This window comes from Pseudomonas aylmerensis, assembly GCF_001702265.1.
GTDB lineage: Bacteria > Pseudomonadota > Gammaproteobacteria > Pseudomonadales > Pseudomonadaceae > Aquipseudomonas > Aquipseudomonas aylmerensis.
The window spans coordinates 113,521-170,714 of sequence record NZ_MAUE01000010.1 but is presented as its reverse complement, the minus strand read 5'-3'; the positions used below and the strand labels follow the sequence as shown (position 1 = coordinate 170,714).

Here is a 57,194-nt window from a genome sequence, read left to right as displayed (position 1 = left end):
CGGACGGGATGTGTTGACGGGCAATGACGCGAACAATCGGCTCAAGGGCGGTGCGGGGGCCGACACATTGCGCGGCGGTGGGGGCGCGGATACGTTTATCTACGACAAGGCCAGTGACTCCACACCGCAGCAGCCGGACGTGATCGAGGACTTCACCACCGGGGTCGACAGGCTCGATGTCTCGGGCGCCTTGAGAGAGGCGGGGGTCGGAGCCCTGATGTTTACTGACCGGTTCAGTGGGCGGGCCGGGGAGGCTGTGCTCAAGCATGACACTGCCACGGGTCGTTCAAGCCTGGAGATCGACCTGAAGGGCACGGGCAATGCCGGCTTCATGGTCAAGAGCATGGGCCAGATCAAGCCGGAGGATGTGCTGTGGCAGGGGCAAACGGTGCCGAAGGTCGTGCCAGCACCGGTACCGGCGCCGACGCCAGCACCCGTGCCCGCACCCGCACCACCGCTACCGGCACCGCTTGATCCGACGGCAGGCATGATTTCAGTGTTAAGCGAAATGCTCGCTACGACGCTTTCGACCTTGCTGCAGTTAGTGCTGAACGTTGTCAGGCGTTGATCAGCGCTTCGACATACTCCACAAACGCGCGTGCCTTGGCGCTCGCCATCCGGCCGGTGGGGAATATTGCCCACAAATCCCGGGGCGGCAAATGCCAGTCCGCCAGCACGCGCTTGACCTCGCCGCTGGCCAGCTCCGGCGCGAACATCCAGCTGGAAGACAGCGTCAGGCCCAGATGGCTCAGTACGGCGGCGCGCACGCCTTCCGCCGCCGTCACGCGCACGCGGCCATGGGCAACGAGCGGGTAATGCGTGTCGCCTTGGGTAAAGTTCCAGTGCGAGCCTTCGCCTCGGGTGTAGATGATCGCCTGGTGCTGCAGCAAGTCCGCCGGGGTGGCGGGCTCGCCGAAGCGTTCGAAGTAGGCCGGCGTGCCGAGGATCACGCAGGGTGATTCACCGATCTTGCGCGCCGTGAGGCTGGAGTCATCCAGGTTGCCCATGCGCAGGGCGACGTCGATGCCTTCTTCCACCAGATTGAGCGTGCGGTCATCGAGCACCACGTCGACATTCACCCCCGGGTACTGCTCCAGGAACGCGCCCAGGTGCGGAATGATATGCATGCGGGCGAAGGTCACCGCTGCGCTGATACGCAGGTTGCCCGACAGCCCGGCGCCGGCTCCCCGGGCGGCGTCGTCGGCCTCGTTGGCTTCGTCGATGGCGCGCCGGGCTTTCTCGAAAAACGCCAGGCCTGCCTCGGTGGGCGTAAGGCCACGGGTCGAACGCAACACCAGGCGCACCGCCAGGCGTGCTTCCAATTGCGCGATGCTCTTGGACACGGCGGGCTGGCCGATGCCCAGGCGCTTGGCAGCGGCCGAGAACGAACCGGTTTCGACAACGTGGACGAAAGTTTCCATGGCGGTAAGACGGTCCATCGGGTGTCCTTGGGTTATCGGGTGAGGGCGTCGAGCAGCGCCGAGGGTTCCGGGCGTTGAGTGTAATCCGGGTTGACCTCGGCGTAACGAATCACGCTGTCCTGGCCGATCACATAGCGGGCGGGCATGGGCAGTGTCCAGGCCGGATCGTCGTTGATCAGCGGCAGGTTGTTGCCCAGCGCCTTGTAGAGTTCGATCAAATAATCCGGCAATTGAAAGCGCAGCCCGAACGCATCGGCGACGTCGTTGTGGGTGTCGCTGAGGATCGGGAACCCCAGCGCGGCAATGCGCGTGGATTTGCGGCTGTTGGCGGCCGTTTGCGGCGACAGGGCCAGCAACTGGGCGCCGGCCGCTGTCAGTGTCGGCAGAAACGCCTGCAACGCCTGCAGTTCCATAGTGCAGTACGGGCACCACACACCTCGGTAGAACGTCAGCACCAGCGGCCCCTGGGCCAGCAGCCTGGCCGAGGACACCGCGTTGCCCTCGGCGTCCTTGAGGCTGAACAGCGGCGCTTTGTCTCCCACCTTGAGGGCACGTTGTGCTGCACCGCTGGCGATCAGCTCGGCGGTGGCGCGCTCCATGATCGGATGGATATGCGCGGGCGCGTTGTAGGGCGGCTTGCCCGCTTTGAAGTCAGCGCGGAAGGCATCAAGTGTGGCTTGAAGTGTCATGGCGGTAGTCCCTCGGGAGATGAGCCGGCTTGGCTGGAGGGGATGATGGGCGCGTCAGTGCGGGGGTAGAAGCGGGGTGCCGGGCATAGGATTTATGCGTTGAGGGAATGAACGCGTGCAATACCAACATCCGGTAAAACAGCCGCCAGTCGGGATCCCTGATTCTGTGCTTGAGTAAAGATAACTCTAGGGTTATTTTTATTCCGACCAAGCCAAGGAGGCTGCGGTGCAAAGCAGGCTATTGATCAAGGAGCTGCAAGAGGCGGGTTGGGTGCTGGATCGGGTCACGGGCAGTCATCACATTTTTACTCACCGCTATAACCCGTACACGATCCCGGTGCCGCACCCCAAGAAGGACCTGCCGCTGGGCACCGTCAGAAGCATCAGGAAACGCGCCGGGCTGTTTCAGTTCTAAGGAGAGCATTCATGCAATACCCAATCTGTATCGAATGGGGCGATGACTTTACCGCCACCGGTATTCAGATCCCCGATATTCCAGGCGCGGTCACCGCTGGGGACAGTTTCGAAGAGGCGTACAACGCCGCCGTGGAAGTCGCGCACATCATGCTGCAAGAAATCGCCGCCGAAGGTGGGCCGATTCCGATGCCCACGTCGGTGGCCAATCATCACGCCCATGAAGACTACGCCGGGATGGGCTGGGGCATGCTCGAGTTGGACATCTCGCCCTATCTGGGCAAGACCGAGAAGGTCAACGTGACCTTGCCCGGTTATGTCATCCAGCGCATCGACCGTTATGTGCGCGAGCACAAGGTCAAAAGCCGCTCGTCATTCCTGGCGGACGCGGCCTTGGAGAAGCTGGTGCGCTCCTGAGGGCGATCAGGCCGTGGCGACCGTGACCTGGCGCGAAGCGCTCAGGAAGCGCAACAGCGCCACCAGCGGGAACGCACTGCCCACCAGCATCACGCCCAGCCAGCCACCGTGCTCGTAGACGCTGCTGGCAATCGCCGAGCCGAAGGCGCCGCCGATGAAGATGCTGGTCATGTACAACGCGTTGAGGCGGCTGCGGCTGTTGGCGTCGAGGGCATAGATCGCGCGTTGGCCGAGGACCATGTTCATCTGCACGCAGAAGTCCAGGACCACGCCGGTCACCGCCAGGCCGATCACGCTGTACAGCGGGTGCACGAAGGCTGGCAGGAAGCTCAACACGGCAAACAGCATGGCCAGCAGTGAGGCGCGGTGAGTGTGGCCGGCATCGGCCAGGCGGCCGGCGATGGGCGCAGCGATGGCACCCAGGGCACCGACCAGTGCGAACAACGCGATCTCACTTTGGCTCAGCCCATGATTGCGCGCCAGCTCCAGCGGTGCGGCGGTCCAGAACAGGCTGAAGGTGGCAAACATGCAGCCCTGGTAGAACGCACGTTGGCGCAGCAGGGGTTGTTCACGCAACAAGGTGCCGAGCGAGCCGAGCAGTTGGCCATAGCTGGCGCTGTGGTCAGGCTGGCGTTTGGGGATGGTCAGCATCAGCACCACGCTGATGAACGCCATCAACGCGGCCGCCGCCATGAACATCGCCCGCCAGCCGAAGTGGTCCGCGACCACGCTGGACACCGGCCGCGCCAGCAGAATGCCGAGCAGCAGCCCGCCCATGATGCTGCCCACCACCCGGCCACGGGATTCGGCGGGTGCCAGGTGGGCGGCCAGCGGGATCAGGATTTGCACCGACACCGAACTGAAGCCGATCAGCAACGACACCAGCAGGAACAGGTTCGGCTGCTCGGTGAAGGCTGCGCCCAGCAGGCTCGCAATGGCCACCACGGTGGTGGTGATCATCAGCTTGCGGTTTTCCAGCAGGTCGCCCAGCGGTACCAGGAAAAACAGGCCGAGGGCATAACCGATTTGCGTCAGGGACACGATCAGGCTGGCCATCGCCGGGGTGAGGCCGATGTCCGGTGCGATCAGTTCGATGATCGGCTGCGCGTAGTAGATGTTGGCGACGATGGCGCCGCAGCAGAACGCAAACAGCATCACCATCGCGCGGGTCATGGTGGTTGTAGGGTGTGAGGTAGCGTTCATGGTGTTCTCATAAAAGCGGAGGAAGTAGGCGAGCGAGAGTAGAGACAAGGTGCAACGGCGAGTAGGCCGCTGGTGGTGATAACACTCATGCCGGGAATTAATGACTGAAACGTTAACTTTCGCGTCGAACGGCAATGATACATTCAGACACAACTGCCGAAACAGGAAATCCATTGCGATGAAGATCACGTTGAACAAGATGCTCCTGGCTTCCACCCTTGCCGCCGCCATGGCTGTCGGCCTGGCGAACGCGGCCGATGCCCCACGCGTGGGTGTGCGTGGCGCCATCACGGCGATCGACGGCGACGCGATGCACGTCAAGGTCAACAGTGGTGAAGACGTCACCGTGCACCTGACAAAAGACACTCAGGTCCGTGCCGTAACGCTGGCGAAGATCGACGAGATCAAGCCCGGCAGCTACATCGGCTCGGCTGCCATGCCCAACGCCGACGGCACCCTGACTGCCCTCGAAGTGCATGTGTTCCCGCCGGCGATGGCCGGCACGGGCGACGGGCACCGGGCGTTCGACCTCAAAGAAGGCAGCAGTATGACCAACGGCACGGTCGGCGACCTGGTGGTCAGCAACGGGCGGACGTTGACCGTCAAATACAAAGGGGGCGAGCAGAAGATCGTGGTGCCGGATGATGTGCCGATCGTCAACCTGGAGCCAGGCGACCGCAGCTTGCTCAAGCCGGGGGTGAAGGTGGTGATGTTTGCGGCGAAGGACGCGGACGGGACGGTGACGGCGCAGGCTATCTCGGCCGGCAAAGATGGCGTGACACCGCCGATGTAAGGGCCAGGCGCATCCCCCAATGCAGGCGCTGGCTGGCCTGCGACAGCATCACCTCGGTATGCCTGATACGTTGAGGTGTCTGCATCGCAGGCCAGCCAGCTCCCACACGGGGCTGCGTTTGTTCAGTTATTGACCGCTGTAGATCTGGTCGAAAACACCGCCATCATTGAAGTGGGTTTTCTGCACGGTGCGCCAGTCGCCGAAGGTCTTCTCTACCGAGAGGAATTCGACTTTCGGGAAGCGGTCGGTGTACTTGGCCAGTACCTTCGCGTCGCGTGGGCGCAGGTAGTTGTTGGCGGCGATTTCCTGGCCTTCCGGCGACCACAGGTACTTCAGGTAGTCTTCGGCGGCCGCGCGGGTGCCTTTCTTCTCGACCACTTTGTCGACCACCGACACCGGCGGCTCGGCTTCGGCAGAGACGCTTGGGTAGATCACTTCGAACTGATCACGGCCGAATTCGCGGGCGATCATTTCTGCTTCGTTTTCAAAGGTCACCAGCACGTCGCCGATCTGGTTGGTCATGAACGTGGTGGTCGCGGCGCGGCCACCGGTGTCCAGCACAGGTGCCTGCTTGAACAGCTTGCCGACAAAGGCCTTGGCCTTGTTCTCGTCGCCGCCGTTTTTCAGCACGTAGCCCCAGGCCGACAGGTAGGTGTAGCGGCCGTTACCGGAAGTCTTCGGGTTGGGCACGATCACTTGCACGCCGTCTTTCAACAGATCCGGCCAGTCTTTCAGGGCTTTGGGGTTGCCTTTGCGCACGATAAACACCGTGGCGGAGGTGAACGGCGCGCTGTTGTTCGGCAGGCGCGTGACCCAGTTGTCCGGCACCAGCTTGCCATTGTCGGCGAGGGCGTTGATGTCGGTGGCCATGTTCATGGTGATCACGTCAGCCGGCAGGCCGTCGATCACCGAGCGCGCTTGTTTGCTGGAGCCGCCGAAGGACATCTGCAGGGTCAGCTTGTCGTTCGGGTGCTCGGCGTCCCAGTGTTTCTGGAAGGCGGCGTTGTAGTCCTTGTAGAAATCGCGCATCACGTCATACGAGACGTTGAGCAGAGTGACCGGGGCTGCCTGGACGGCGCCCGCCAGGGCAAGGCCGGCGGCCAGTAGAGAGGCGCTAACGAGTTTTTTCACTGCTCATTCCTTGTTGTTCGAGAAGGTTATCGATTGAGTGAGGGCATTTTGCCAGCGACTATAGCTGGGCCTGCATAGACGCTTAAAGATTAAAACGCACTTTGCTTATTCCACTTTCTTAAACAGCGCATTGCCACAGCGCGAGCAGAACGCCGCGTTGGGCTCGTGGCTGTTCTTGTTGCACACCGGGCAGTCGGTTTGCAGCTGCTCACCGCGCATGGCACTGGCCAGTTCGGCGGTAAAAATCCCCGTCGGCACGGCGATGATCGAGTAACCGGTGATCATCACCAGTGACGAAATCACCTGGCCCAGCGGGGTCTTGGGCACGATATCGCCAAAGCCCACGGTGGTCAGGGTCACGATCGCCCAATAGATGCCCTTGGGGATGCTGGTAAACCCGTGTTCCGGGCCTTCGATCACGTACATCAAGGTGCCGAATACGGTGACCAGGGTGCACACGCTGACCAGGAACACCACGATCTTCTGCTTGCTGCCGCGCAGCGCGGCCATCAGGTAATTGGCCTGCTTGAGGTAAGGGCTGAGCTTGAGCACGCGGAAGATCCGCAGCATCCGGATGATGCGGATGATCAGCAGGTACTGGGCGTCGCTGTAATACAGCGCGAGGATGCCGGGGACGATGGCGAGCAAATCCACCAGCCCATAGAAGCTGAAGGCATAGCGCAGCGGCTTGGGCGAGCAGTAGAGGCGCAGGCCGTACTCGATGGCGAAAATGATGGTGAAGCCCCACTCGATATAGGCCAGCACGTCGGCGTAGTTGTCGTGGACGGTCTGGATACTGTCGAGGATCACAATCACCAGGCTGGCGAGGATGATCAGCAGCAAGGTGCTGTCGAAGCGCCGGCCGGCCGCTGTGTCGCTTTGAAAAACCATGACGTAGAGCCGCTGACGCCAGTCGTTGTTGCTGTCCATAAAGGCCGCCTGAATCGAATATCGAGCAAGCCTAGGGGGATTCGAAGGGGCTGTCCATGCGGGGTTTACCCAGCATCCGGCGACCGGCACGCACCAGCCAGCACGCGAGGATGAACGGGGCGGTCAACGCCGGCAGGTGCAGCGCAGCAAAGCCTGGGGTGAGGACGATTGCCAGCAGGATGCCGAGCAGCGGTTGCCAGGCGTGGCGGCGCGTCTGGCACAGGGCCAGGGCCGCCAGCGCGGGGTTGTAGCTGTGCAGGCCGAGCAGGGCGCTGGCGGTCTCGTCGAGCAGCAGCGCGATCAGCACTCCGCAGAGGGCGCCGGTCAAGGCCCAGAGGGCGGCACGCCGATTGGCCAGCCACAGGCCAAGCGCGATCAGCGCACCGGCCAGGGGCTGGTCGAGCAGCATGATTTGCGCGAGCCCGGTGAAGGGCGCGGCCAGGACGGCCAGGGTGTCGGCTTCGCCGAGTGCAAACGTGCTCGGCGGCACGCTGCCCAGCAACAGCCAGCCCAGGCCGACAAACGGCGCGGTGTAGGCGGGCAGGTCATCGGGGCGGGTTGCGTGTTTGAGCCATTGTCGCGTGAGCATCGCACTCAAGCCGCCGCACGCCAGGATCAGCGGTGGCAGTAGGGCCGACCAGGCAAAGTGCTGGCTGATCAGCAAACCCAGCAGTACGCCGTTGTAGCTATACAGTCCGGCCTGGCGTTCGGCCTTGGGATAACCCCGGCGCTGGGCCGTGAGCAAACCGGCGACGCCTCCCAGCAACGCCCCACCGAGCAGGGCCGGGGCGCCGATCAGGATGGCCAGCAGGCACAGCAGGCCACACAGGGGATGGCGCTGCAGGAAGATCTGGCTGAAGCCGTTGAGCAAGGCTTCGGCCCAGTCGGGGCAGGATTGGTTGGGCATGGCGGATGAGTCTGAGGGACCGAGTTGCCCCCAATCGCCGGCAAGCCAGCTTCACATTTGAATCGGTTCACCAATCAAAATGTGGGTGCCGGGCTTGCCCGCGATGAGGCCTGAACAGACGCTAGATCAACGTCTCGATACGCAGCGAATTGGTCGACCCCGGTTGCCCGAACGGCACTCCCGCGGTAATCACCAACGTATCCCCACGCTGCGCCATCCCCTGGGCCTGGGCGATCTCCAGCGCGGTCGAACACACTTCATCGACCTGGCGCAGCCGATCATTGACCACCGAATGCACGCCCCACGCCACGCTCAAGCGGCGCGCAGTGGAGAGGTTCGGCGTGAGGTTGAGGATCGGCGCCACCGGCCGTTCCCGCGCCGCGCGCAGGCTGGAGCTGCCGGACTCGCTGTAGTTCACCAGCACCGCCACCGGCAGGATGCTGCTGATCCGCCGGATCGCACAGCTGATGGCGTCCGACACCGTGGCGTCCGCCTTGGGCCGGCTGACGTCCAGTTGCGTCTGGTAGTCCGGGCCGTTTTCGACCTGGCGGATGATCTTGCTCATCATCTGCACGGCTTCCAGGGGGTACTCGCCGGACGCGGTTTCCGCCGACAGCATCACCGCATCGGCGCCTTCGGCCACGGCGTTGGCGACATCGGTGACTTCGGCGCGAGTCGGTGCCGGGGAGAAACGCATGGACTCGAGCATCTGCGTGGCCACCACCACCGGCTTACCCAGCTGGCGGCAGGTGCTGATGATGTCTTTCTGGATCTGCGGCACGCTCTCGGCGGGCACTTCCACACCCAGGTCGCCCCTGGCCACCATGATCGCGTCGCTCAGCTCGGCGATTTCCTGCAGGCGCTGCACGGCCGAGGGTTTCTCGATCTTGGCCATCAGGAACGCTTTGTCGCCGATCAACTCACGGGCTTCGCGGATGTCTTCCGGGCGCTGCACGAACGACAGCGCCACCCAGTCCACACCCAGCTCCAGGCCGAACCTCAGGTCGCTGCGATCCTTGGCGGTGAGCGGGCTGAGTTCCAGCAGCGCCTGTGGGACATTCACACCTTTGCGGTCGGACAATTCGCCGCCATTCAGCACCGTGGTGTCGATGGCATCCGCATGCTTGGTGATGACTCGCAGGCGCAGTTTGCCGTCATCCAGCAGCAGGTCCATGCCCGGCTCCAGCGCCGCGATGATTTCCGGGTGCGGCAGGTTGATACGGCGCTGGTCGCCCGGTGTGGGGTCCAGGTCCAGGCGCAGGGCCTGGCCACGCACCAATTGCACCTTGCCTTCGGCAAAGCGCCCGACCCGCAGCTTCGGTCCTTGCAGGTCCATGAGGATGCCCAGCGGGTAGTTCAGCTGGCGCTCGACCTGGCGAATCCACTGGTAGCGCTGGGCGTGATCGGCGTGCTCGCCGTGGCTGAAGTTGAGGCGGAAGATATTCACGCCGGCCTCCACCAGCTCGCGGATATCATCGATACCGTCGGTGGCCGGGCCCAGGGTGGCGAGGATTTTGACCTTCTTGTCAGGCGTCATGTTTGGCAGTCTCAAGGATCAGGATGGCGCGGAAATCATTGACGTTGGTGCGCGTCGGTTCGGTGACGATCAAGCCCTCGAGCGCGGCGAAATAGCCGTAGCCGTTGTTGTTATCCAGCTCATCGCTGGCCGACAGGCCCAAGGCCTCGGCGCGGGCATAGCTGCAGGGGGTCATGATGGCGCCGGCGTTGTCTTCGGAGCCGTCGATGCCGTCGGTATCACCGGCCAGGGCGTACACGCCCGGCAAGCCCTTGAGGCTGTCGGTCAGGCTCAGCAGGAATTCGGCATTGCGCCCGCCACGGCCATTGCCGCGCACGGTGACGGTGGTTTCGCCACCGGAGAGGATCACGCAGGGCGCCGCCAGTGGCTGGCCATGCTGCACGATTTGTCGGGCGATGCCGGCGTGCACCTTGGCCACGTCCCGCGCTTCGCCTTCAAGGTCGCCGAGGATCAGCGGGCTGAACCCGGCCTGGCGGACTTTCACCGCGACCGCTTCGAGGGATTGCTGCGGGCGCGCGATCAATTGGAAGTGGCTGCGCGCGAGTGCCGGGTCACCCGGCTTGACGGTTTCCGAGGCCGGGTTCTGCAACCAGCTGCGTACCGAGGCGGGGGCGTCGATGCCGTAGCGCTTGAGGATCGCCAGCGCCTGTTGCGACGTGCTCGGGTCGCCAACGGTGGGGCCGGAAGCAATCACCGTGGCCTGGTCGCCCGGCACATCGGAAATCGCATAGGTGTAGACCGTCGCCGGCCAGGCCGCCTTGGCCAGTCGGCCGCCCTTGATCGCCGAGAGGTGCTTGCGCACGCAATTCATCTCGCCAATGGTGGCGCCGGATTTGAGCAGGGCTTTGTTGATGGCTTGCTTGTCGGCCAGGGTGATGCCTTCGGCGGGCAGGGCGAGCAGTGCAGAGCCGCCGCCAGACAGCAGGAAGATCACGCGGTCGTCTTCAGTCAGGTTGCTGATCAAGGCCAGCACGCGTTTGGCCACGGCGAGGCCGGCGGCATCGGGGACCGGGTGGGCGGCCTCGACCACTTCGATTTTCTTGCACGGCGCGCCGTGGCCGTAGCGCGTGACCACCAGGCCGGAGACTTCGCCCTGCCAGGCGTTTTCCACCACCAGGGCCATGGCGGCGGCGGCTTTGCCGGCGCCGATCACGATCACGCGGCCGCTGCGGTCGGTGGGCAGATAAGGTTCGAGGACTTGCCGGGGGTGGGCGGCGTCGATGGCTGTGGCAAACAGCGCGCGAAGCAGGTGTTGCGGATCGACCGACATAAGCGGGCTCCCGGGGGATTCTTGTTATTAGGGGGGCATCAATTCCAGGCTGGAATGCGATCAAATGTGGGAGCGGGCTTGCTCGCGAATGCGTTCTGACATTCAACATCCATGCTGACGGATACACCGCTTTCGCGAGCAAGCCCGCTCCCACATTCGACCGCACTCAAAGGTGGAAGCGGGGTGGGTTACTTATCGCGAATCGAAAAATTCGCCATATGCTCCAGCCCCTTGATCAGCGCCGAATGGTCCCAGTTGCCGCCGCCGATCGCCGTGCAGGTGCTGAACACCTGTTGGGTGCCGGCGGTGTTCGGCAGGTTGATCCCCAGCTCCTTGGCACCGGCCAGGGCCAGGTTCAGGTCCTTCTGATGCAGGTTGATGCGGAAGCCCGGATCGAAGGTGCCCTTGATCATGCGCTCGCCATGCACTTCGAGGATCTTCGAGGAGGCAAAGCCACCCATCAGCGCTTCACGTACTTTGGCCGGGTCGGCGCCGTTCTTCGAGGCGAACAGCAGCGCTTCGGCCACCGCCTGGATATTCAGCGCGACGATGATCTGGTTAGCCACCTTGGCCGTCTGGCCATCGCCATTGCCACCCACCAGGGTGATGTTCTTGCCCATGCTCTGGAACAGGGGCAGGGCGCGTTCGAAGGTCTGCGGCTCGCCACCGACCATGATGCTCAGGGTGCCGGCCTTGGCGCCGACTTCACCGCCGGACACTGGCGCATCCAGGTACTGCGCGCCGGTCTGGTTGATCTTGGCGGCGAACGCCTTGGTGGCGGTGGGGGAGATCGAACTCATGTCGATCACCACCTTGTTGGGTGACAGGCCGGCGGCGACACCGTCGGCGCGGAACAGCACGTCATCGACCTGCGGGGTGTCGGGCACCATGACGATGACGAACTCGGCTTCCTGGGCGACTTGCTGCGGGTTGGCCAACGCGATGGCACCCGCACCGATCAGCTCGGCCGGCGCCTTACCATGATGCTCGGAGAGAAACAGTTGGTGACCTGCTTTCTGCAGGTTGGCGGCCATGGGTTGGCCCATGATGCCGGTGCCGATGAATCCGATTTTAGCCATGACGAAAATCCTCTCTTTATTCGATGTGAGAGCTGCTTTTTGTGGGAGCTGGCTTGCCTGCGATGGCATTACCTCGGTTTAACTGAGAGACCGAGTTGCCTGCATCGCAGGCAAGCCAGCTCCCACACAAGCCCTGCTTTCACATTGGGTTTTGTGTTGTTCAGTCAGATCGCGTTGTGGGTTTTGAGCCAGCCCAAACCCGCTTCGGTGGTGGTCAGCGGCTTGTATTCACAGCCGACCCAACCCGGGTAACCGATGCGGTCCAGATGCTCGAACAGGAAGCGATAGTTGATCTCGCCGGTACCCGGCTCATTGCGCCCGGGGTTGTCCGCCAGCTGGATATGGTTGATCTCGCCCAGGTGCGCGGCCATGGTGCGGGCCAGGTCGCCTTCCATGATTTGCATGTGATAGATGTCGTATTGCAGGAACAGGTTGGCGCTGCCCACTTGCTCGCGAATCGACAGGGCCTGCGCGGTGTTGTTGAGGTAGAAGCCCGGGATGTCGCGGGTGTTGATGGCTTCCATCACCAGCTTGATGCCCACCGCTTGCAGCTTGTCGGCCGCGTACTTGAGGTTGGCGACAAACGTCTTTTCCAGGGTTGCATCATCGACACCGGCAGGCCGGATCCCCGCCAGGCAGTTGATCTGGGTATTGCCCAGCACCTCGGCGTAGGCGATGGCCAGGTTGACCCCGGCGCGGAACTCCTCGACCCGATCCGGGTGGCACGCCAGGCCGCGCTCGCCCTTGGCCCAATCACCGGCCGGCAGGTTGAACAGCACTTGGGTCAGGCCATGGGCGTCAAGTTGTGCCTTGATTTCGGCGGAGCTGAACTCATACGGGAACAGGTACTCGACCCCTTCGAAACCGGCCTCGGCGGCGGCTTTGAAGCGGGCGAGAAAGTCCTGCTCGGTAAACAGCATGGACAGGTTGGCGGCAAAGCGCGGCATAGGGTTCTCCTTAATCGAGCAGGGAAATGGCAGTCGGCGCATCGTTGCCGACCAGGGCCAGATCTTCGAATTCGTTGACGGCGTTGATCTCGGTGCCCATGGAAATATTGGTCACGCGCTCCAGGATGATCTCGACGATCACCGGCACCTTGAATTCCTCGATCATCTCCTGCGCCTTGCGCAGGGCCGGCTGGATCTGGCCCGGCTCGAACACGCGCAGGGCCTTGCAACCCAGGCCTTCGGCGACGGCGACGTGGTCGACGCCATAACCGTTGAGCTCCGGGGCGTTGAGGTTGTCGAAGGACAGCTGGACGCAGTAGTCCATTTCAAAACCGCGCTGGGCCTGGCGGATCAGCCCCAGGTAGGAGTTGTTCACCACCACGTGGATGTACGGCAGCTTGAATTGCGCGCCCACCGCCAGCTCTTCGATCATGAACTGGAAGTCATAGTCACCGGACAACGCCACCACCTTGCGGCTCGGGTCGGCCTTGACCACGCCGAGCGCTGCGGGGATGGTCCAGCCCAACGGGCCGGCCTGGCCGCAGTTGATCCAGTGGCGCGGCTTGTACACGTGGAGGAATTGCGCGCCGGCAATCTGCGACAGGCCGATGGTGCTGACGTAGCAGGTGTCTTTGCCGAACACCTGGTTCATCTCTTCGTACACCCGTTGCGGCTTGACCGGCACCGCGTCGAAGTGGGTCTTGCGCTGCAGGGTGGCCTTGCGCTGCTGGCAATCATGCAGCCAGGCGCTGCGGTCCTTGAGCTTGCCGGCGGCTTTCCACTCGCGCGCCACTTCAATGAACAGGGTCAGCGCGGAACCGGCGTCGGAGACGATGCCCAGGTCCGGGGTGAACACGCGGCCAATCTGCGTCGGCTCGATGTCGACGTGAATGAACTTGCGGCCTTCGGTGTAGACCTCCACCGAACCGGTGTGGCGGTTGGCCCAGCGGTTGCCGATGCCTAGCACCACGTCCGACTTGAGCATCGTCGCGTTGCCATAGCGGTGGGAGGTTTGCAGGCCGACCATGCCGACCATCAGCGGGTGGTCGTCGGGGATGGTGCCCCAGCCCATCAGGGTCGGGATCACCGGGATACCAGTGAGTTCGGCGAACTCCACCAGCAGTTCGCTGGCGTCGGCATTGATCACGCCACCGCCGCTGACCAGCAACGGCCGCTCGGCGGCATCGAGCAGGGCCAGGGCTTTTTCCACCTGGATGCGGGTTGCCAGCGGCTTGGCCAGGGGCAGCGGCTGGTAGGCGTCGATGTCGAATTCGATCTCGGCCATCTGCACGTCGAACGGCAGGTCGATCAACACCGGGCCTGGGCGGCCGGAGCGCATTTCGTAGAAGGCTTTCTGGAACGCGTAGGGCACCTGGCCAGGTTCGAGCACGGTGGTCGCCCACTTGGTCACGGGCTTGACGATGCTGGTGATGTCGACGGCCTGGAAGTCTTCCTTGTGCATCCGTGCACGCGGGGCTTGGCCGGTGATGCACAGGATCGGGATCGAGTCCGCCGAAGCGCTGTAGAGGCCCGTGACCATGTCGGTGCCCGCCGGGCCCGAAGTGCCGATGCACACGCCGATATTGCCGGCCTTGGTGCGGGTGTAACCCTCGGCCATGTGCGAGGCGCCTTCAACGTGGCGAGCAAGGACGTGATCGATGCCACCGACCTTCTGCAAGGCCGAATACAGCGGGTTGATCGCGGCGCCAGGGATACCGAAGGCGGTGTCCACGCCTTCACGGCGCATCACCAGGACGGCGGCTTCGATTGCTCTCATTTTGCTCATGATTTTGGTGCCTCTTGCGTTTTGTAATTGTATACAAGTGGTGTCTGGATAAAGTGTATTCACGGCGAGCGGCGCAGGTCAATCCATTTTGTTCGCGGCCCTTTGCGTTCGTCGGAAGGCATTTTTTCGACGTATGGAGTGTTTGTGCGAAATTATTGTATACAAAATTAATTGTCATTGTGTTCTATTTGTTTGATCGAGCATCTGATCAGACAGACCTCCACCGCTTTCCCAATAACAAAAGAAGGACGGCACCATGAGCGCTTTAACCTTGAAAATCGCCACCCAGCTCGCCAGTCAGGCCCTCAACGCAGGGCGCACGCTGTCGACGGCGCCGCTGACCATCGCGGTCCTCGACAGCGGCGGCCACTTGATCACCCTGCAACGCGAAGACGGCGCCAGCCTGCTGCGCCCGCAGATCGCCATCGGCAAGGCCTGGGGCGCGATTGCGCTGGGCAAGGGCTCGCGCTTGTTGGCACTGGACGCGCAGCAGCGCCCGGCGTTTATCGCGGCATTGAACAGCCTGGGGCAGGGCAGCGTGGTCCCGGCACCGGGCGGGGTATTGATTCGAGATCGAGAGGGGGTGGTACTGGGGGCGATCGGGATCAGTGGCGACACATCGGATATCGACGAGCAATGCGCGATCACCGCAATCGAGGGCGTGGGGTTGCTGGCGGATGCGGGGGTGCCCGCGTGAGTTGAAGTGACGGTGCGGGCCTCTTCGCGAGCAAGCCCGCTCCCACATTTTGAATGCATTCCAAGTGTGGGAGCGGGCTTGCTCGCGAAAGCGGCGACGCGGTCTCGGCACTAAACCCAGATCGCATCCCACAGCGGATAGTCGCTGATTCGTTCTACCAAGTTGGCCCGCAATGGATTAGCCACCACATACCGGGCCATTTTCACCAGGTCGTCTTCCTTTCGTAGCGCACGATCATGAAAGCTGGTTTGCCAAAGCCTGCCTTTGCGACCGCTGGCGCCGTTAACGGTGCGGGTGCTTTTGGATTTCACCTGGCACATCAGGTCTCCCAAGGAGCCTTTTTGCAGTTCGATCAGCCAGTGGAAATGGTCTGGCATCACCACCCAGGCCAGGGAGTTGGCCAGCCCTTGGTACTGGGCGAGCCGGAATTGCCCGACCACCAGGCGGCCGAGGTGGAAGTCGCGAAATATCGGCAGGCGTTCGTGGGTGTTGGTGGTGATCAGGTAGACACGGTTCGGTTCGCTGAACCGCCCGATACGCAGGCGGTGTGAAGTGGCTAAATCAGGCATTCCTTGGCCTCTCTTCAAGTGGTGTCCTGAGAGGCTAGATCCCGCCGATCAATGCTGGGCGCCAGGCTTTTGGCAGGATGTGTCTGGAAGGCCGCTTTCGCGAGCAAGCCCGCTCCCACTGGGGGTGGAGGGATTCGAACATTTTGTGTTCAACACCTTAGAAATGCAGGCGCTGGCTTGCCTGCGATGCAGACACCCCCCTCCATCAGTCCGGCTCACACCCCTTGAGCACCAACCGGATGATCGTCTGCGCCGCCGCTTCATAGTCCGCCTCGTCCAATTTGGCCTTTCCGGTCACCGCCGAGATTTGCCAATCGAAATCCGCATAGGTCTGCGTCGCTGCCCAGATGCTGAACATCAGGTGATTGGGGTCAATGGCGGCGATCAGGCCGCGATCTACCCAGTTCTGGATGCAGTCGATGTTGTGCTTGGCCTGGGCGTTGAGTTGTTCAACCTGGTCGGCACTGAGGTGTGGCGCGCCGTGCATGATTTCGCTGGCGAATACCTTGGAGGCGAAGGGCAGGTCGCGGGAGATGCGGATTTTCGAGCGGATGTAGTTGCTCAGCACCACCGACGGCTCACCCTCGGGATTGAACGGCGTGGACGCTGCCAGGATCGGCTCGATAATGCTTTCGAGCACCTCGCGATAGAGGTTGTCCTTGGACTTGAAGTAGTAATAGACATTGGGCTTGGGCAGCCCGGCCTTGGCGGCGATGTCGCTGGTTTTGGTCGCGGCGAAGCCCTTGTCGGCAAACTCCTCGCTGGCCGCCCGCAGGATCTTTTCTTTGTTGCGCTCGCGAATGGTGCTCATAAACCAGGGTTTTCCTTGCCAGGACAGGCGGTTGCGCATGGTAGCACCGGCCTTGCGCAGCGCTCAAGAATCCTACTCCAGGCCTTGCAGGCCGGGGGCTTGCGTCAGATTGTCTGTCTTGATGCTGAACGCATTCAAGGTTGTACAGGCTTACGCCGGGCGTGCTGCTAGAGTTCAGGTCAGCCACCGACTCATTGCAGCGGTCGGTCTATCCTGATTTCGGCGTTCGAGAGAGAAACCGTGGAGAAAAGCAAACGACGCACGTTCGCCTGGCTGGCGGGCGTCGTCCTGGTGGTACTGGCGATTGTCCTGGGTCTCCATTTCTTCACCGCGCAGCACAAGGGCAAGCCTGCACCCACAGGTGAACCGGTGGCCGTGGTGCCCGTCGCCTTGCAGGATGTGCCGGTGTACATCGACGCCCTCGGCACCGTGACCCCGACACGCAGCGTCACGGTGGTCAGCCAGGTCGACGGCATCCTCAGCAGCGTCGAATTCAAGGAAGGCCAGCACGTCAGCAAGGGCCAGGTCATCGCCCGCATCGACGACCGTGCGCTCAAGGCGCAATTGGCTGTGGCCAAGGGCACGCTGGCGCACGACCAGGCGGTATTGAGCAATGCCCAGCGCGACCTGGCCCGCTATCGCGACCTGGTCAAGGCCGGCTCCACCAGCCAGCAAACCCTCGACACCCAGGCCGCCCTGGTGCAGGAGCAGCAGGGCACCGTCGCCGCCGACCAGGGCAATGTGCAAAACCTCGACGTGCAACTGAGCTACTGCACCATCACCTCGCCGGTCGATGGCGTGGTTGGCCTGCGGCTGGTCGACCCCGGCAACTACGTGACCACTACCAGCACCACCGGCATTGTGGTCATTACCCAGATGAACCCGGCCACGGTGGTGTTTGCCGTGCCCGAAGATGACCTGGGCAGCATCGACCAGGCCATGGCCCGTGGCAGCGTGACCGTGCTGGCCTACGACCGCAATAAAAAGACCCTGCTGGCCACCGGCAGCCTGCTGGCCCTGGATAACCAGGTCGACACCAGCACCGGCACGATCAAGGTCAAGGCGCAGTTCGACGACGCAGGTGATGCGCTGTTCCCCAACCAATTCGTCAACGCGCGTCTCAAGGCCGACACCTTGAGCCAGGTCGCCGTGGTGCCGACCCGGGCGATCCAGCACGGCAGCAAGGGGGATTTCGTGTTTGTGGTCAACGGCGACAAGGCCGCGCTGCGCAACGTCAAGACCGGGCCGTCGATGGGCGATGTCTCGGCGATCCTCGACAACGGCGTCAAGCCTGGCGAGCAGGTGGTCACCGAAGGTGCCGATAAACTTGACGACGGTTCGCCGGTAAAAGTCGTCGCCCAGTAAGGAGCTGCCGGTCATGAATGTCTCGCGGCCCTTTATCGAACGCCCGGTGGCAACCACGCTGATGATGGTGGCCGTGCTCTTGCTCGGGTTGCTCGGGTACCACTTGCTGTCGGTGTCGGCGTTGCCCGAGGTCGATTACCCGACCATCCAGGTCTTCACCCAATACCCCGGCGCCAGCCCGGATGTGGTCAGCTCCTCGATCACCGCGCCGCTGGAGCGCCAGCTCGGCGAGATGCCGGGGCTCAAGTCGATGAACTCCACCAGCTCCGACGGCGCCTCGGTGGTGACCCTGCAATTCGACTTGTCGTTGTCCCTGGACGTCGCCGAACAAGAAGTGCAGGCGGCGATCAACGCGGCCGGTACCTTCCTGCCGGCGAACCTGCCGTACCCGCCGGTCTACAGCAAGGTCAACCCGGCGGACGCGCCGGTGCTGACGCTGTCGCTGACCTCCGATGTGCTGCCGCTGACCAAGATCGAAGACCTGGCCGACACGCGCCTGGCGCAGAAAATTTCGCAGATCACCGGCGTCGGCCTGGTCACCATCAGCGGCGGCCAGCGCCCGGCGGTGCGGGTCGAGGCCAATACCTCGGCGCTGAACAGTCTCGGCCTGTCCCTGGATGACTTGCGCACCTCGCTGGGCACCGCCAACGTCAACCAGGCCAAGGGCAATATCGACGGCAAGTTCCAGGCGTATTCCATCGGCGCCAACGACCAACTGCAATCGGCCGAGGAGTACCGCGACCTGGTGATCGCCTACAAGAACGGCGCGCCGATTCGCCTGTCGCAGATCGCCAGTTCGACCCAGGGCGCCGAGAATCCGCGCCAGGCCGCCTGGACCAACAGCACGCCGTCGATTGTGTTGAATATCCAGCGCCAGCCTGGCGCCAACGTGATCCAGGTGGTCGACCGCGTGCAGCAATTGCTGCCCAAGCTGCGCGCCAGTTTGCCTGCCACATTGAAGGTCGACGTGCTCACCGACCGCACCCAGACCATCCGCGCGTCGGTCACCGATGTGCAGTACGAATTGGCCATGGCCATCGCGCTGGTGGTGATCGTGATTTTCATCTTCCTGCGCAACGTCGCGGCGACGATCATTCCGGCGGTGACCATCCCGCTGACGCTGGTGGGTACGCTGGCGGTGGCCTATGCCCTGGGCTTTTCCCTCAACAACCTGACGCTGATGGCGCTGACCATCGCCATCGGTTTCGTGGTGGATGACGCGATCGTGATGATCGAAAACATCACGCGCTACCTGGAGGCTGGTGACTCGCCGCTGGAGGCGGCCCTCAAGGGCTCGGCGCAGATCGGCTTCACGATCATCTCGCTGTCGATTGCGCTGATCGCGGTGATGATCCCGTTGCTGTTCATGGGCGATGTGGTCGGGCGGCTGTTCCGCGAATTCGCCATGACCGTGGCGGTGACTATCGTGATCTCCGCGCTGATTTCCCTGACGCTCACGCCGATGATGTGCGCGCGGATGCTCAAGCACCGGCAGCAGGAACACCGGGTGGATTTCTTCGACCGCATCAACACGCACTATGTGCGGGGCCTCGATTGGGTGCTGGCGCACCGCACGCTTACGTTGATCTCGGTGGTGCTCACCGCAGCCCTGACCCTGGTGACACTGGTGCTGATGCCCAAGGGCTTTTTCCCTGATCAGGACACCGGCCTGATCCAGGGGATTTCCCAGGCGGCGCCGACCATTTCGTTCCAGCAGATGCAGGTGGAGCAGCAGCGCCTGGCCGCGCGGATTCTCAAGGATCCGGCGGTGCAGAGCCTGTCGTCCTTCGTCGGCATCGACCAGACCAACCCGACCATCAACCAGGGCAACCTGCTGATCAACCTCAAGCCCCGAGGCGAGCGCGACAGCAGCACCGAAGTGATCCGCCGCCTCGCCGATGCCAACGCCGACGATGCCGGCATCCGCCTGTACCTGCACTCGGTGCAGGACCTGACGCTGGACGCCACGGTGTCCACCACCAGCTATCGCCTGGGCCTGCAAGCCACCGACCCGGATGAGCTGGAGCAGTGGACCAACAAGCTGCTCGCGGCGATCAAGCAGGACCCGATGTTCACCGACGTGCAAAGCCAGGCTATGCAGTTTGGCAACCAGATCCAGCTGACCTTCGACCGCGCCACCGCCTCGCGCCTGGGCATCACCCCGCAAGCCATCGACGATGTGCTGTATGACGCGTTTGGCCAGCGCCAGGTGTCGACGATCTACACCCAGCTCAACCAGTACCACGTGGTGATCGCCACCGATCACCCGCCGCGCAACCTGCCGGATCTGCTCACCGGCTTGTACGTGGACATTCCCGCCGGCGGCGTGGCGCCGCTGTCGAGCATGGCCACGATGCAGGTGGTGCGCACCCGGGTGACCATCAATCGCCTGGGGCAATTTCCCTATGCGGATGTGTCGTTCAACCTCGCGCCGGGGCAAACCCTTGGCGCAGCGGTGACCCGGCTCAAGGACATCGAGGCCAAGGTCGGCCTGCCGCTGTCGGTGCAGGCCAACCTTGAGGGTGCGGCGGCGACGTTCGAGGCGTCGCTGTCCAACCAGGTGTTCCTGGTGGTGGCGGCGATTGTGGTGGTGTACCTGATGCTGGGGATTCTCTACGAGAGCTTCGTGCACCCGGTGACGATCCTCTCGACGTTGCTTTCGGCCGCCCTTGGCGCGTTGCTTGCGCTGCTGGTCACTGGCACGCAGTTCGACATCATCGGTTTGATCGGCATCGTGCTGTTGATCGGCATCGTCATGAAGAACGGCATCATGATGGTCGACTTCGCCCTGGCACTACTGCGCGAGGGCGGGCTGACCCCGGTGGCGGCGATCCGGCAGGCGGCGGAGTTGCGGTTTCGGCCGATCCTGATGACCAGCATGGCCTCGCTGTTCGGCGCGGTGCCGCTGGCACTGGGCACCGGCATCGGCTCGGAACTGCGCCATCCACTGGGCATCGCGATCATTGGCGGGCTGATGCTCAGCCAGTTGCTGACGCTGTTTTCCACCCCGGTGATCTTCCTCGCCATGCACGGGCTGGAACAGCGCTTCAGCCGGCGCCCGGTTGAAGCGGACCCGGCGCAATGAACCTCAGCGCGCCGTTTGTCCATCGCCCCATCGCCACCACCCTGATGGCGGCGGGGCTGGCGCTGTTCGGCGCGCTGGCCTTTATGCTGTTGCCGGTGGCGCCGTTGCCGGAGGTGGATTTCCCCACCATCAGCGTCAGTGCCTCGTTGCCTGGCGCCGACCCCAATACCGTCGCCAGTTCGGTGGCCACGCCGCTGGAGCGCGAGTTCGGGCAGATCGCCGGGGTCACGCAAATGACCTCCGCCAGCAGCCTCGGCTCCACCCGCATCACCCTGCAGTTTGACCTCAACCGCGATATCGACGGCGCCGCGCGCGACGTGCAGGCAGCGATCAACGCGGCGCGCACCAACCTGCCGAGTGACCTGTCCGGCAACCCGACCTATCGCAAGGTCAACCCGGCCGACTCGCCGATCATGATCATCAGCCTGACCTCCGACAGCGCCACGCCGGGGCAGATGTACGACGTGGCCTCGACCCTGCTGGAGCAGAAACTGTTGCAGACCACCGGCGTCGGCGACGTGACGGTCGGCGGCGGTGCGCTGCCGGCGGTGCGCGTGGAGCTCAACCCGGATCGCCTCAACCAGTACGGCGTCAGCCTGGAGCAGGTGCGCCAGGTCATCAGTGCCTCGAATGCCAACCTGCCCAAGGGCAACGTGGCAATCGGTGACCGCTCCTACGGGATTGGCGCCAATGACATGCTGCTCAACACCGACGACTACGGCCCGTTGGTGGTCAAGGAACACAACGGCGACCTGATCCGCATCGCGGACCTCGGCTACGTGCGCGAAGACGTGCAGGACCTGCGCAACTTCGGCCTGTCCAACGGCAAGCCGGCGGTGTTGCTGGTGGTGTTCAAGCAACCCGGCGCGAATGTGATCGACACGGTGGACGCGGTAAAAGCCTCGCTACCGTTTCTGCAAAGCTCGATCCCGGCGTCGATCAAGCTCAACCTGTTGATGGACCGCACCACCACCATCCGCGCCTCGCTGCATGATGTGGAAGTGACCCTGCTGGCGTCGATCCTGCTGGTGACGCTGGTGACGTTCGGGTTTTTCCGCGACTGGCGCAGCACGCTGGTGCCGGCGATCGTGGTGCCGCTGTCGTTGCTCGGCACCTTCGGCGCGATGTACTTCCTCGGCTACAGCCTGAATAACCTGTCGTTGATGGCGCTGACCATTTCCACCGGGTTTGTGGTGGACGATGCCATCGTGGTGGTGGAAAACATCATGCGCCACCTGGAGAAAGGCGAGAGCCGGGTCCAGGCCGCGCTGAATGGCGCCAAGGAGGTCGGCTTCACTGTGCTGACCATCAGCGTGTCGCTGGTCGCGGTGTTCATTCCGCTGCTGTTGATGGGCGGGATTGTCGGGCGGCTGTTCCGTGAGTTTTCGGTATCGCTGTCGGTGGCGATCGTCATCTCGATGCTGATCTCGCTGACGGTCACGCCGATGCTCGCCAGCGTGTTGCTGCGGGCGCCCAAGGAGCTGCACGAAGGCGATGAACACCCGGATTCGCGTTTTCACCGTTTCTATGACCGGACCCTGGGGTGGGTCATCGAGCATTCGATCCTGATGGGCCTGGTCACGGTGCTGGTGATCGTGCTGGCCGGGGTGCTGTATGTGCTGGTGCCCAAGGGCTTTTTTCCCCAGGAAGACACCGGCCGCCTGCAGGGCAGCATCCTGGCCAACCAGAGTATTTCCTACGGGGCGATGCAGAAGGACTTCACCGAGATCAACCGCAAGGTCATGACCAACCCCAATGTGGAAACCGCCGCCGGGTTTGTCGGTGGCGGCGGCGGTGGCGGTGGGGCGGTCAACAGTGCGCAGATGTTCGTGCTGCTCAAGCCACTGGACGAGCGCAAGGACGACGCCACCCAGGTGATCGGGCAAATCCGCCACGCCCTCGGTGACTTGCCCGGCACCAAGCTGTTTCTGCAGTCGGCCCAGGACATCACCGTAGGCGGCCGGCAAAGCGGCGCGCAATATCAGTACACGCTCACCGCCGATGACCAGTCATCCCTGGACGAGTGGGTGCCGAAGGTGGTGGCTGTGTTGCGCAAGCTGCCGCAGTTGACCGACCTGAACACCGACCAGCAGGACAACAGCCTGCTGGCCAATGTCGGCATCAACCGCGACACGGCGGCGCGGCTCGGGGTGAGCATGTCGGCCGTCGACCAGACGCTGTACGACGCCTTTGGCCAGCGCCAGGTCTCGACCCTCTACCGCGCCGCCAACCAGTACCACGTGGTGATGGAAATCGCCCCCGAATACTGGACCGACCCGTCGGCGCTCAAGGGCATTTATGTGCCGGTGGGCAGCGCGGCGCTAGCCAGCAAAGGCAGCGTCGCCGCGCCCAACCTGGCGGCGCAGTCGACCTTGGTGCCACTGTCGGCGATTGCCGATGATTCGGTGGCGCGCACGGCGATTTCCATCAGTCACCAGGGCAGTTTTCCGGCGGTGACGGTCTCGTTCAACCTGGCGCCCGGCACGTCCATCGGCCAGGCCACCGCCTTGGTCGACGACGCGGTGAAGCAACTTCGCATGCCCGCCAGTGTGGTCGGGCAGTTCGCCGGCACCGCCCAAGTGTTCCAGTCGTCGGTGGCCAGCGAGCCGTTGCTGATCGTCGCGGCATTGCTCTCGGTGTATATCGTGCTGGGCATTCTGTATGAAAACCTGATGCACCCGCTGACGATTCTTTCCACCTTGCCTTCGGCGGGTGTCGGTGCCTTGATCGCGTTGCTGCTGACCGGCACCGAACTGTCGATCATCGCGCTGGTGGGCGTGATTTTGTTGATCGGCATCGTCAAGAAGAACGCGATCATGATGATCGACTTCGCGATCACTGAACGGCGCGAATTCGGGCTCACGGCCAAGGCGGCCATTCGCCGTGCGTGCCTGATCCGCTTCCGGCCGATCATGATGACCACCCTGGCGGCGATCCTCGGCGCGCTGCCGCTGGTGCTGGGCACCGGCTATGGCTCGGAACTGCGCCGGCCGCTGGGGATTTCGATTATTGGCGGGTTGCTGCTCAGCCAGGTGCTGACGCTGTACACCACCCCGGTGATTTACCTGTGGCTCGACCGGGCGTCCCAGCGCCTGGGACGGCATAAGGAAGCAAGCGCATGAAACTCACAGACAGCGTGCTGTTGTTAAGCCTGGTACTCGGTGGTTGCATGGTCGGGCCCGACTATCAAAAGCCTGCGATGCCGCTGCCGCAGACCTTCAAGGAGGGCGCGCAGTGGCAACGCGCGGCGTCCAATCCCCAGGGCGCGTTGGACAGCCAATGGTGGCTGGCGTACCAGGACCCGGTGTTGAATGACCTGGTGGCGCGCTCGGCCCAGGCCAACCAGTCGATCATTGCCGCTGAAGCCGCGTATCGGCTGGCCCAGGCGCAAGTGGCGTCGAGCCGCGCCGGGCTCTGGCCGACGGTGGGCGTGGGCTTGTCCGGTTCGCGCGGCGAGGGCGGTGACGGCACCACGTCCAGCAGCACCACGTCGACTGGCGTGAAAAACAGCGTCAGCGCGACGTTGACCGCCAGTTGGGAGCCGGACCTTTGGGGCGAGGTGCGTCGCGGCATCGAGTCAAGCCAGGCCGCCGCGCAGCAATCCGATGCGTTGCTGGCCGGGGTGCGCTTGTCCATCAGCTCCAGCGTGGCCAGTAACTACCTGGCGCTGCGCCAGATGGATATCGACGTGCGCCTGCTCCAGCAGCAACAGGCGATCAACCAGCAGTTGCTGGCCATGATCCAGGCCCAGTTCACCCAAGGCGTGGCGACCAACGATCAGTTGCTGGTGGCTCAGGACCAACTGACCACCTCGATTGCCGACCTGCAGACTTCCCAGCGCGACCGCGAGCAATATGAACACGCATTGGCGGTGCTGGTGGGCATGGCGCCGAGTGAATTCAGCGTGGCGCCACGCAATGACTTCAGCTTTGTCGTGCCGCGCCCACCGCTGACCCTGCCGTCGACCTTGCTGCAACGGCGCCCGGATGTGGTAGCGGCCGAGCGCTCGGCGGCGGCGGCCAATGCGAAAATCGGCGTGGCTGAGGCAGCGTTTTTTCCGACACTGGATTTGACCGCCCAGCTGGGTTATCGCGGCAGTGCCTTGGGCGGGTTGTTCTCCTTGCCCAACCGCATCTGGACCCTGGGGCCGGCGTTGGCAGAGACGATCTTCGACGGCGGCGCCCGTGAGGCCGCGGTCAAACAGGCCGAGGCCAGCTACGACCAGATCGCCGCAAACTACCGTGGCACGGTGCTCAGCGCCTTGCAGAACGTCGAGGACAACCTGTCGGCGATCAATCACCTGCAAACCCAGGCCGATGCCTTCCAGCAGGTCTACCAGCGCAACCAGCAACTGTTCGGCAGCCAGGAGGCGCAATTGCGTGCGGGCACGGTCAGTCGCGAGACGGTGTTGACCCAGCAACTGGTGTTGCTGCAAGCCGAACAGAACCTGCGTGACACCCAAGGGCAGCTCAGCCAGGGCAGTGTGGCGTTGATCCAGAGCCTGGGCGGTGGTTGGCAGCCCTGATGCCCCGCTCATCACGCAGGCGGGGAGACCGCCATCGCCGGCAGCCAGCTCCCACCCGGTGAGCAAGATCAACAGCAGATCGGCTGTGATCCGCGTTATATTCGCGGCATTCTCACGGCAGGAAGTCCCCCAATGGCAGGAAGCAGTTTGCTGGTACTGATCGACGACATCGCCGCGGTGCTCGACGATGTGGCGTTGATGACCAAGATGGCCGCCAAGAAAACCGCCGGGGTCCTCGGCGATGACCTGGCACTCAACGCCCAGCAGGTCTCTGGAGTACGCGCCGAACGGGAGATCCCGGTGGTGTGGGCGGTGGCCAAGGGCTCGTTTCTCAACAAGCTGATTTTGGTGCCGGCGGCGCTGTTGATCAGTGCGTTTGCGCCTTGGGCGGTCACGCCGCTGTTGATGCTGGGCGGGGCTTACTTGTGTTTCGAGGGGTTTGAAAAGCTCGCGCACACGTTCCTGCACAAGCGCACCGAAGAGCAGGCGCATCTGGTCGAGGCCGTGGCCGACCCGGCAACCGACCTGGTGGCGTTCGAAAAGGACAAGATCAAAGGCGCGATCCGCACCGACTTCATCCTCTCGGCGGAAATCATCGCGATCACTCTCGGCACCGTGGCCGCTGCACCGTTGATGCAGCAGGTGGTCGTGCTGTCAGGCATTGCCATCGTCATGACCATTGGCGTGTATGGCCTGGTGGCCGGCATCGTCAAGCTCGATGACCTGGGCCTGTGGCTCACCCAGAAGCCCGGCCAGATGGCGCGCAGCATCGGCGGCGCAATCTTGCGCGCGGCGCCGTACATGATGAAAAGCCTGTCGGTGATTGGTACGGCGGCGATGTTCATGGTCGGCGGCGGCATCCTGACCCATGGCGTGCCGGTGGTGCATCACTGGATCGAGACGGTCAGCCAAAGTACCGCAGGCTTGGCGTGGTTAATGCCGACCTTGCTGAATGCGGTGGCGGGGATCATTGCGGGGGCGGTGGTGTTGGCCGTGGTGTCGGTGGTTGGCAAGGTATGGCGAGCGACGAAAAGCTGATTCACGGGTGTTCAAGCTTAATCCTACTGTTCCAGGCGGCAGGTGTGCCTCCTGGTCACAGTGTTAGCTGAGTCAGCAAAATCAGCGCAATAAAAAAGGCCATTCATTCGAATGGCCTTTTTTTGTCGGCGGTTACTACTCCGCAATCTGCAACTTGCGCGACTCGGTATAGATATACCGCACCTTTTCATACTCGAACGGTGAGTTCATCTGCCCATAGCGGAAGCTGGTCTGGTAGCGCTTGTCGACCGCGCGCAGGGCCCAGATTTCCGGGTGGTTTTCGCTGACTTTGGACACGTTGAGGAAGTTGATCTCGGTCTCCGCGCCGTAATCGACCAGCAAGCCCGTGGTGTCACGCAGGTTCGACGGGCCGAAGATCGGCAGGACCAGGTACGCGCCGCCTGGCACGCCATAGAAGCCCAGGGTCTGGCCGAAGTCTTCGCTCTGGCGCGGCAGGCCCATGGCGGTGGCCGGGTCCCACAGGCCGGCGATGCCGATGGTGGTGTTGAGCAGCAGGCGCCCGGTGGTTTCCAGGGAGCGGTGGCCCTTGAGCTGCAGCAGGCTGTTCAACAGGTTGGGCACGTCTCCCAGGTTGTTGAAGAAATTGCTCACGCCGGTGCGCAGGAAGCTCGGGGTGACGTAGCGGTAACCATCGACCACCGGCAGGAACACCCATTGGTCGAAGCGGTAGTTGAAGTGGTACACGCGGCGGTTCCACGACTCCAGCGGGTCGTAGACGTTGAGCGCGGTCAGCGACGAACGCTCGAACTCGCGTTGGTCCAGGCCGGGGTTGAACTTGAGCTTGGTCAGCGGTTCTTTGAAGCCATCGGAGCCCACCACGGTAGGCGCATGGGCCTTGCTGTTGTCGGCGTTGGCCACGCCTGCGCACATCAAGGCGGCAAGCAGCAGAAGATATTTAGCCACGGAAGAACTCCAGCATGGCGTCGGCGTTGACGCGGTAATTGAGGTTGCCGCAGTGGCCGCCCAGCGGGTAGACGGTCAAGCGATCGCCGAAGGTTGTACGCAGGAAACCGAGGTCGCCGGGGCCCAGGATCACATCGTCGGCGTTGTGCATGACGGCGATTTTCGGGCTGTTGTGCAGGTAATCCTTGAGTGCATACAGGCTGACCTGGTCAACCAGTTGCAGCAGGCTGCCGCCATCGGAACGGGCGCGCCACATCGGGATGACCTGCTCGGTCAGGTAGCAGTCGAAATCGCATTGCAGCGCACGCTTGAGGAACGGCGTGAGGCTGGTGCCTTCGGTGATCGGGTATTTCGGCGGGATGATCAGGCCACGGCGGTTGATCAGGTCCGAAGTGAAGGCAATGTCGGCGGCCGAGAAGCGGAAGGAGGTGCCGATCAGCATGGCCATCTGTTCGTTGGTCAGGTGCTGCTTGGAGTTCTGGAAGTCGTAGAGCAGGGCGTCATTGAGGTCGATATAGCCCTTTTGCTGGAAGTAGCGGGTGAGCTTGTTCAACACCAGCTCATAGAACGTGGTGGTGTTGTTGATGCCCTTGACCTCGGTCTGGACCAGTTTGTCGAGGTTGGTGATCGAGGTGTAGAGGTTGACCGGCGGGTTGAGCAGCAGCACTTTCTTGAAGTTGAAGCTGCGGCGGGTCTCGTCGAGCTTGCTGACAAAGGCCGCATCCAGGGCACCGAGGCTGTAGCCGGTGAGATAGAAGTCGGTCACCGGCAGCGAGGCATTCTGTGCACGCACGGCCTGCATCACGCGGTACATGTCTTCGGCGTCTTCCTGGCTGATGCCTGGGGTGGCGAAGCGCGAAGCCGAGGCGATGAAATCGAAGCTGGTCGGCGACGACAGTTGCACCACGTGGTAGCCGGCCTGGTAATAGAGTTTTTTCAGGTATTCGTTGATGCTGCTGTCAAACCGCGCACCGGTACCGGCGATCAGGAAGATCAGCGGGGCGGCACGGTCCTGCTTGGCGATGCGGTAAGTCAGCTTCTTAACCGCCCAGAAGTTGTCCGGCAGGCTGAATTCGCGCTCGGGGCGCATGTTCAGGGTGTAGTCGGACTGGTTGATCTCGTCGTCGCTCGGCAATTTGGGCCGCAGGTCAGGCGGTGTGGTCGCGATGGTCGCTTCGAACGGGTTGGTCAAAGGGTAGCCATAGCTGGCTTGGTCGATATCGACGGCCAGTGCTGACGCACTCAAAAAAAGGCTGCCCAGCAAGGCAGCACAGCGCAAGGAACGGAGCATGACTTTATCCCTAAGAGGAAACGTGCTGAATGAAGTTCGCAGGCTATGACCACCGCGTTGCCACCGAAGTGCCAGCCCTCGGCACGAAAAGTCGGAAAAAAACGTCGGAATCGGGGTAATAGTAGCCAGACGATACACTTTGGCACGCTTTGTTGAACAGTTATCTGCGTACACACCTTGCTAACGGCCGCCGGCGCATTAAGCTGAGCGCCGTTTTTGCCTATCGGAGTGCTCCATGTCTCGCCGCTTGCCGTTGATTTTGCTGCTTATCGCCTTGCCGTTGTGGCTGGCTGCCAGCTATGCCGCGCGTTATGGCTTCATGGAGGATGGCCAGTGGGTCGGCATCTGCGCGGATGAGGCCAGCCGCTGGGAATGCCAGGTGCGTTCGAACCTGGGCTTGATGATTCACTTCAAGGTGTTGGGCTGGGCGGCACTGGTGACGTCGGTGCTCGCGTTTTTCGTGCCGGGCCGTGCGGGGTGGGGATTGGCGGTGTTGGGGCTGGTGTTCGGCCTGCCGGCGCTGGCGTTGTACAACACCACCTTCGCGGTGTTTGCGGTGGTGATCGCGGGGTTGCGGTTGGTGCGCAAGAACAGGGCCGTCTGAATAGGCGCTATCGCCGGCAAGCCAGCGCCTACGATCGAGTGTAGGCACTGGCTTACCGGCGAAAGCGGTGTTACGCCTTACGCACTCGCAGACAGCGCCACAACGCTACAACCATGAGCAGGCTAACCACCGCCCAACCCCACGCCTGCTGGTTCAACAACCCTTCACGGTACAACTGCGGCGCAATGCCGGCGCCGATGATGAAGGTCAGCAGGGCAATCTCCCGGCGTGGCCCGGTCACCGGGCGTACCAGGTACACCAAGGCCGGCAATACCAGCGCTGCACTCGGGAAGCTGCGATAACGTGGGTCGAACACCAGCGCCAGCATCATCACGGCGCCAGCAAAGCCGGCGATTGCCACCAGCCAGCCCGCGCGCTGCTCCAGCCAGTTGAACGCCCGCTCGCGCCAACCTTCGCGAGCGCTCAAGGCCAGCGCAGCGTGGGCCAGCACCAGCAGGTTCAGCGCGACCAGTAACCCGGCCCATACCCACTCATCATTGAAACGCGCGGTCACGCGGGTCAGTTCAGCCCAGGTGCCGATGGAGCAGGCCGCCACTGCGCCCAGCAGCGGCAGGGCAAACGCGGCCCGGGTGCTGCGCACGCGACCGCCGAGCGCCAGCGTGCCCAGCAGGATAATCCCGCCCACCCCCAGCCACAGCGGCCAATACGGCACGTTGGTCACCGGGCCGGCAAGGATGCCCTTGTCCTGGCGATCGGCATCGAACAGGCCCCAGTAACCGCCGACGGCGCCTTCACTCGCGCGCTTCCACGGCTGGTCAAAGGCTTCGATCAGGTTGTAATGCCAGCCATTGGCTTCAGCCATGGCGACGAAACCCCGCATGAACTTGGCCTCATTGACCCGGCTCGGCACCGCCGTTTCGCGCTGCCGGCCTTCGCTCGGCCAGCCGGTCTCGCCGATCAACACGTCCTTGGGGGCAAACTTGTTGCCGAACGTCTGGCGTACATCGCCCACGTGCTTGAGCGCCTGGTCGATGCCAGACGGATCATCTTCCCAGTAGGGCAGCAAGTGAATGGTCAGGAAATCCACCGCCGGGGCGATTTCCGGGTGTTGCAGCCAGAACTCCCAGACATCGGCGTAGGTGACCGGCTGCTTGATCTGGCTTTTGACGGTATGGATCAGCGTCACCAGCTGTTTGGCGGTGACCTCCTTGCGCAGCAGGGCTTCATTGCCGACGATCACCGACGTCACTACATCGGGGTTGGCGTTGGCGGCAGCGATCAACGCGTGGATTTCTTTTTCGGTGGCAACCGGGTCACTGCTGACCCAGGCGCCGGCCATCAGCTTCAATCCATGCTTGCGCGCCATTTCCGGCAAGGCTTCCAGGCCGGTCATGGAGTAGGTGCGGATGCATTCGAAGCGGGTGGCCAGCAGGGCGAGGTCGGCATCCATGCGCTCGGGACGCAGCTTGAACGGCTGGTCGAAGGGCGATTGGTCTTTGTCGAACGGCGTGTAGGATGCACATTGCAGCTTGTGGCTGGCGCTGGCGACATCCGGCAGCACGACCGGGCGGCCGAGGCCGTACCAATAGCCAGCGAGGGCCAGCAGGCCGAGGATCAAGGCGAAGCAATAGGGCAGGGCAGGGAAGCGGGCGGTCGCGGGCATGGTCGGCTTATCTGGAGGAGCAAAGGCGCGCATCTTACCCGGATTTGCCCCGTCCCAGTGGGGCTGCATAATTTTGACATGCAAAGTTCGGGCGGGATTCCGGGTTCGAGTCCTACAAAACTTCCTACTGGCGATGTGATGTCGTTTCTTGCTTGCATGAGGTCGCTGACAGAGCAGGTCCGAGGTTCCGGCAGGTTGATGATCGAAGTGTCAGTTCTCCGCTGGCGGCGCACTACCGTGATTGATGCGCGTGAAGGGGGCGCGGTGCACCACATAACAACAGGTTGACGTCGCTCGGCATCCGTCGGGCGCAGCACTTTCGGGGAAGTACTATGAAGATGCGACGACTCTTGGGCGCGGCTGCCACGCTGGTAGTTGCGATGAGCTCCACACTGGCCAGTGCCGACAGCAAAACCCTGAGCATCGGCTACGTGGACGGTTGGTCGGACAGCGTTGCCACCACCCACGTGGCGGCAGAGGTGATCAAGGAAAAGCTCGGTTATGACGTGAAACTGCAGGCCGTCGCCACCGGGATCATGTGGCAGGGCGTGGCCACCGGCAAGCTCGACGCCATGCTTTCCGCGTGGTTGCCCGTGACCCACGGCGAGTACTGGGCCAAGAACAAGGACAAGGTGGTCGACTACGGCCCCAACTTCAAGGATGCGAAGATCGGCCTGATCGTACCGGAGTACGTCAAGGCCAAGTCCATCGAAGACCTCAAGACCGACACCACCTTCAAGAACAAGATCGTCGGCATCGACGCCGGCTCAGGCGTGATGCTCAAGACCGACGAGGCGATCAAGGCCTATGGCCTGGACTACAAGCTGCAAGCCAGTTCGGGCGCCGCGATGATCGCCGAGCTGACCCGTGCCGAAGACAAACAGGAATCCATTGCGGTCACCGGTTGGGTGCCACACTGGATGTTCGCCAAGTGGAAACTGCGTTTCCTGGACGATCCAAAAGGGATTTATGGTGCTGCTGAAACCGTCAACAGCATCGGCAGCAAGGGCCTGGAGAAGAAAGCGCCGGAAGTCGCAGCCTTCCTGAAGAAATTCCAGTGGGCCTCCAAGGACGAAATCGGCGAAGTCATGCTGGCGATTCAAGAGGGCGCCAAGCCTGACGCAGCGGCCAAGGATTGGGTCGCCAAGCACCCTGAGCGGGTGGCCGAGTGGGTGGGTAAATAAGGGTTAACCCTGTAGAAGTGACGCAGCAGGCCTGATGTGGGAGCGGGCTTGCTCGCGAATGCGGTGTGTCAGTCAGCACATTTATTGACTGATGTACCGCATTCGCGAGCAAGTCCGCTCCCACATTTTTTTGCCTGCCATTCAGGCTGTTGTTTATTTGTTGACTGAAAAACTTGCGAAGTTGCTATCTCGCTCTACTACTAAGGTCGTCTGGAACCTGTCCCGCAGCCGCATACAGTGGATACGTTCCAATAATAAAAAAGCTGTGCTGCGAGGATAAAAACAATGAACGACAGCATTTACCTCTCGATTCAAAACAGCCCGCGTTTCAAGGAGCTGGTCAGAAAAAGGGAAAGGTTCGCCTGGATTCTCTCGGCGATCATGCTAGGGCTTTACTCCGCTTTCATCCTGTTGATTGCCTATGGGCCACAAGTGCTGGGGGCCAAGCTCAGCCCCGGTTCGTCGATTACCTGGGGCATTCCCCTGGGCGTCGGGCTGATTGTGTCTGCCTTTATCCTGACCGGCATCTACGTGCGCCGGGCCAATGGCGAGTTTGACGACCTGAACAATGCGATTCTCAAGGAGGCTGCGCAATGATCCGGCGTCTACTGGCAATATTCGGCGCGTCGCTGTTTGCGCCTGCTCTTTGGGCGGCGGACGCATTGACCGGTGAAGTGCACAAGCAACCGTTGAACGTCTCGGCCATCGTGATGTTTGTCGCGTTTGTCGGTGCCACCCTGTGCATCACCTACTGGGCTTCCAAGCGCAACAAGTCGGCGGCCGACTATTATGCGGCCGGCGGCAAGATCACCGGCTTCCAGAATGGCCTGGCGATTGCCGGCGACTATATGTCGGCGGCGTCTTTCCTGGGTATTTCCGCCCTGGTGTTCACTTCCGGCTACGACGGCCTGATCTACTCGATCGGCTTCCTGGTGGGCTGGCCGATCATTCTGTTCCTGATCGCCGAGCGCCTGCGTAACCTGGGCAAGTACACCTTTGCCGACGTGGCGTCCTACCGCCTGGGCCAGACCCAGATCCGCAGCCTGTCGGCATGTGGCTCGCTGGTGGTGGTGGCGTTCTACCTGATCGCGCAGATGGTCGGTGCCGGCAAGCTGATCCAGCTGCTGTTCGGCCTGGACTACCATGTCGCCGTGATCCTGGTAGGTATCCTGATGTGCCTGTATGTGCTGTTCGGCGGCATGCTGGCGACCACTTGGGTGCAGATCATCAAGGCCGTACTGTTGCTGTCCGGTGCCTCGTTCATGGCGCTGATGGTGATGAAGCACGTCAACTTCGACTTCAACACGCTGTTCGCCGAAGCGATCAAGGTTCACCCTAAAGGTGAGGCGATCATGAGCCCTGGCGGCTTGGTCAAAGACCCGATCTCGGCATTCTCGCTGGGGCTTGCGCTGATGTTCGGTACCGCTGGCCTGCCGCACATCCTGATGCGCTTCTTCACTGTAAGCGACGCCAAGGAAGCGCGTAAGAGCGTGCTGTATGCCACAGGCTTCATCGGTTACTTCTATATCCTGACCTTTATCATCGGCTTCGGCGCGATCCTGCTGGTCAGCACCAACCCGGCGTTCAAGGATGCTGCAGGCGCCTTGCTCGGCGGTAACAATATGGCGGCAGTGCACCTGGCCAACGCGGTGGGTGGCAGTATCTTCCTGGGCTTCATCTCGGCCGTGGCGTTTGCCACCATCCTGGCAGTGGTTGCCGGTTTGACCCTGGCGGGTGCCTCGGCGGTGTCCCATGACCTGTATGCCAGCGTGATCAAGAAAGGCAAGGCCAACGAGAAGGATGAGATTCGCGTGTCGAAGATCACCACCATCGCCCTGGCTGTATTGGCGATCGGCTTGGGTATCCTGTTCGAAAGCCAGAACATCGCGTTCATGGTCGGCCTGGCGTTCTCGATTGCCGCCAGCTGTAACTTCCCGGTACTGCTGCTTTCCATGTACTGGAAGAACCTCACCACCCGTGGCGCCATGATTGGCGGCTGGCTGGGCCTGGTCAGTGCGGTTGGCCTGATGATCCTGGGCCCGACCATCTGGGTCTCGATCCTGCACCACGAAAAAGCCATCTTCCCGTACGAATACCCGGCGCTGTTCTCGATGATCATCGCGTTCGTGGGCATCTGGTTCTTCTCCATCACCGACAAGTCGGCGGCGGCAGAGAAAGAGCGTGCGCTGTACTTCCCGCAGTTTGTGCGTTCGCAGACTGGCCTGGGAGCGAGTGGGGCGGTTAACCACTAATCGCTGTAGCTGTTACAAAAAAATGCCCCGGTCGTGAGATCGGGGCATTTTTTTGCTTTTATTGGTAACGGATACGACAAAACTGTTTCTCAAATCCTGTAGCAATAAAACTGCCTGGCGAGGCCGTTTTCACCCCTGTGCACGGTGAGGCTGACTGTCACGTGAGGCATTTACCCCGCAGAACGTGGGAACGATCAGCCACGACCCATTGCAGGGGTCGGCTTGCCGGCGATGGCAGCCTGGAGCCTGGCGCTGTCCTTGCGGGCATCATCGCCGGCAAGCCGGCTACTGCAGTGGGGGAGGGGTTGTAGGGGGGGCTGCAGAAACAAATAAGGCCTCCAGAGGAGGCCTTATTCAGTGCAAGGAGGCAGTCAGCTGCTTACTTGCGATCTTCCAGCTTGGTGATGTCACGCGACTCGTAGCCGGTGTACAGCTGGCGCGGGCGGCCAATCTTGTACGGGCTGGAGAGCATTTCTTTCCAGTGGGAGATCCAGCCCACGGTCCGCGCCAGGGCGAAGATCACGGTGAACATGCTGGTTGGAATGCCGATCGCCTTGAGGATGATCCCCGAGTAGAAGTCGACGTTCGGGTACAGCGAGCGTTCGATGAAGTACGGGTCGGTCAGGGCGATCTCTTCCAGGCGCATGGCCAGTTCGAGTTGCGGATCGTTCTTGATCCCCAGTTCCTTCAGGACTTCGTCGCAGGTCTGCTTCATCACGGTGGCGCGCGGGTCACGGTTCTTGTAGACGCGGTGACCGAAGCCCATCAGCTTGAACGGATCGTTCTTGTCCTTGGCCTTGGCGATGAAGGTGTCGATGTTCGAGACATCGCCGATTTCATCGAGCATGGTCAGTACGGCTTCGTTCGCACCGCCGTGGGCAGGGCCCCACAGTGCGGCGATACCGGCGGCGATACAGGCGAACGGGTTGGCACCCGAAGAACCGGCCAGGCGTACGGTAGAGGTGGAGGCGTTCTGCTCGTGGTCGGCGTGGAGGATGAAGATCCGGTCCATTGCCTTGGCCAGCACCGGGCTGATCGGTTTGATCTCGCACGGAGTGTTGAACATCATGTGCAGGAAGTTTTCCGCGTACGTCAGGTCGTTGCGCGGGTACATCATGGGTTGGCCCATGGAGTACTTGTAAACCATCGCGGCCAGGGTCGGCATCTTGGCAACCAGGCGGATCGCGGAGATTTCGCGATGCTGCGGGTTATTGATGTCCAGGGAGTCGTGATAGAAGGCCGACAGGGCGCCGACCACACCGCACATGACGGCCATCGGGTGGGCGTCGCGACGGAAGCCGTTGAAGAAGGTCTTCAACTGCTCGTGAACCATGGTGTGGTTCTTCACAGTGCTGACGAACTGCGCTTTCTGCTCGGCTGTTGGCAATTCGCCATTTAGCAGCAGGTAGCAGGTTTCCAGGTAGTCCGATTTCTCAGCCAGTTGCTCGATCGGGTAGCCCCGGTGCAGCAGAATGCCATTATCGCCATCGATATAGGTGATCTTCGACTCGCAAGAGGCGGTCGACATGAAGCCTGGGTCGAATGTGAAACGGCCCGTGGCCGTCAGGCCCCGTACGTCGATAACATCGGGACCAACGGTGCCGGTTAAAATGGGCAGCTCGACGGGGGCTGCGCCCTCGATGATCAACTGCGCTTTTTTGTCAGCCATGTGGCCTCCTATTTATGCTTCAAATCATCAGACAGACCCCCCACGCAGGGCCCGCACCACTATAGTGAGATAAATTCAGATGTCAATTTGCCTAAAGTCTTGCTCCAGAAGGCTTTAACCGTACTTTTTCCTCGAAATTGACTGCCATTTACGCCTTTTATCCCGCCAGCGCAATCAGCTATTAGGGTGAGGAGCGCGCGTTGTCATTAGTAACCTAACTGTCTATACTCGGCCACCGACCGCCAAGGGCTTTTGGGCTTGCTTTCATTGGGGGTCGCACTCCCTGGGTGGTGCTTACCTGACCAGTGCACTCCCCAACAACTTTGCCCTGATTGTTAGGGGCTCTTCAGTGTGAAAAAAAGCCGTGAATAGCCAACGACCTGTAAACCTAGACCTAAGGACCATCAAACTCCCCATCACCGGCGTTACGTCGTTCCTGCACCGTGTTTCCGGCATCATCCTGTTCCTGGGCTTGGGCATCATGCTTTATGCATTGAGCAAATCCCTGGGTTCCGAGGAAGGATACGCCGAGGTGAAGGCATGCTTGACCAGCCCGCTGGCCAAGTTCGTAGCATGGGGCCTCCTGTCCGCTCTGCTGTATCACCTGGTAGCCGGTGTGCGCCACTTGATCATGGATATGGGCATCGGTGAGACGCTGGAAGGCGGCCGACTGGGCTCGAAAATCATCATCGCCATTTCCGTGGTGCTGATCGTTCTGGCAGGAGTTTGGATATGGTAACCAGCGTTACGAATCTGTCGCGTTCGGGCCTCTATGACTGGATGGCACAGCGTGTGTCTGCGGTCGTTCTCGCGGCTTATTTCATTTTTCTGATCGGATACCTCGTCGCAAACCCGGGCATTGGCTATGAGCAATGGCACGGCCTGTTTTCCCACAATGCGATGCGAATCTTCAGTCTGCTGGCACTTGTAGCCCTGGGCGCACACGCCTGGGTCGGCATGTGGACTATCGCGACCGACTACCTGACGCCGATGGCGCTGGGCAAGTCCGCGACTGCAGTACGTTTCCTCTTCCAGGCAGTATGCGGCGTCGCGATGTTCGCTTACTTCGTCTGGGGTGTGCAGATTCTTTGGGGTATCTGATTCATGGCTAACATTCCAACTATTTCATTCGACGCCATCATTATTGGTGGCGGCGGTGCTGGCATGCGCGCAGCGCTGCAGCTGGCCCAGGGCGGTCACAAGACTGCCGTGATCACCAAGGTGTTCCCGACGCGTTCCCATACCGTCTCGGCCCAGGGTGGCATCACTTGCGCCATCGCCTCTGCCGACCCGAACGATGACTGGCGCTGGCACATGTACGATACCGTCAAGGGTTCCGACTACATCGGTGACCAGGACGCTATCGAATACATGTGTCAGGAAGGCCCGGCTGCCGTATTCGAGCTGGACCACATGGGTCTGCCGTTCTCGCGCACCGAGCAAGGTCGTATCTACCAGCGTCCATTCGGCGGCCAGTCGAAGGATTACGGTAAAGGCGGCCAGGCTGCCCGTACCTGCGCTGCGTCCGACCGTACCGGTCACGCGCTGCTGCACACCCTTTATCAGGGCAACCTGAAAGCCGGCACCACGTTCCTGAACGAGTACTACGCGGTTGACCTGGTCAAGAACGCGCAAGGCGAGTTCGTCGGTGTGATCGCCATCTGCATCGAAACCGGTGAAACCACCTACATCCGCGCCAAGGCGACTGTCCTGGCGACCGGCGGTGCAGGTCGTATCTACGCGTCGACCACCAATGCCCTGATCAACACCGGTGACGGCGTTGGCATGGCCCTGCGTGCTGGCGTGCCGGTGCAAGACATCGAGATGTGGCAGTTCCACCCGACCGGTATCGCCGGCGCGGGCGTACTGGTTACCGAAGGTTGCCGTGGTGAAGGTGGTTACCTGATCAACAAGCACGGCGAGCGTTTCATGGAGCGTTATGCTCCGAACGCGAAAGACCTGGCGGGTCGTGACGTTGTTGCCCGTTCGATGGTCAAGGAAATCATCGCCGGCAACGGCTGTGGCCCGAACGGCGACCACGTACTGCTCAAGCTCGATCACCTCGGCGAAGAAGTGCTGCACAGCCGCCTGCCAGGTATCTGCGAGCTGTCCAAGACCTTTGCTCACGTTGACCCGGTGGTTGCTCCGGTGCCGGTTGTTCCGACTTGCCACTATATGATGGGCGGCGTGCCGACCAACATTCATGGCCAGGCGATCACCCAGAACGCCGAAGGCCAGGATGAAATCATCCACGGTCTGTTCGCCGTAGGCGAAGTGGCTTGCGTATCGGTTCACGGTGCCAACCGCCTGGGCGGCAACTCGCTGCTCGACCTGGTGGTATTCGGCCGTGCTGCTGGCCTGCACCTGGAAAAAGCGCTGACCGACGGCATCGAATACGATGACGCGACCGACGCCAACATCGAGGCCGCCCTGGCGCGCCTGAACGCTCTGAACGAGCGTACCGATGGCGAAGACGTGGCGACCCTGCGTCGCGAGCTGCAAAGCTGCATGCAGAACTACTTCGGTGTATTCCGTACCGGCGAATACATGCAGAAGGGTATTGCCCAGCTGGCTGACCTGCGCAAGCGCATCGCCAACGTCAAGATCAACGATAAGAGCCAGGCCTTCAACACCGCTCGTATCGAAGCTCTTGAGCTGCAAAACCTGCTCGAAGTGGCTGAAGCGACTGCGATTGCCGCCGAGGTTCGTAAAGAATCCCGTGGTGCTCACGCTCGTGAAGACTTTGAAGATCGCGACGACGAAAACTGGCTGTGCCACACCCTGTACTTCCCGGGTGACAAGCGCGTTGCCAAGCGTGCCGTGAACTTCTCGCCGAAGACGGTTCCGACGTTTGAACCGAAGATTCGGACTTACTAAGGGTGGCTGCCATGTTGAAAGTCAGTGTTTACCGCTACAACCCTGATCAGGACGCTGCGCCGTTCATGCAGGAATTCCAGGTCGATACCGGTGGTAAAGACCTGATGGTGCTGGATGTATTGGCACTGATCAAAGAGCAGGACGAAGGTTTCTCCTATCGTCGCTCTTGCCGTGAAGGTGTGTGCGGTTCCGACGGCATGAACATCAACGGCAAAAACGGCCTGGCGTGCATCACGCCACTGTCCGCTGTCGTCAAAGGCAACAAGCTGATCGTTCGTCCTCTGCCAGGTTTGCCGGTTATCCGTGACCTGGTCGTCGATATGAGCATCTTCTACAAGCAATACGAGAAAGTTAAGCCGTTCCTGCAGAACGATACTCCGGCTCCGGCCATCGAGCGTCTGCAGTCCCCGGAAGAGCGTGAAAAGCTCGACGGTCTGTACGAGTGCATCCTGTGCGCTTGCTGCTCGACGTCGTGCCCATCCTTCTGGTGGAACCCGGACAAGTTCCTGGGTCCAGCTGCCCTGCTGCAAGCGTACCGCTTCCTGGCAGACAGCCGTGACACCAAGACGTCCGAGCGTCTGGCTTCGCTGGATGACCCGTTCAGCGTATTCCGCTGCCGCGGGATCATGAACTGCGTCAACGTATGTCCCAAAGGCCTGAACCCGACTAAGGCCATTGGTCACATCCGTAACATGCTGCTGCAAAGCGGCGTGTAACGACGTTGTAGTAAAAGCAGGACCGTTGTGCCCGTAAATGCTACGGCGCAGGCTTCAACCGGCGCCGTAGTTTTAACTTGAGCAGCGACTTACAAAGCCGCGGCTCTTATTTTGAAGAAATGAGACAAGCAGGGGCATTCGGGTTGGTACCCGAACTATCAGCGTGATCCTAAGTGGCTTGTTTTGGTCGCTGCACTTGGCCTTTTGCAAGCAAACTCGGTGTTTTCGCCGGTGGTGTCCCCAAATCGAGGGTGACCAAGCATGCAAGAAAGCGTGATGCAGCGCATGTGGAACAGCGGCTATCTTTCAGGTGGTAACGCTGCCTATGTGGAAGAGCTTTATGAGCTCTACCTGCACGACCCTAACGCTGTGCCAGAAGAATGGCGCACCAAATTTCAGACGTTGTCTTCAGACGGCAACGCTGCCACCGATGTATCGCACGCAACAATTCGCGATCAGTTTGTGCTGCTGGCAAAGAACCAGCGCCGCGCCCAACCGGTTTCCGCCGGCAGCGTGAGCAGTGAGCACGAGAAGAAGCAAGTTGAAGTATTGCGACTGATCCAGGCCTACCGGATGCGTGGCCACCAGGCGGCCCAGCTTGACCCGCTGGGGCTCTGGCAGCGTCCTGCACCTGCTGACCTGTCGATCAATCATTACGGCTTGACCAATGCCGATCTTGATACGACCTTCCGTGCCGGCGACCTGTTCATCGGCAAAGAGGAAGCGAGCCTACGCGAAATTCACGAAGCGTTGCAGCAGACATATTGCCGCACCATTGGCGCTGAGTTCACGCACATCACCGATTCCGAGCAACGCCACTGGTTCCAGCATCGCCTGGAAGGCGTGCGTGGCCGTCCGGTGCTGTCTGCCGACGTGCGCAGCCACCTGCTGGAGCGCGTGACCGCAGCTGAAGGTCTCGAGAAATACCTGGGTACCAAATACCCGGGCACCAAGCGTTTCGGCCTGGAAGGCGGCGAAAGCCTGATTCCGATGCTCGACGAGTTGATCCAGCGTTCCGGCTCCTACGGCACCAAGGAAATCGTGATCGGCATGGCTCACCGTGGTCGCCTGAACGTGTTGGTCAACACGTTCGGCAAGAACCCGCGCGAGCTGTTCGACGAGTTCGAAGGCAAGAAGAAGGTCGAGCTGGGCTCCGGTGACGTTAAGTACCACCAGGGTTTCTCGTCCAACGTGATGACCACCGGCGGTGAAGTTCACCTGGCCATGGCGTTCAACCCCTCCCACCTGGAAATCGTTTCTCCAGTGGTCGAGGGTTCGGTACGTGCTCGCCAGGATCGTCGTAACGACACCACCGGCGAGAAGGTGCTGCCGATTTCCATCCACGGTGACGCGGCATTCGCCGGTCAGGGCGTGGTTCTGGAAACCTTCCAGATGTCGCAGACTCGCGGCTTCAAGACGGGCGGTACCGTTCACATCGTCATCAACAACCAGGTGGGCTTCACCATCAGCAACCCGTTGGACGCGCGTTCCACCGAGTACGCCACCGACGTTGCCAAGATGATCCAGGCGCCGATCCTCCATGTGAATGGTGATGATCCGGAAGCCGTGCTGTTCGTGACCCAACTGGCCATCGACTACCGCATGCAGTTCAAGCGTGACGTGGTGATCGACCTGGTTTGCTACCGCCGTCGCGGTCACAACGAAGCCGATGAACCAAGCGGCACCCAGCCGTTGATGTACCAGCAGATCACCAAGCAGCGCACCACCCGTGAGCTGTACGCCGAAAGCCTGACCAAGGCCGGCGTGGTTGACGATGCGCGTGTTCAGGCGAAAGTCGACGAATACCGCAACGCGCTGGACAACGGTCTGCACGTAGTGAAAAGCCTGGTCAAGGAGCCGAACAAAGAGTTGTTCGTGGACTGGCGTCCTTACCTGGGCCACGCCTGGACTGCACGTCACGATACCTCGTTCGACTTGAAGACCCTGCAGGAACTGTCTGCCAAGCTGCTGGAAATTCCAGAAGGCTTCGTCGTACAGCGCCAGGTCTCGAAGATCTACGAAGACCGTCAGAAGATGCAAGCCGGCGGCCTGCCGATCAACTGGGGTTACGCCGAAACCATGGCGTACGCGACCCTGGCGTTCGAAGGTCACCCGATCCGCATGACCGGCCAGGACATCGGCCGTGGTACGTTCTCGCACCGTCACGCGGTATTGCACAACCAGAAAGACGCCAGCACCTACGTACCGCTGCAACACCTGTACGAAGGCCAGCCGCGTTTCGACCTGTACGATTCTTTCCTGTCCGAGGAAGCCGTACTGGCGTTCGAATACGGTTACTCGACCACCACGCCGAACGCGCTGGTGATCTGGGAAGCCCAGTTCGGCGACTTCGCCAACGGTGCCCAGGTGGTTATCGACCAGTTCATCACCAGCGGCGAGCACAAGTGGGGCCGTCTGTGCGGTCTGACCATGCTGCTGCCACACGGTTATGAAGGTCAGGGTCCGGAGCACTCCTCGGCCCGTCTGGAGCGTTACCTGCAGCTGTGCGCCGAGCACAACATCCAGGTGTGCGTGCCGACTACCCCGGCCCAGATCTACCACTTGCTGCGTCGCCAGGTGATTCGCCCGCTGCGCAAGCCATTGGTAGTACTGACGCCGAAGTCGCTGCTGCGTCATAAATTGGCCATCTCGACCCTGGAAGATCTGGCTGACGGCTCGTTCCAGACCGTGATTCCAGAAATCGACACGCTGGACGCCGCCAAGGTCACTCGCCTGATCCTGTGCAGCGGCAAGGTCTACTACGACTTGCTGGAAAAACGCCGTGCAGAAGGCCGCGAAGACATCGCCATCGTGCGTATCGAGCAGCTTTATCCGTTCCCGGAAGACGACCTGATGGAGGCCATCGCGCCTTACACCAACCTCACCAACGTGGTGTGGTGTCAGGAAGAACCGATGAACCAGGGCGCGTGGTACAGCAGCCAGCATCACCTGCGTCGCAGCATCGGTAACCACAACAAGGCCCTGGGCCTGGAGTACGCCGGTCGTGATGCTTCTGCTGCACCTGCGTGTGGTTATGCGTCGATGCACGCCGAGCAGCAGGAAAAACTGCTGCAAGATGCTTTCACTGTTTAACGCCTTCGCGCTGACTGAAACCGAATTTTAAGGACCCACAGATAATGGCTATCGAAATCAAAGCCCCGTCATTCCCGGAATCGGTTGCCGATGGCACCGTTGCCACCTGGCACAAGAAACCAGGTGAGGCCGTCAAGCGTGACGACCTGATCGTCGACATCGAGACCGACAAAGTCGTGCTGGAAGTGTTGGCCGAAGCTGACGGCGTACTGGGCGCAATCGTTGCCGAAGAAGGCGCTACCGTGCTGTCGAACCAGGTTCTGGGCTCGATCGAAGAGGGCAGTGCTGCCGCCGCCGCTCCAGCCGCTGCTGCACCGGCTGCTGCTCCAGCCGCCGCCGCTGCTCCGGCTGCGGGTGGCGAAGATCCAATCGCTGCACCGGCTGCGCGTCAGTTGGCTGAAGAAAACGGCATCAACCTGGCTTCCATCAAAGGCACCGGCAAAGACGGCCGTGTGACCAAGGAAGACGTGGTTGCCGCTGTTGAAGCCAAGAAAAACGCACCGGCTGCCGCACCTGCCAAGGCTGCTGCCCCGGCTGCTGCTGCGCCTGTGTTCGCTGCTGGCGACCGCACCGAGAAGCGTGTGCCGATGACTCGCGTACGTGCCACCGTGGCCAAGCGCCTGGTTGAAGCACAGTCGAACATGGCGATGCTGACCACCTTCAACGAAGTCGACATGACTGAAGTCATGGCCCTGCGTTCGAAGTACAAGGACCTGTTCGAGAAGTCCCACAACGGCGTGCGCCTGGGCTTCATGTCGTTCTTCGTGAAAGCGGCCACCGAAGCGCTGAAACGCTTCCCGGCTGTCAACGCTTCCATCGACGGTAACGACATCGTTTACCATGGCTATGCAGACGTCGGCGTTGCCGTGTCCAGCGACCGTGGCCTGGTGGTTCCAGTACTGCGTAACGCCGAGCTGATGAGCCTGGCTGAAATCGAAGGCGGCATCGCGACCTTCGGCAAGAAAGCCCGTGACGGCAAGCTGACCATCGACGAGATGACCGGCGGTACCTTCACCATCACCAACGGTGGTACCTTCGGTTCGATGATGTCGACCCCGATCGTCAACCCGCCACAAGCCGCGATCCTGGGCATGCACAACATCATCCAGCGTCCGATGGCCATCAACGGCCAAGTCGTGATCCGCCCAATGATGTACCTGGCACTGTCTTACGATCACCGCCTGATCGATGGTAAAGAAGCCGTGACTTTCCTGGTGACCATCAAGAACCTGCTGGAAGACCCGGCTCGTCTGCTGCTGGACATCTAAAGACGCAGCTGCAAGTTGCGAGCTACAAGCTGTAGGAAAAAGCAGCTTGGCTTGCAGCTTGTCGCTTGAAGCTTGTCGCTGAATAGAGGATCTATTTTCATGACACAGAAATTTGACGTTGTAGTGATTGGTGCAGGTCCTGGCGGCTACGTTGCCGCCATCAAGGCCGCACAACTGGGCCTCTCGACTGCTTGCATCGAAAAATACACCGACAAGGAAGGCAAACTGGCACTGGGCGGTACCTGCCTGAACGTTGGTTGCATTCCTTCCAAGGCGCTGCTGGACAGCTCCTGGAAATTCCACGAAGCCCAAGACGGCTTCGCGATCCACGGCATCAACCATGCTGGCGTGACCATGGACGTGCCAGCAATGGTCGGCCGTAAAGCCAACATCGTCAAAGGCCTGACTTCCGGCGTTGCGACCCTGTTCAAGGCCAACGGCGTTACTTCCCTGCAAGGCCACGGCAAACTGCTGGCCGGCAAGAAAGTTGAAATCACCAAGCCAGACGGTTCGGTTGAAGTCATCGAAGCCGAGAACGTGATCCTGGCGCCAGGTTCGCGTCCAATCGACATTCCACCGGCTCCAGTCGACCAGAACGTGATCGTTGATTCGACCGGCGCCCTGGAATTCCAATCGGTTCCAAAACGCCTGGGCGTGATCGGCGCTGGCGTGATCGGCCTGGAACTGGGTTCGGTCTGGTCCCGCCTGGGTTCTGAAGTCACCGTGCTGGAAGCCCTGGACACGTTCCTGCTGGCTGCCGACACTGCGGTGTCCAAAGAAGCGCTGAAAACCCTGACCAAGCAAGGTCTGGACATCAAGCTGGGCGCACGCGTGACCGGCTCCAAGGTCAACGGCGAAGAAGTTGTCGTGACCTACACCGACAAGGATGGCGAACAGACCATCACTTTCGACAAGCTGATCGTAGCCGTGGGTCGTCGTCCGGTGACCACCGACCTGCTGGCTTCCGACAGCGGCGTGAACATCGACGAGCGTGGTTTCATCCACGTTGACGATCACTGCGCAACCACCGTTCCTGGCGTGTACGCCATTGGTGACGTGGTGCGTGGCATGATGCTGGCGCACAAGGCTTCCGAAGAAGGCATCATGGTTGTCGAGCGCATCAAGGGCCACAAAACCCAGATGAACTACGACCTGATCCCGTCGGTTATCTACACCCACCCGGAAATTGCATGGGTCGGCAAGAACGAACAGCAGTTGAAAGCTGAAGGCGTTGAAGTTAACGTCGGCACCTTCCCGTTTGCCGCTTCTGGCCGTGCCATGGCAGCCAACGACACCGGTGGTTTTGTCAAAGTCATCGCTGATGCCAAGACTGACCGCGTATTGGGCGTCCACGTGATCGGCCCAAGCGCTGCAGAACTGGTTCAGCAAGGCGCAATCGGTATGGAATTCGGCACCAGTGCCGAGGACCTGGGCATGATGGTCTTCTCCCATCCGACCCTGTCCGAAGCGTTGCACGAAGCAGCGTTGGCAGTGAATGGCGGCGCCATCCACATCGCCAACCGCAAGAAGCGCTAAGCGAGATAATAAGAAACCACGGCGGAGTTGCCCGTCGTGAGCCTTGCGCGCAAGACTCACCGCGGAATATCCGCTGGACGCAGCCTTGCGCAGCTTTACGGGCCTTGAGCCCTGCAAGTTGCGCAAGCAGCAGTCACAGGTGGCGCGGCACTCATAATGAGCGCAGCGCCGAATGCGCAGTACCTAACGAAGACGGTAAAAAGCATGAATCTTCACGAGTATCAGGGTAAGCAGCTGTTCGCTGAATACGGCCTGCCAGTTTCCAAGGGCTACGCAGTAGACACCCCGGAAGCAGCAGCAGAAGCTTGCGACAAAATCGGCGGCAGCGAGTGGGTTGTCAAAGCCCAGGTCCACGCCGGTGGTCGCGGTAAAGCGGGCGGCGTTAAGCTGGTTCGCAGCAAAGAAGACGCCAAGGCCTTCGCACAGCAGTGGCTGGGCAAGCGTCTGGTGACTTACCAGACTGATGCCAATGGCCAGCCAGTCACCAAGATCCTGGTTGAATCGTGCACTGATATCGCTAAAGAGCTGTACCTGGGCGCTGTCGTTGACCGTTCGAGCCGTCGCATCGTGTTCATGGCTTCCACCGAAGGTGGCGTGGACATCGAGAAGATCGCTCACGAAACCCCAGAAAAAATTCTGAAAGCCACTATCGATCCACTGGTTGGCGCTCAGCCATTCCAGGGTCGCGAGCTGGCTTTCCAGTTGGGTCTGGAAGGCAAGCAAGTTGCCCAGTTCGCCAAGATCTTCGTTGGTCTGGCCAAACTGTTCCAGGATCACGATCTGGCCCTGCTGGAAGTGAACCCGCTGGTGATCAAGGCTGACGGCGATCTGCACTGCCTCGACGCCAAGATCAACATCGACGCCAACGCCATGTACCGTCAGCCTAAGCTGAAGACTTTCCACGATCCGTCGCAAGACGATCCGCGCGAAGCGCACGCTGCCAAGTTCGAACTGAACTACGTAGCCCTGGAAGGTAACATCGGTTGCATGGTCAACGGTGCTGGCCTGGCCATGGGTACCATGGACATCGTCAACCTGCATGGCGGCAAACCAGCCAACTTCCTCGACGTGGGCGGTGGTGCTACCAAAGAACGCGTTACCGAAGCCTTCAAGATCATCCTGTCCGACTCCAACGTCGCTGCAGTACTGGTCAACATCTTCGGCGGCATCGTTCGTTGCGACATGATTGCCGAAGGCATCATCGGTGCAGTGAAAGAAGTTGGCGTTAAAATCCCGGTTGTTGTTCGCCTTGAAGGTAACAACGCTGAACTGGGCGCTAAAGTACTGGCAGAAAGCGGTTTGAACATCATCGCGGCTACCAGCCTGACCGACGCTGCTCAACAAGTTGTCAAAGCTGCGGAGGGCAAATAATGAGCGTCCTGATCAATAAAGACACCAAAGTTATCTGCCAGGGTATTACCGGTTCGCAAGGTAGTTTCCACACCCAGCAAGCCATCGAATACGGCACCAAGATGGTTGGCGGCGTAACTCCGGGCAAAGGCGGCACCGAGCACCTGGGCCTGCCAGTGTTCAACACTGTGAAAGATGCTGTAGCAGCCACTGGCGCCACCGCCAGCGTGATCTACGTTCCAGCTCCTTTCTGCAAGGACTCGATCCTGGAAGCAGCATTCGGCGGCATCAAGCTGATCGTGTGCATCACCGAAGGCATTCCTACCCTGGACATGCTGGACGCTAAAGTTAAGTGCGACGAGCTGGGCGTAGTCCTGATCGGCCCTAACTGCCCAGGCGTGATCACCCCAGGCGAATGCAAGATCGGCATCATGCCAGGTCACATTCACTTGCCAGGTAAAGTCGGTATCGTTTCGCGTTCCGGCACCCTGACCTACGAAGCTGTGAAGCAGACCACTGACGCCGGTTTCGGTCAGTCGACTTGCGTCGGCATCGGCGGTGACCCGATCCCAGGCTCGAACTTCATCGACATCCTGAAGCTGTTCCAGGAAGACCCGAAGACCGAAGCGATCGTCATGATCGGTGAGATCGGCGGTTCGGCTGAAGAAGAAGCGGCTGCCTACATCAAGGCACACGTGACCAAGCCGGTTGTTTCCTACATCGCTGGTGTGACTGCCCCTGCGGGCAAGCGCATGGGCCATGCTGGCGCAATCATCTCTGGCGGCAAAGGCACTGCAGACGAGAAATTCGCTGCACTGCAAGACGCAGGCGTTAAAACCGTGCGTTCGCTGGCAGACATCGGCAAGGCCCTGGCCGAGCTGACCGGTTGGGCTGTCAAGTAAGCCTCGCGCTTAGCTGACGCTTCACCACGCAAAGGCCACCTTCGGGTGGCCTTTGTGCTTTCTGCAGGTTGCTGAAATTCCAGCATTTAGATATACAGATGCGACATCAAAGTGTCGCTTATCGGACAGTCCGCCCCGCAACAGTGCGTTTGTCAGGCTAATTCTGTAATCTAGCCGCCTCTTTATGCGTCCGCATCCCAAAAGGAAGCTGCGCGCTAGACCGGTCGGTCCCCATCAGGGCCGGCAGTATTTCCCTCATCCATAGGGAATCCCTCTCTAAATTCCGATTCAGTAGTGTGGTATTTCCTCAAATGAAAGTGATGAAAAGCCAGGATGTCCTGGCGCTGGGCTTCATGACATTTGCCCTGTTCGTGGGCGCTGGCAACATCATCTTCCCGCCAATCGTTGGTTTGCAGTCCGGGCCTCACGTCTGGATGGCAGCGCTGGGTTTCCTGATCACTGCGGTGGGCCTGCCGGTGGTCACCGTGATCGCCCTGGCCAAGGTCGGCGGCGGCATGGACGCGTTGAGCAGCCCGATCGGCAAGATCGCCGGTGGCCTGCTCGCGGCGGCGGCGTATCTGGCGGTAGGGCCGCTGTTCGCCACCCCGCGTACCGCAACTGTGTCGTTTGAAGTCGGCCTGGCGCCGTTGACCGGTGAAAGTCCGCTGGCACTGTTTCTCTACAGCTCGGTGTATTTCCTGGTGGTGTTCTTCGTCTCCCTCTATCCGGGCCGACTGCTGGACACCGTGGGGCGTTTTCTCGCGCCGCTGAAAATCATCGCGCTGGCCATCCTCGGCATCGCCGCGTTTGCCCTGCCGGCCGGTGAAGTGGGCGTGGCTACCCCTGAGTACGTGGCTGCGCCGTTCTCCCAAGGCTTTATCAATGGTTACCTGACCATGGACACCCTGGGCGCGTTGGTGTTTGGCATCGTGATCGTCAACGCGATCCGTTCCCGTGGCGTCGAGTCGCCCAAGCTGATCACCCGCTACGCGATCATTGCCGGCCTGATTGCCGGCGTCGGCCTGGCACTGGTCTACATCAGTCTGTTCCGCCTCGGTTCGGGCAGCCATGCAGTGGCTGCCGGTGCCAGTAACGGCGCTGCGGTATTGCACGCCTACGTGCAGCACACGTTCGGTTCGCTGGGCAGCGGCTTCCTCGCGGTGCTGATCTCCCTCGCGTGCCTGGTCACTGCGGTGGGCCTCACCTGCGCCTGCGCCGAGTATTTCAGCCGCGTCCTGCCGCTGTCCTACAAGGCCCTGGTGGTGATCCTCGCGCTGTTCTCGCTGTTCGTGTCGAACCTGGGCCTGACCAAGCTGATTGCGTTCTCGATCCCGGTGCTCACCGCGATCTACCCGCCGTGCATCGTGCTGGTGGCCTTGAGCTTCTGCAAAGATTTCTGGCAGGAACAGGGTCGTATCGTCGGTCCGGTGATGCTGGTGTCGTTCATCTTCGGTTGCATCGACGCACTCAAGGGCGCTGGCCTGGCCGATTGGATGCCGTCGCAACTGGCGCACCTGCCATTGAGCGAGCAGGGCCTGGCATGGTTGGTGCCTTCGGTGATGACCTTGGGCGTGGCGTTCGTGATTGATCGCATGCTGGGCAAGCGCAGCGAAGCGCTCGCTTAAATAGCCGACTTCACGCTACATGGAAATGCCCCGTATCAATCGATACGGGGCATTTTTTATGTGTTTGCAACACGATCCCGTAGGAGCCGGCTTGTATTCACCCAACCATCGCTTAATAGGACCCCCATGTCGTTCGTCGAAACCAATCAGATCCACCTGCTTGCCGCCCTCTGGTTTGTCCTGTGCTGGGGCGGCTACACCCGCTATGCCACCTGGAAGGCCCGGGACACTGCGTGCCTGGCCAGTGTGCTGCATCTGTATCGCGAAGACTGGATGCGCCGCATGCTGCTGCGCGACAACCGCATCGCCGACGCCAGTGTGATCGGCAACCTGGAACGCAACGCTTCGTTCTTTGCCTCCAGCACCTTAATCATCCTGGCCGGCATTCTCACCGTGCTCGGTGCCTCAGAGCGCGCGGTGTCGCTGCTGGCTGACATTCCCATGGTGCAGCAGGCGTCCCAGGGCATGTCGGAGATCAAGCTGCTGTGCCTGGCCCTGGTGTTCGTCTATGCGTTCTTCACGTTCAGTTGGTGCATGCGCCAGTACAACTTTGCGGCAGTGCTGGTCGGCTCGGCGCCGATGGTGGGGGAGCGGCATGTGTCGGAGCAGGAGCGCAAGGCGTTTGCGCTACGCGCGGCGCGGGTGATCTCCATGGCTGCCAACCAGTTCAACTTCGGCCTGCGCGCTTATTACTTCGGCATGACCATGCTGGCGTGGTTTGTCAGCCCCTGGTTGTTCATGTTGATGAGTGCCGGGGTGGTGGTCGTGCTGTACCGTCGCGAGTTTCATTCCGACGTACTGCAAGTGATGGTGTATACCCAGACGGACACACCGCCGCCGGAGGCGGTTAAAGAGTCGGCTTAAGTAACCTTGAAATAAAAACACCAGGCAAAGTAAAGCCCGCTATCTAAGCGGGCTTTCTTTTTGCAGCCAAGCTATTTCAAGCCGCGGTATCAAGAACCGCTGGCAGGGGTAGCAGGTGCTGCTTCTTTCGCGGCGGCTTCGTTCGATTCAGCCTGAGCTTTGGCAGCATCGGCGTTTTCTTTCGCAGCGTCGTTCACTTTATCCTGAGCCTTCGCCATATCTTTTTGAGCTTGCTCGGAATGTGCGGCGGCGTCTTGGGCTTTGTCTTCGGATTTCTTATCGCAGGCAGCGAGACCGAGGGCAGCGGCCAACATCATGGAAATAGCTAAAGTCTTGCGCATGGGGTGTTTCTCCTTATTGAAGATATCTACTGGCCTTTCGAGCATGGGCGTTCTGCATTAGTTCCTTTAATTCCACAGATATATAAACCATCGGCGCAAAGGAACTTTCCTGCCCGCCGGCTATTGCACCGATCATCACTAATAAGAGTCTTCAACGAATGACCGAAAATCCCTTGTTAGAGCGTGCGTCGCGCTTTGTATCGGCCTTGCGCCATTGTCAGGTGCTGGGTATCACCGCTCATCAGGCCAGCGAGGAAGGCATCACGCTGCTCATGCCCTATGCGCCGCAACTGGTCGGCGACCCGCGGACCGGCGTCATTCACGGTGGCGCATTGACCTCCCTGATGGACACCGCCTGCGGCATGGCCACCCTGTGCGTGTTGCCGGAGTTCGAGGTGTGCCCGACCCTCGACCTGCGTATCGACTACATGCATCCCGCCGCACCGCACCAGCCCGTCTATGGATTTGCCCAATGCTACCGGGTGACCACCGACGTGATCTTCACGCGCGGCTTTGCCTACCAGGATGACCCACAGCAGCCCATCGCCCATGTCGTCGGCACGTTCATGCGCATGGGCAAGCGTCTCAAAGGGGCGCAAGGGTTGAGCAACACGATCAAGGGAGAGCAGGCATGACCCATCGATTCAAGACGCGCCTGGAGCAGGCCCATGAACGCGGCGATTATGCAGCGCTGCTCGAACTGATCCCCTACGCCAAGCTGATCGGTATCGAATGCACCCGGCTTGGGGGTGAACTGCTGTTCCGCCTGCCGGCCAACAAGGACAATATTGGTAACCCGATATTGCCGGCGCTGCATGGCGGGGTCATCGCAGGCTTTATGGAGTTGTCTGCCGCGCTGCATCTGCTGGTGTTCACCGGCGCGCCGGGCTTCCCGAAAATCATCGATTTCTCCCTCGATTACCTGCGTGCCGGGCAGTTTCGCGACACCTACGCCAAATGCCAGGTGTGGCGCCAGGGCCGACGGGTGGCGAATGTGGCGATCACCGCCTGGCAAAGCACGCAGGCTGAGCCCATCGCCACCGCCCGCGCGCATTTCAAGATTGAGGAAGTCGGCCGCCCTTGAAATCCTGCTCTTAGCCCCCAACTTTGATGACAACCCGCCGCCAACCCTCAAGGGCGCGGCCACTGCCATCCAATTGGAGTTTGATGACCATGAGTGTGGAAACTCAAAAGGAAACCCTGGGCTTCCAGACCGAGGTGAAGCAACTGCTGCACCTCATGATCCATTCGCTGTATTCCAACAAGGAAATCTTCCTTCGCGAATTGATCTCGAACGCCTCTGACGCTGTCGACAAATTACGTTTCGAAGCCCTGTCCAAGCCTGAATTGCTGGAAGGCGGCGCCGAACTGAAAATCCGCGTGAGCTTCGACAAGGACGCCAAGACCGTCACCCTCGAAGACAACGGCATCGGCATGAGCCGCGAAGACGCGATCACCCACCTGGGGACCATCGCCAAATCCGGCACTGCCGACTTCATGAAAAACCTCTCGGGCGACCAGAAGAAAGATTCGCACCTGATCGGCCAGTTCGGCGTGGGCTTCTACTCGGCCTTCATCGTCGCCGACAAGGTGGAAGTCTTCAGCCGCCGCGCCGGCCTCGACGCCAGCGAAGGCGTGCATTGGTCCTCGAAAGGCGAGGGCGAATTCGAAATCGCCACGATCGACAAGGCTGATCGCGGCACGCGCATCGTCCTGCACCTCAAGTCCGGTGAAGATGAATTCGCCGATGGCTGGCGCCTGCGCAACATCGTCAAGAAGTACTCCGACCACATCGCCCTGCCGATCGAGCTGCCGAAAGAACAAGCGGCCGCCGAAGGCGAAGAGGCACCTGCCCAGGAATGGGAAGTGGTCAACCGCGCCAGCGCGCTGTGGACCCGTCCGCGTACCGAGATCAAGGACGAGGAATACCAGGAGTTCTACAAGCACATCGGTCACGACTACGAAAACCCGCTGAGCTGGAGCCACAACAAGGTCGAAGGCAAGCTGGAATACAGCTCGCTGCTCTATGTGCCGGCCCGCGCGCCGTTCGACCTGTACCAGCGTGAAGCGCCAAAAGGCCTGAAACTCTACGTACAGCGCGTGTTCGTCATGGACCAGGCGGAATCCTTCCTGCCGCTGTACCTGCGCTTCATCAAGGGCGTGGTCGACTCCAACGACCTGTCGCTGAACGTGTCGCGGGAAATCCTGCAAAAAGACCCGATCATCGACTCGATGAAGTCGGCGCTGACCAAGCGCGTGCTCGACATGCTGGAAAAACTGGCGAAGAACGAGCCTGAGCAATACAAGGGCTTCTGGAAAAACTTCGGCCAGGTCATGAAAGAAGGCCCGGCGGAAGATTTTGCCAACAAGGAAAAAATCGCCGGCCTGCTGCGTTTTGCCTCCACCCAAGGCGACGACGGCGAGCAGAACGTTGCCCTGGCCGAATACCTGGCACGCGCCAAGGAAGGCCAGGACAAGATCTACTACCTCACCGGCGAAACCTACGCGCAGGTCAAGAACAGCCCGCACCTGGAAGTCTTCCGCAAGAAAGGCATCGAAGTGCTGCTGCTGACCGACCGTATCGATGAGTGGCTGATGAGCTACCTCAACGAGTTCGACGGCAAATCCTTCGTCGACGTGGCTCGTGGTGACCTGGACCTGGGTAACCTCGACTCCGAAGAAGAGAAGAAAGAAGCCGAAGAAGTCGCCAAGTCCAAAGAAGGCCTGGTTGAGCGGATCAAGGCGTCCCTGGGCGACGCGGTCAGCGAGGTGCGGGTTTCCCACCGCCTCACCGATTCCCCGGCGATTCTGGCTATCGGCGAGCAGGACCTGGGCATGCAGATGCGCCAGATCCTGGAAGCCAGCGGCCAGAAGGTACCGGACTCCAAGCCGATCTTCGAATTCAACCCGGCTCACCCGCTGATCGAGAAACTCGACGGCGAGCAGAGCGAAGAGCGTTTTGGCGACCTGTCGCACATCCTCTTCGACCAGGCGGCCCTGGCCGCTGGCGACAGCCTGAAAGACCCGGCCGCCTATGTGCGCCGACTGAACAAGCTGTTGGTGGAATTGTCGGTTTAACACCGTTGTAGAAAAACCCGCTTCGGCGGGTTTTTTCATTTGTAGCGCTTCACTGCAGGTGCTCGCCTGTCGATGAAAAGCTCGATGGCACTGCGTTCATTCAGGATGCTCGCGCTATTGTTGACGTTCTTCCCGAGCAAGCGTGCGCCTACACACCTCAACTGGAGTAAATGATGAGCCAAGTCACTGTGCGTTCCGTGGTCTATCAGATTGATGGCCAGTCTTATGAAAGCCGCCTGGCATTCGATGCCAGCCACAAGGGCCCGCTGCCGGGTCTGCTGATGGCGCCGAACTGGATGGGTGTGAGTGCGGGGGCCGAAGAAATCGCCAAGACCGTCGCCAGCAAAGGCTATGTGGTGCTGATCGCCGACCTGTACGGGCAAACGGTGCGCCCATCCAACGGCGATGAAGCCGGTGCAGCGATGATGCCGCTGAAAAATGACCGCCCGTTGTTGAACAAGCGCATGCAAGCAGCGTTTGAGCAACTGCAAGGCCAGACCGAAGCCGCTGTGGACACCTCGAAACTGGCTACCTTTGGCTTCTGTTTCGGTGGCTGCTGCTCTCTGGAGCTGGCGCGTACCGGTGCGCCGCTCAAGGCTGCCGTGTCGTTCCACGGCACCCTAGACACGCCGAACCCGGCGGACGCGAAGAACATCAAGGGTTCCGTGCTGGTGCTGCATGGTGCTTCCGACCCGTTGGTGCCGAAAGAGCAACTGCCGGCCTTTGAAGATGAAATGAACGCGGCCGGTGTGGATTGGCAACTGCTGAGCTACGGCGGCGCGGTGCATTCCTTTACCGACCCGCATGCCAATGTGCCGGGCAAGATGATGTACGACGCAAAGACCGCTGCGCGGGCTTTCCAGTCGATGCATAACTTGCTGGATGAAGTGTTCAAGGGCTGAAGCTTGAGCGCCTGTCAGGGCGTCTTAGCGGCCAAGCCCACTCCCAGTTGAATGTGGGAGCGGGCTTGCCTGCGAAGGCTATCTGACAGGCAACTCGATCCTGTCGGTTTCTCCCGGCACCGTTGGCCAATCCCCAGCCGCCCAGCGCTGCCTGGCCTGCTCGATCAGCGCCGGATCGCTCGCGACAAAATTCCAATTGATCCGCCGTGGCCCATCCAGTGGCGCGCCGCCAAACACCACCAAGTGGCAATCACTGTCGGCAAACAACGTCATTGCCTGCCCGGGCTCCAGCACCACCAGGCTGTTGACCTCCAGCACCTCGCCTTCCAACTGCGCTTCACCGTCCAGCACATACACGGCGCGTTCCTCATGCTCATCCGGGATCAGCAGGGTAGTGGCCGTCTGCATCTGCACCTCGGCATACAGCGTGGGTGACAGCACCGGCACCGGTGATTTCAGGCAAAAGCCGCTGCCCGCGATCATGCGGATCGTCACACCCAGATTGTTACTCACCGGCAGGCTCGCGGCTGGGTGATGGCTGTAGTGCCCGGGTCCGTTTTCGTGGTCCTTGGGCGAAGCCAGCCACACTTGCAGCCCGTGCAGGCTGAAGCCGCTGGCCTTGAGCGCCTCGGGCGTGCGCTCGACGTGGGCAATTGCGCTGCCGGCAGTCATCCAGCTGACATCGCCGGCCTGTACCACCTGGTCCGAACCCAGGCTGTCCTTGTGCTGCAGTGCGCCGTCGAACAGGTAGGTCAGGGTCGACAGGCCGATATGCGGGTGCTGGCGGATATTCATGCCGCTGCCCGGTGCGTAGCGGGTGGGCAACATATGGTCGAAAAACACAAAAGGCCCGACGCTGCGGCATTCCCGCGAAGGCAGCGGGCGCAGGATAGGCTGGCCTTCGACATCTTCGGGGCGCGGGCGGATCACGGTGAGGGCGGTCATGGTGCATCCCAGTCTGAGCGGGTTAGGTGGCTTTGAGCATAACCCGCCCGACGGGAGGTTGCCGCTATTGGCTGAAGGCGCCTTCCGACAATGTTGTCTCGATGGTGACTTCGGCCGTGGTCATCAGCTTGTGCACCGGGCAGCGATCTGCCACGCGATGCAGTTCGTCGCGCTGCTCGTCTGTCAGCACGCCCTTGAGGGTCAGCTTGACGGCGAGCTTGTATTTACCCTTTTGCTCTTCACTGGCGTCGTGGCTGACTTCCACGGTCACGCCGGTCAGTGGGATGTCTTTTTTCTGTGCGTAGAGCTTGACGGTCAAGGCCTTGCACGAGGCCAGCGCGGCATCGAAGTAGTCGTGGGGGGAGGGCGCCGAATCGTCACCGCCCAGGCTTTTGGGCAGGTCGGTAAACAGCTCGTGGTTGTTGATGTTGACGCTGTGACGGAAGTTGTCGGCGTTCAACGTATTGACGGTAACAGGCATGGCAAACCTCACAGGGTGGCAGGATGAAGGTCATGCAGTTATAGAGCATGCTGGCACTTCGGTGTTCCGCGATTTTTGCCGGCTGAACCCCGGCAAGGCGCGCAAGGTCTACCAGAGTCAGCCCCTATCGAGGTTTTATCGTGCCCTGGACCCGCCTGAGTCTTGCCCTGTTACTCGCTGCCACCAGCCTGGCCGTCCACGCGCGTGACTATGCCTACAGCGACGCGCACCTGCATTACGTGGATTTTTTCCAGGAGACGGCAGGCATGGACAAGCTGCTCAAGGCCATGGCCGATAACCGCATCGAGCACGTGATGATTTCCGGTATCCCGGTAGCGAAGAAATGGCACGAAGACGAACCCAAGCGCCCGCGCTACTACGCCGGTGATGACGCCGACGCCTATTGGTACAGTGCCACCGATGTGATCGTTGCGGCGGCGGTGACGAAACTGACGCCTGAACAGCGCCAGCACTTTCATCCCTTCCTCAGTGGTTTCAACCCCAACGACAAGAACTCGGCCGCGCACATCCAGCGCATGCTCGACCTCAATCCCGGGCTGTGGCAGGGCATCGGCGAGGTGTTCACCCGCCACGACGACCTGACCGCCCTGACATCCGGCGATACTCCGCGCGCGAATAACGAAGCCATGACCCGCATCTATCACCTGGCGGCCGAGAACGACCTGCCGGTGATGCTGCACTCCAATATCACCTCCAAGCGCGAACGGAATCCGCTGTACCTGGCCGAGGTGGAGGAGTCGCTGCGCAACCACCCGCACACGCGCTTTATCTGGGCGCATGCCGGCACCAGCAAGGAAATCCATCGCCACCAGGTGCAGATGGATTTTTTACTGCCCACCTTGAGTCGGCTGCTGGAGGCCTATCCCAACCTGTACATCGACCTGTCCTGGAGCATGCTCACGCCTTACTTGCTGGATGACGCGGGCAAGCCTCGGCCAGAGTGGACAGCGTTGGTGGAGCGCTTCCCGGAGCGTTTTATGCTGGGGTCGGACGTGGTAGGGCGTTTCAACAAGCTGGGTAAGGAGATGCACCG

Annotated in this window: 50 protein-coding genes (2 of these 50 only partly in view); 30 read left to right on the top strand and 20 right to left on the bottom strand. The window is 61.2% G+C overall.

Going from position 1 to position 57,194, the window contains the following annotated elements; genetic code table 11:
- Positions 1-568: the end of a M10 family metallopeptidase C-terminal domain-containing protein gene (locus BBG20_RS06910; RefSeq protein WP_065901610.1), read on the top strand. It extends 929 nt beyond the left edge of the window; 568 of the gene's 1,497 nt are visible here — the last part of the coding sequence; its start codon lies beyond the left edge, outside the window; the stop codon is at positions 566-568.
- Here the strand turns inward: BBG20_RS06910 and BBG20_RS06905 are convergent.
- Both BBG20_RS06905 and BBG20_RS06900 read right to left on the bottom strand, forming a co-directional pair.
- Positions 558-1,439 (bottom strand): LysR family transcriptional regulator, encoded by an 882-nt coding sequence (locus BBG20_RS06905; RefSeq protein ID WP_065901608.1) that lies wholly within the window; start codon positions 1,437-1,439, stop codon positions 558-560. The genes BBG20_RS06910 and BBG20_RS06905 overlap by 11 nt on opposite strands.
- A 14-nt stretch (positions 1,440-1,453) precedes the next feature.
- Positions 1,454-2,110, bottom strand: coding sequence for a peroxiredoxin-like family protein (locus BBG20_RS06900; protein WP_065901606.1), 657 nt, complete (start codon positions 2,108-2,110; stop codon positions 1,454-1,456).
- A 226-nt stretch (positions 2,111-2,336) separates the two neighbouring features.
- Between BBG20_RS06900 and BBG20_RS06895 the strand changes: the two genes are divergently transcribed.
- Positions 2,337-2,525, top strand: coding sequence for a type II toxin-antitoxin system HicA family toxin (locus BBG20_RS06895; RefSeq protein ID WP_065901605.1), 189 nt, complete (start codon positions 2,337-2,339; stop codon positions 2,523-2,525).
- Between the two features lie 11 nt (positions 2,526-2,536).
- A complete protein-coding gene (locus BBG20_RS06890) occupies positions 2,537-2,941 on the top strand; it encodes a type II toxin-antitoxin system HicB family antitoxin (protein WP_016978509.1) in 405 nt (134 codons plus the stop codon).
- Between the two features lie 6 nt (positions 2,942-2,947).
- Here BBG20_RS06890 and BBG20_RS06885 read toward each other — a convergent pair whose 3' ends face one another.
- On the bottom strand, positions 2,948-4,144 hold the full coding sequence (locus BBG20_RS06885; RefSeq protein ID WP_083221339.1) for an MFS transporter: 1,197 nt from the start codon (positions 4,142-4,144) through the stop codon (positions 2,948-2,950).
- Positions 4,145-4,322: 178 nt separating this feature from the next.
- Here BBG20_RS06885 and BBG20_RS06880 point away from each other — a divergent pair, with 178 nt between their 5' ends.
- The gene (locus BBG20_RS06880) at positions 4,323-4,937 is read left to right on the top strand and encodes a DUF5666 domain-containing protein (RefSeq protein ID WP_065901603.1); all 615 of its coding nucleotides are present in this window, start codon (positions 4,323-4,325) and stop codon (positions 4,935-4,937) included.
- Between the two features lie 126 nt (positions 4,938-5,063).
- Here BBG20_RS06880 and BBG20_RS06875 read toward each other — a convergent pair whose 3' ends face one another.
- The 8 genes from BBG20_RS06875 to gcl all read right to left on the bottom strand — a co-directional run bounded on the left by BBG20_RS06875 (position 5,064) and on the right by gcl (position 14,524).
- Positions 5,064-6,068: a sulfate ABC transporter substrate-binding protein gene (locus BBG20_RS06875; protein WP_065901602.1), complete on the bottom strand. Its 1,005-nt coding sequence runs from the start codon at positions 6,066-6,068 to the stop codon at positions 5,064-5,066.
- Between the two features lie 105 nt (positions 6,069-6,173).
- Positions 6,174-6,998 carry an ion transporter gene (locus BBG20_RS06870; protein WP_065901600.1) on the bottom strand — a complete coding sequence of 275 codons (825 nt, stop codon included), beginning with the start codon at positions 6,996-6,998 and terminating at the stop codon, positions 6,174-6,176.
- 31 nt (positions 6,999-7,029) lie between these two features.
- Positions 7,030-7,905, bottom strand: coding sequence for an urea transporter (locus BBG20_RS06865; protein ID WP_065901598.1), 876 nt, complete (start codon positions 7,903-7,905; stop codon positions 7,030-7,032).
- Positions 7,906-8,026: 121 nt separating this feature from the next.
- Positions 8,027-9,442, bottom strand: a complete 1,416-nt coding sequence (pyk, locus tag BBG20_RS06860) for a pyruvate kinase (protein ID WP_065901596.1) — start codon at positions 9,440-9,442, stop codon at positions 8,027-8,029.
- Entirely contained in the window at positions 9,432-10,712 is a 1,281-nt protein-coding gene (locus tag BBG20_RS06855; RefSeq protein WP_065901594.1) for a glycerate kinase type-2 family protein, read from the bottom strand. Before BBG20_RS06855 ends, pyk begins: the two co-directional genes overlap by 11 nt.
- Positions 10,713-10,900: 188 nt before the next feature.
- Positions 10,901-11,791, bottom strand: a complete 891-nt coding sequence (locus BBG20_RS06850; protein ID WP_065901592.1) for a 2-hydroxy-3-oxopropionate reductase — start codon at positions 11,789-11,791, stop codon at positions 10,901-10,903.
- 164 nt (positions 11,792-11,955) lie between these two features.
- On the bottom strand, positions 11,956-12,738 hold the full coding sequence (gene hyi, locus BBG20_RS06845) for a hydroxypyruvate isomerase (protein ID WP_065901590.1): 783 nt from the start codon (positions 12,736-12,738) through the stop codon (positions 11,956-11,958).
- Positions 12,739-12,748: 10 nt separating this feature from the next.
- Entirely contained in the window at positions 12,749-14,524 is a 1,776-nt protein-coding gene (gene gcl / locus BBG20_RS06840) for a glyoxylate carboligase (RefSeq protein ID WP_065901588.1), read from the bottom strand.
- A 256-nt stretch (positions 14,525-14,780) separates the two neighbouring features.
- Between gcl and BBG20_RS06835 the strand changes: the two genes are divergently transcribed.
- A complete protein-coding gene (locus tag BBG20_RS06835) occupies positions 14,781-15,221 on the top strand; it encodes a GlcG/HbpS family heme-binding protein (protein WP_065901586.1) in 441 nt (146 codons plus the stop codon).
- Positions 15,222-15,331: 110 nt separating this feature from the next.
- On the opposite strand, the gene BBG20_RS06830 is transcribed toward BBG20_RS06835, so the two are convergent.
- Both BBG20_RS06830 and BBG20_RS06825 read right to left on the bottom strand, forming a co-directional pair.
- A complete protein-coding gene (locus tag BBG20_RS06830) occupies positions 15,332-15,790 on the bottom strand; it encodes an REP-associated tyrosine transposase (protein WP_065901584.1) in 459 nt (152 codons plus the stop codon).
- A 205-nt stretch (positions 15,791-15,995) separates the two neighbouring features.
- Entirely contained in the window at positions 15,996-16,601 is a 606-nt protein-coding gene (locus BBG20_RS06825) for a TetR/AcrR family transcriptional regulator (RefSeq protein WP_065901582.1), read from the bottom strand.
- 240 nt (positions 16,602-16,841) lie between these two features.
- Here BBG20_RS06825 and BBG20_RS06820 point away from each other — a divergent pair, with 240 nt between their 5' ends.
- The 5 genes from BBG20_RS06820 (at position 16,842) to BBG20_RS06800 (ending at position 26,614) form a co-directional block, all read left to right on the top strand.
- Entirely contained in the window at positions 16,842-17,966 is a 1,125-nt protein-coding gene (locus BBG20_RS06820; RefSeq protein WP_065901580.1) for an efflux RND transporter periplasmic adaptor subunit, read from the top strand.
- Positions 17,967-17,979: 13 nt separating this feature from the next.
- Positions 17,980-21,051: an efflux RND transporter permease subunit gene (locus BBG20_RS06815; protein WP_065901579.1), complete on the top strand. Its 3,072-nt coding sequence runs from the start codon at positions 17,980-17,982 to the stop codon at positions 21,049-21,051.
- Entirely contained in the window at positions 21,048-24,173 is a 3,126-nt protein-coding gene (locus tag BBG20_RS06810) for an efflux RND transporter permease subunit (protein WP_065901577.1), read from the top strand. The genes BBG20_RS06815 and BBG20_RS06810 overlap by 4 nt, the downstream gene beginning before the upstream one ends.
- Positions 24,170-25,576, top strand: coding sequence for an efflux transporter outer membrane subunit (locus BBG20_RS06805; protein WP_065901575.1), 1,407 nt, complete (start codon positions 24,170-24,172; stop codon positions 25,574-25,576). The genes BBG20_RS06810 and BBG20_RS06805 overlap by 4 nt, the downstream gene beginning before the upstream one ends.
- A gap of 132 nt (positions 25,577-25,708) precedes the next feature.
- Entirely contained in the window at positions 25,709-26,614 is a 906-nt protein-coding gene (locus BBG20_RS06800) for a DUF808 domain-containing protein (RefSeq protein WP_065901573.1), read from the top strand.
- 135 nt (positions 26,615-26,749) lie between these two features.
- Here the strand turns inward: BBG20_RS06800 and BBG20_RS06795 are convergent, their stop codons facing one another.
- Positions 26,750-27,538 (bottom strand): MlaA family lipoprotein, encoded by a 789-nt coding sequence (locus BBG20_RS06795; RefSeq protein WP_065901571.1) that lies wholly within the window; start codon positions 27,536-27,538, stop codon positions 26,750-26,752.
- The gene (locus BBG20_RS06790) at positions 27,531-28,829 is read right to left on the bottom strand and encodes a serine/threonine protein kinase (RefSeq protein ID WP_065901569.1); all 1,299 of its coding nucleotides are present in this window, start codon (positions 28,827-28,829) and stop codon (positions 27,531-27,533) included. Before BBG20_RS06790 ends, BBG20_RS06795 begins: the two co-directional genes overlap by 8 nt.
- Positions 28,830-29,064: 235 nt before the next feature.
- On the opposite strand from BBG20_RS06790, the gene BBG20_RS06785 reads away from it, so the two are divergent.
- Positions 29,065-29,433, top strand: a complete 369-nt coding sequence (locus tag BBG20_RS06785) for a hypothetical protein (RefSeq protein WP_065901568.1) — start codon at positions 29,065-29,067, stop codon at positions 29,431-29,433.
- 70 nt (positions 29,434-29,503) lie between these two features.
- On the opposite strand, the gene BBG20_RS06780 is transcribed toward BBG20_RS06785, so the two are convergent.
- Positions 29,504-31,057: a glycoside hydrolase family 17 protein gene (locus BBG20_RS06780; RefSeq protein ID WP_065901567.1), complete on the bottom strand. Its 1,554-nt coding sequence runs from the start codon at positions 31,055-31,057 to the stop codon at positions 29,504-29,506.
- A gap of 332 nt (positions 31,058-31,389) precedes the next feature.
- Between BBG20_RS06780 and BBG20_RS06775 the strand changes: the two genes are divergently transcribed.
- The 3 genes from BBG20_RS06775 (at position 31,390) to BBG20_RS06765 (ending at position 34,493) form a co-directional block, all read left to right on the top strand.
- Positions 31,390-32,241 carry a glycine betaine ABC transporter substrate-binding protein gene (locus tag BBG20_RS06775; protein WP_065901566.1) on the top strand — a complete coding sequence of 284 codons (852 nt, stop codon included), beginning with the start codon at positions 31,390-31,392 and terminating at the stop codon, positions 32,239-32,241.
- A 285-nt stretch (positions 32,242-32,526) separates the two neighbouring features.
- Positions 32,527-32,838 carry a DUF485 domain-containing protein gene (locus BBG20_RS06770; RefSeq protein WP_016972153.1) on the top strand — a complete coding sequence of 104 codons (312 nt, stop codon included), beginning with the start codon at positions 32,527-32,529 and terminating at the stop codon, positions 32,836-32,838.
- On the top strand, positions 32,835-34,493 hold the full coding sequence (locus tag BBG20_RS06765; protein ID WP_065901564.1) for a cation acetate symporter: 1,659 nt from the start codon (positions 32,835-32,837) through the stop codon (positions 34,491-34,493). The genes BBG20_RS06770 and BBG20_RS06765 overlap by 4 nt, the downstream gene beginning before the upstream one ends.
- A gap of 379 nt (positions 34,494-34,872) precedes the next feature.
- On the opposite strand, the gene gltA is transcribed toward BBG20_RS06765, so the two are convergent.
- On the bottom strand, positions 34,873-36,162 hold the full coding sequence (gltA, locus tag BBG20_RS06760) for a citrate synthase (RefSeq protein WP_014717728.1): 1,290 nt from the start codon (positions 36,160-36,162) through the stop codon (positions 34,873-34,875).
- Positions 36,163-36,526: 364 nt separating this feature from the next.
- Between gltA and sdhC the strand changes: the two genes are divergently transcribed.
- The 11 genes from sdhC (at position 36,527) to BBG20_RS06705 (ending at position 50,393) form a co-directional block, all read left to right on the top strand.
- The gene (gene sdhC / locus BBG20_RS06755; RefSeq protein ID WP_003172804.1) at positions 36,527-36,901 is read left to right on the top strand and encodes a succinate dehydrogenase, cytochrome b556 subunit; all 375 of its coding nucleotides are present in this window, start codon (positions 36,527-36,529) and stop codon (positions 36,899-36,901) included.
- A complete protein-coding gene (gene sdhD, locus BBG20_RS06750; RefSeq protein WP_003172805.1) occupies positions 36,895-37,263 on the top strand; it encodes a succinate dehydrogenase, hydrophobic membrane anchor protein in 369 nt (122 codons plus the stop codon). The genes sdhC and sdhD overlap by 7 nt, the downstream gene beginning before the upstream one ends.
- Before the next feature lie 3 nt (positions 37,264-37,266).
- A complete protein-coding gene (sdhA, locus tag BBG20_RS06745; protein WP_065901559.1) occupies positions 37,267-39,039 on the top strand; it encodes a succinate dehydrogenase flavoprotein subunit in 1,773 nt (590 codons plus the stop codon).
- Between the two features lie 11 nt (positions 39,040-39,050).
- The gene (locus tag BBG20_RS06740) at positions 39,051-39,755 is read left to right on the top strand and encodes a succinate dehydrogenase iron-sulfur subunit (RefSeq protein WP_003172807.1); all 705 of its coding nucleotides are present in this window, start codon (positions 39,051-39,053) and stop codon (positions 39,753-39,755) included.
- Between the two features lie 261 nt (positions 39,756-40,016).
- Positions 40,017-42,848 carry a 2-oxoglutarate dehydrogenase E1 component gene (locus BBG20_RS06735; RefSeq protein ID WP_065901555.1) on the top strand — a complete coding sequence of 944 codons (2,832 nt, stop codon included), beginning with the start codon at positions 40,017-40,019 and terminating at the stop codon, positions 42,846-42,848.
- A gap of 44 nt (positions 42,849-42,892) precedes the next feature.
- Complete coding sequence (odhB, locus tag BBG20_RS06730; RefSeq protein WP_065901552.1) at positions 42,893-44,116, top strand: 2-oxoglutarate dehydrogenase complex dihydrolipoyllysine-residue succinyltransferase; 1,224 nt, start codon at positions 42,893-42,895, stop codon at positions 44,114-44,116.
- 99 nt (positions 44,117-44,215) lie between these two features.
- Positions 44,216-45,652, top strand: a complete 1,437-nt coding sequence (gene lpdA / locus BBG20_RS06725; RefSeq protein ID WP_065901549.1) for a dihydrolipoyl dehydrogenase — start codon at positions 44,216-44,218, stop codon at positions 45,650-45,652.
- A gap of 204 nt (positions 45,653-45,856) precedes the next feature.
- Entirely contained in the window at positions 45,857-47,023 is a 1,167-nt protein-coding gene (gene sucC / locus BBG20_RS06720) for an ADP-forming succinate--CoA ligase subunit beta (protein WP_003190011.1), read from the top strand.
- Complete coding sequence (gene sucD, locus BBG20_RS06715; protein ID WP_003172813.1) at positions 47,023-47,904, top strand: succinate--CoA ligase subunit alpha; 882 nt, start codon at positions 47,023-47,025, stop codon at positions 47,902-47,904. Before sucC ends, sucD begins: the two co-directional genes overlap by 1 nt.
- 311 nt (positions 47,905-48,215) lie before the next feature.
- The gene (gene brnQ / locus BBG20_RS06710) at positions 48,216-49,529 is read left to right on the top strand and encodes a branched-chain amino acid transport system II carrier protein (protein ID WP_065901547.1); all 1,314 of its coding nucleotides are present in this window, start codon (positions 48,216-48,218) and stop codon (positions 49,527-49,529) included.
- 126 nt (positions 49,530-49,655) lie between these two features.
- Positions 49,656-50,393 carry a DUF599 domain-containing protein gene (locus BBG20_RS06705; RefSeq protein ID WP_065901545.1) on the top strand — a complete coding sequence of 246 codons (738 nt, stop codon included), beginning with the start codon at positions 49,656-49,658 and terminating at the stop codon, positions 50,391-50,393.
- 89 nt (positions 50,394-50,482) lie between these two features.
- Here BBG20_RS06705 and BBG20_RS06700 read toward each other — a convergent pair whose 3' ends face one another.
- Positions 50,483-50,734: a hypothetical protein gene (locus tag BBG20_RS06700; protein ID WP_065901929.1), complete on the bottom strand. Its 252-nt coding sequence runs from the start codon at positions 50,732-50,734 to the stop codon at positions 50,483-50,485.
- Between the two features lie 158 nt (positions 50,735-50,892).
- On the opposite strand from BBG20_RS06700, the gene BBG20_RS06695 reads away from it, so the two are divergent.
- From BBG20_RS06695 to BBG20_RS06680, 4 genes are all read left to right on the top strand, one after another.
- Positions 50,893-51,369: a PaaI family thioesterase gene (locus BBG20_RS06695; RefSeq protein ID WP_065901542.1), complete on the top strand. Its 477-nt coding sequence runs from the start codon at positions 50,893-50,895 to the stop codon at positions 51,367-51,369.
- Positions 51,366-51,818 carry a PaaI family thioesterase gene (locus BBG20_RS06690; protein ID WP_065901539.1) on the top strand — a complete coding sequence of 151 codons (453 nt, stop codon included), beginning with the start codon at positions 51,366-51,368 and terminating at the stop codon, positions 51,816-51,818. Before BBG20_RS06695 ends, BBG20_RS06690 begins: the two co-directional genes overlap by 4 nt.
- An 89-nt stretch (positions 51,819-51,907) precedes the next feature.
- Entirely contained in the window at positions 51,908-53,812 is a 1,905-nt protein-coding gene (gene htpG, locus BBG20_RS06685) for a molecular chaperone HtpG (protein WP_065901927.1), read from the top strand.
- Between the two features lie 173 nt (positions 53,813-53,985).
- A complete protein-coding gene (locus BBG20_RS06680) occupies positions 53,986-54,714 on the top strand; it encodes a dienelactone hydrolase family protein (protein WP_065901536.1) in 729 nt (242 codons plus the stop codon).
- Positions 54,715-54,792: 78 nt separating this feature from the next.
- On the opposite strand, the gene BBG20_RS06675 is transcribed toward BBG20_RS06680, so the two are convergent.
- Together BBG20_RS06675 and BBG20_RS06670 are read right to left on the bottom strand one after the other, a co-directional pair.
- A complete protein-coding gene (locus BBG20_RS06675; RefSeq protein WP_065901533.1) occupies positions 54,793-55,659 on the bottom strand; it encodes a pirin family protein in 867 nt (288 codons plus the stop codon).
- Positions 55,660-55,723: 64 nt separating this feature from the next.
- Positions 55,724-56,140: an OsmC family protein gene (locus BBG20_RS06670; RefSeq protein ID WP_065901531.1), complete on the bottom strand. Its 417-nt coding sequence runs from the start codon at positions 56,138-56,140 to the stop codon at positions 55,724-55,726.
- 140 nt (positions 56,141-56,280) lie between these two features.
- Between BBG20_RS06670 and BBG20_RS06665 the strand changes: the two genes are divergently transcribed.
- Positions 56,281-57,194, top strand: the 5' portion of a protein-coding gene (locus tag BBG20_RS06665) for an amidohydrolase family protein (RefSeq protein WP_065901528.1). The gene runs 109 nt beyond the window's last position; 914 of the gene's 1,023 nt are visible here — the first part of the coding sequence; the start codon lies at positions 56,281-56,283; the stop codon falls past the right edge of the window.

Excerpts from the sequence above, each read along its gene's own strand:
- BBG20_RS06865 (WP_065901598.1), bottom strand. The coding sequence starts at position 7,905 with ATGCCCAACCAATCCTGCCCCGACTGGGCCGAAGCCTTGCTCAACGGC.
- hyi (WP_065901590.1), bottom strand. The coding sequence starts at position 12,738 with ATGCCGCGCTTTGCCGCCAACCTGTCCATGCTGTTTACCGAGCAGGAC.
- gcl (WP_065901588.1), bottom strand. The coding sequence starts at position 14,524 with ATGAGCAAAATGAGAGCAATCGAAGCCGCCGTCCTGGTGATGCGCCGT.
- odhB (WP_065901552.1), top strand. The coding sequence starts at position 42,893 with ATGGCTATCGAAATCAAAGCCCCGTCATTCCCGGAATCGGTTGCCGAT.
- BBG20_RS06825 (WP_065901582.1), bottom strand. The coding sequence starts at position 16,601 with ATGAGCACCATTCGCGAGCGCAACAAAGAAAAGATCCTGCGGGCGGCC.
- BBG20_RS06815 (WP_065901579.1), top strand. The coding sequence starts at position 17,980 with ATGAATGTCTCGCGGCCCTTTATCGAACGCCCGGTGGCAACCACGCTG.
- BBG20_RS06670 (WP_065901531.1), bottom strand. The coding sequence starts at position 56,140 with ATGCCTGTTACCGTCAATACGTTGAACGCCGACAACTTCCGTCACAGC.
- BBG20_RS06805 (WP_065901575.1), top strand. The coding sequence starts at position 24,170 with ATGAAACTCACAGACAGCGTGCTGTTGTTAAGCCTGGTACTCGGTGGT.
- pyk (WP_065901596.1), bottom strand. The coding sequence starts at position 9,442 with ATGACGCCTGACAAGAAGGTCAAAATCCTCGCCACCCTGGGCCCGGCC.
- BBG20_RS06790 (WP_065901569.1), bottom strand. The coding sequence starts at position 28,829 with ATGCTCCGTTCCTTGCGCTGTGCTGCCTTGCTGGGCAGCCTTTTTTTG.
- BBG20_RS06740 (WP_003172807.1), top strand. The coding sequence starts at position 39,051 with ATGTTGAAAGTCAGTGTTTACCGCTACAACCCTGATCAGGACGCTGCG.
- BBG20_RS06705 (WP_065901545.1), top strand. The coding sequence starts at position 49,656 with ATGTCGTTCGTCGAAACCAATCAGATCCACCTGCTTGCCGCCCTCTGG.
- BBG20_RS06800 (WP_065901573.1), top strand. The coding sequence starts at position 25,709 with ATGGCAGGAAGCAGTTTGCTGGTACTGATCGACGACATCGCCGCGGTG.
- BBG20_RS06885 (WP_083221339.1), bottom strand. The coding sequence starts at position 4,144 with ATGAACGCTACCTCACACCCTACAACCACCATGACCCGCGCGATGGTG.
- brnQ (WP_065901547.1), top strand. The coding sequence starts at position 48,216 with ATGAAAGTGATGAAAAGCCAGGATGTCCTGGCGCTGGGCTTCATGACA.
- BBG20_RS06830 (WP_065901584.1), bottom strand. The coding sequence starts at position 15,790 with ATGCCTGATTTAGCCACTTCACACCGCCTGCGTATCGGGCGGTTCAGC.
- BBG20_RS06855 (WP_065901594.1), bottom strand. The coding sequence starts at position 10,712 with ATGTCGGTCGATCCGCAACACCTGCTTCGCGCGCTGTTTGCCACAGCC.
- sucD (WP_003172813.1), top strand. The coding sequence starts at position 47,023 with ATGAGCGTCCTGATCAATAAAGACACCAAAGTTATCTGCCAGGGTATT.
- BBG20_RS06870 (WP_065901600.1), bottom strand. The coding sequence starts at position 6,998 with ATGGACAGCAACAACGACTGGCGTCAGCGGCTCTACGTCATGGTTTTT.
- BBG20_RS06680 (WP_065901536.1), top strand. The coding sequence starts at position 53,986 with ATGAGCCAAGTCACTGTGCGTTCCGTGGTCTATCAGATTGATGGCCAG.
- sucC (WP_003190011.1), top strand. The coding sequence starts at position 45,857 with ATGAATCTTCACGAGTATCAGGGTAAGCAGCTGTTCGCTGAATACGGC.
- BBG20_RS06770 (WP_016972153.1), top strand. The coding sequence starts at position 32,527 with ATGAACGACAGCATTTACCTCTCGATTCAAAACAGCCCGCGTTTCAAG.
- BBG20_RS06780 (WP_065901567.1), bottom strand. The coding sequence starts at position 31,057 with ATGCCCGCGACCGCCCGCTTCCCTGCCCTGCCCTATTGCTTCGCCTTG.
- BBG20_RS06775 (WP_065901566.1), top strand. The coding sequence starts at position 31,390 with ATGAAGATGCGACGACTCTTGGGCGCGGCTGCCACGCTGGTAGTTGCG.
- sdhD (WP_003172805.1), top strand. The coding sequence starts at position 36,895 with ATGGTAACCAGCGTTACGAATCTGTCGCGTTCGGGCCTCTATGACTGG.
- BBG20_RS06850 (WP_065901592.1), bottom strand. The coding sequence starts at position 11,791 with ATGGCTAAAATCGGATTCATCGGCACCGGCATCATGGGCCAACCCATG.
- BBG20_RS06890 (WP_016978509.1), top strand. The coding sequence starts at position 2,537 with ATGCAATACCCAATCTGTATCGAATGGGGCGATGACTTTACCGCCACC.
- BBG20_RS06695 (WP_065901542.1), top strand. The coding sequence starts at position 50,893 with ATGACCGAAAATCCCTTGTTAGAGCGTGCGTCGCGCTTTGTATCGGCC.
- BBG20_RS06880 (WP_065901603.1), top strand. The coding sequence starts at position 4,323 with ATGAAGATCACGTTGAACAAGATGCTCCTGGCTTCCACCCTTGCCGCC.
- htpG (WP_065901927.1), top strand. The coding sequence starts at position 51,908 with ATGAGTGTGGAAACTCAAAAGGAAACCCTGGGCTTCCAGACCGAGGTG.
- BBG20_RS06810 (WP_065901577.1), top strand. The coding sequence starts at position 21,048 with ATGAACCTCAGCGCGCCGTTTGTCCATCGCCCCATCGCCACCACCCTG.
- BBG20_RS06765 (WP_065901564.1), top strand. The coding sequence starts at position 32,835 with ATGATCCGGCGTCTACTGGCAATATTCGGCGCGTCGCTGTTTGCGCCT.
- BBG20_RS06690 (WP_065901539.1), top strand. The coding sequence starts at position 51,366 with ATGACCCATCGATTCAAGACGCGCCTGGAGCAGGCCCATGAACGCGGC.
- BBG20_RS06835 (WP_065901586.1), top strand. The coding sequence starts at position 14,781 with ATGAGCGCTTTAACCTTGAAAATCGCCACCCAGCTCGCCAGTCAGGCC.
- BBG20_RS06735 (WP_065901555.1), top strand. The coding sequence starts at position 40,017 with ATGCAAGAAAGCGTGATGCAGCGCATGTGGAACAGCGGCTATCTTTCA.
- BBG20_RS06905 (WP_065901608.1), bottom strand. The coding sequence starts at position 1,439 with ATGGACCGTCTTACCGCCATGGAAACTTTCGTCCACGTTGTCGAAACC.
- BBG20_RS06700 (WP_065901929.1), bottom strand. The coding sequence starts at position 50,734 with ATGCGCAAGACTTTAGCTATTTCCATGATGTTGGCCGCTGCCCTCGGT.
- lpdA (WP_065901549.1), top strand. The coding sequence starts at position 44,216 with ATGACACAGAAATTTGACGTTGTAGTGATTGGTGCAGGTCCTGGCGGC.
- sdhA (WP_065901559.1), top strand. The coding sequence starts at position 37,267 with ATGGCTAACATTCCAACTATTTCATTCGACGCCATCATTATTGGTGGC.
- gltA (WP_014717728.1), bottom strand. The coding sequence starts at position 36,162 with ATGGCTGACAAAAAAGCGCAGTTGATCATCGAGGGCGCAGCCCCCGTC.
- BBG20_RS06785 (WP_065901568.1), top strand. The coding sequence starts at position 29,065 with ATGTCTCGCCGCTTGCCGTTGATTTTGCTGCTTATCGCCTTGCCGTTG.
- BBG20_RS06675 (WP_065901533.1), bottom strand. The coding sequence starts at position 55,659 with ATGACCGCCCTCACCGTGATCCGCCCGCGCCCCGAAGATGTCGAAGGC.
- BBG20_RS06900 (WP_065901606.1), bottom strand. The coding sequence starts at position 2,110 with ATGACACTTCAAGCCACACTTGATGCCTTCCGCGCTGACTTCAAAGCG.